This window comes from Paraplanobispora siamensis, from assembly GCF_016863175.1.
Classification (GTDB): domain Bacteria; phylum Actinomycetota; class Actinomycetes; order Streptosporangiales; family Streptosporangiaceae; genus Planobispora; species Planobispora siamensis.
Genome location: NZ_BOOJ01000028.1, coordinates 1 through 55,708, shown reverse-complemented (window position 1 = coordinate 55,708; position 55,708 = coordinate 1). Strand labels below are relative to the sequence as shown.

The window sequence follows — 55,708 nt, the reverse complement described above, 5'->3', positions numbered from 1 at the left end:
ACGGGCCGTACCTCCTCCTCGGCCTCCGGCAGCGGGGTCTCGACCGCGACGTGCTCCTTCTTGTCCTCCCACGGCACGAACTCCGGCCCGTTCTCCGCGAGCGGCTCCAGGGACGTCGCCGAGCCGTGCCCGTTGCCCGTCACCACGGAACCCTGGATGACCGGGACCGAGGGCTCCAGCCGCGGCACGGTCACCGGCACGGGCAGTTCGCGCGCCACCCGGCTGTGCTCGCGGTGCGCCCTGGCCGCCTCCTCGTGGTACTCCTCGATCTCGGCGTAGAGATCGTCCGAGGCGTAGACCGAGCCGTCGACCAGCGGTCCCTGCCGCTGCTCCAGGATCGCCACCACGTCGTCGCCGTTCAGCGTCTTGTGGGTCTCCAGGGCGTGGGCCAGGCAGAGCACCTCCCGCCGGTGCTCCCGGAGCAGCTCCTCCGTCCTGTCCAGCAGGCGCACCAGGTTGAACTCGATGCGCTCGCCGAGCACGTCGGGGGCGGCCTTCTGCGCGCCGCCGGGCGGCTTGGTGAAGCCGATGCCCCCGGCGCCGCCGCCGGGCCTGGGCATGGACTTGCCGCCCATGATCTCCAGCTCCTGCAGCGCGGGCAGCGAGGTCACCCCGCGTCCCATCCCCCAGTGCGCCTCCATCAGCGCGGTGAGGTAGGTGGCCGAGAACAGGTCCCCGGAGACGCCGGAGGAGTTGTCCTCGGCGAAGAACATCCGCTCTCCGGCCAGCGAGGCGAGCGAGACCATGATGTCGGCCTCGTGCTCGGACTTCCACCGGGTGAACTGGTCCTCGGGCTTGATGCTCGCCACCATGCCGAGATAGTCGGCGCCCTTCTCGATCGTGGCGATGTCGATCTCCAGGTGGAAGCGCGTGCGGTAGGCGGCCACGGCGTGGCACGCCTCGTGCACGGCGACCGCGTGGCGCTCGCGCTCGATGTACTCCACGTCCTCGGGCGGGCCGAGTTGCTTGAGCCGCTTGGCCCGGGTCACGTCGGACCAGGTGATGACATCGCGGCCGTCGCGGATCGCGGTGATCAGCGACTCGTTCACCAGGTCCTTGATCGTGGCGCCGGTGGCGTAGGGGGTGATCGTGGCGAGCTTGTCGAGCTGCTCCTCGGTCAGCTCGTGCTGGACCTTGTCGAAGTAGCCCCGGTAGGTGCGCACCCGGCCCGCCTTGGACGGGTAGCCCACCTTGTAGATGCGGTCGATGCGCCCGGGCCGCAGCAGCGCCTCGTCCAGCGAGTTGGGCATGTTGGTGGCCATCATGACCAGGATCCGGTACTTCGGCGGCGGCTTGGGCCGCATGCCGAACAGCCTGCGCACGTAGCGGTTGACCAGGCCGCGCGGCTTCTTCAGGCCCGACAGCTCGGTGAGCAGCGCCTGCAGGGTGCCGGGGTCTCCGCCGCCGCCCATGTTGCCGCCCATGAAGAAGCGGTTGCGCCCGGTCTCGGGCTCCTGCCGCCCGCCGGTGTCGCGGGTCAGCAGCCACCGCGTGTCCTCGGACAGGTAGCCGAAGCCGTGGCAGCCGCCGGAGTGCGGGGAGAAACCGGGCCCGCCCCTGGGCCCCTGCTGGGCCAGCGAGCCGCGGCGGCCGAGGGAGTCGGCCTCGTCGAAGAAGACGATGACGCCGCCGTACCGCAGTGCGAGCTTGCGCAGCTTCCTGAACAGCGACTTCACCTTCAGGATGCCGATGCCCATGAACATGTTGACGAACGCGCCGGGGTCGACGAAGACGTACGGCTTGCCGGTCTCACCGGCCACCGCCTCGGCCATCAGGGTCTTGCCGGTGCCGGGCGGTCCCCACAGCAGCAGGCCGCTGGGCACGTAGCCGCCGCGCTCCTCGATGGCGTCCGGCTTCTCCAGGAAGACGATGTTCTCCTTGACCCGCTCGACCACGTGATCCTGGCCCCACACGTCGGTGAAGCGCGTCTTGATGTCGTCGGGGAAGTAGGTCTCGACCCCACCGCGGGACAGCAGCCAGAACAGGCCGATGAACTGGAAGGCGATGAAGAAGAAGGCGAAGGCCAGCTGCGCGACGTACGGCAGCGCCTGCCAGATCAGGGCCGGCGCCTGGAACAGCGCGATGGCGGGTGAGGTGTCGAGCACCTCGCCGAGGATCAGCGCCAGGACCGCGATCCAGAACAGCCACTTGATCGCCCGGGCGAGGCGGAAGCGGTTCCAGTCGGAGAAGCGGCGATGGGTCCAGCGCTCGAAGCCGCCGAACACCGAGCGCGTCCAGAACCTGTGGTAGCCGGCCGAGTGCTCGCTGATGCCGAAGTGGACCTGGCGCAGGATCTCGGCGCCCAGCAGCCAGAAGATCCACTGCGCGTCCCGCGCGGTGAGGATCAGCGCGTCCTGGAAGGTCATGACGCCCTCGAAGGAGGCCATCTTGTTCCAGACCAGCACGAAGTAGATGATCGTCAGGATGAGGACGAACTTGATCCGGTCCCAGAACGGCATGCGCTTCCTGGTCTGGGACTCGGGATCGGTCGGGCCGCTGCCCGGCGGGCGGAGGCCTTCGACGTGAGGGGGCGGTGCGGGTGACTTCATCTATCGGCCTCTCCTCACCCCATGGGGCGTTTGATGACCTTGAAGGACTGGGCGATCGCGTCGAATTCCGCGGCGCGCTCGCGATAACACGACGCCGAGCAGCGGATCAGCATCGTGGACAACCGCTGGCCGTCGGCGGCGAGATAGGCGGTGAGGTCGAAGGTGTGGGTCCCGGCGCCCTGGATCGCGTAGTTGAAGCGCACGTGCACGCCCTGCAATCCGTCCCCGGGCTGGATCACCTCGTCGGCCAGCAGTTCGAAGTCGGTGGCCGGGTAACCGGGGATCGCCAGCGCCTGCTGGCGGGCGCTCTCCGTGACGGGCAGGAGGGCGTCGCGCATGACGTTGAGGGACATCATGTCGCGCTGCTCGGGCAGGAGCGTCGTGACCCGGACGAAGACGAACGGCTCGTCCGTGCTGCCCAGGCCGTACAGGTGCCCGACGGCGGGCTCGGCGTGGGCGTCGTAGGCGGCCAGCCAGATGAGCTTCTTGCTCAGCTGGGCCGTGGCCGAGTCGGGGTCGCCCTGGGTGAAGAACCGCGACAGCGTCTCCTGGTCGACCGCGTGCCAGCTGGCGGGCACCTTGAAGTAGGTCTCTCCGCTGTCGTGGCGGACGTAGGTGAACTCCGGGCTGGCGCACCCGGTGAGTCCGAAGGTCAGAGTGGTGATGAGCATCGCCGAGAGGGTGAAGACGGCCCTTGATCTTTTCACCAGGGCTATACCTCCGCCTTGGAAGTCAACGGGGGACTTATGCCCGTTTTTCGAGTATCTCTCTCCTTCGGACGCCCGGCTATCTTGGAAATCTTGACCAAATCTTGGCGCTATATGGGCTCCACTTGTTACACATCATCCGGTCAATTCCACGCGCCCAGTTGAATTCTCAACATCGCTTCTGTAAAGAGCGTCACCCTCCATAGGCGACCGGGGCCCGGCAACGTGGGCGCAACCCGATCTGTGTGATCTTTTACGGCGCGGGGACGCACGGGGGCCGCCGACCGGCCCCTTCAGCAGATGGCGATATATACACGCATGTCGGGCCTCCTAGTGTGTAAGGAGCTATCCCTCATGCCGGAACCGGCCAAGGATGGGAGGGTCGCGACGTCCTCGCCGCGCTCGTTCTCGACCGCCGGTTGACGGACTCGGAGTGACTCATGAACGGAAACTCGGGCGACACCCCTTCTGACCGCCGAGCGCGCGGATTGGAGATCATGAGACGGGTCAGCGGCCGGGGCGACTCCGGCGACGAGCCCGGCGACTTCTTCGGCATGACGGTCGAGCACCTGTTCGCCGAGGTCTGGTCCCGCGAAGGGCTGAGCATGCGGGACCGCAGGCTGCTCCTGGTGGGCCTGCTCATCGGCCAGGGCATGGACGACGTGCTCGGGGTGCAGCTCGACGCCGGGCTGCGGACCGGGCAGTTCACCCCGGAGGAACTGCGCGAGATCGTCATCTTCCTCACCCACTACGCGGGATGGCCGCGCGGGGCCAGGCTCGACGCCCAGGTCGAGGATCTGATCTCCCGGTTCATGGAGGACTAGGGTGCGGCCTCCAGGCGGTACAGGGGGCCCTCCAGGCTGAGCGCGTAGAGCTCCCCGTCGTGGTCCTGGCCGAAGGACGACAGCTGCCGGACATCACCGATCTTGTCTCCCTCGCCCGGCCGGTCGGCGGGGGTCGACCTGATCCAGCCCGCGCAGAAGTCCCCGTAGAGGAAGCGCCCCGACAGGCCGGGAAGCCTGGTCCCCCGGTAGACGTATCCGGCGATCACCGAGCAGTTGCCGCCCTCGCCGAGCGGGTACTCGATGACCGGATCGGTCGTCCGGCCCTTCGGGGCGTTCCCCTGGAACGGGTGGCGGCCCTCCCGGAGGTTCCAGCCGTAGTTGCGCCCGCCCTCCCCCGCGGGCTCGAAGTCCACCTCCTCCCAGGCGTTCTGGCCGACGTCGCCGATCCACATGTCACCGGTCCGGCGGTCGAAGGTGAAGCGCCAGGGGTTGCGCAGGCCGTACGACCATATTTCAGGCTTGGCGCCCTTCTTTCCCACGAACGGGTTGTCCTCGGGAACGGTGTACGGCCTGCCGCGCGGGTCGATCCTGAGGATCTTCCCCAGCCAGGTGCCCAGGTCCTGCCCGTTGCCCTGCGGATCTCCCCCGCTGCCCCCGTCGCCCAGCGCGATGTAGAGATAGCCGTCCGGCCCGAAGGCCAGCTGCCCGCCGTTGTGGTTGGCGTACGGCTGGCGCTGGGTCAGCACGTCCCTGCGGCCGCTCGCCCGGCGGCCGTCGAAGGCCCACTCCGTGATGTGGGTGTGCCCGTCGCGGTCGGTCCAGTTCAGATAGAGGAAGTCCCCGTCGGGGTGGAACGCCACACCCAGGAGTCCCTGCTCGTTGCCCTGGCTCACCTCCTCCGACAGGTCCACCACGGGCCGGGCGGCGACCTCGCCGTCCGCGACGGCCCGCAGCCGCCCGCTCTGCTCGGCGACGTAGAGCGTGGAGTCGTCCGGGCGCACGGCCATCGCCACGGGCCGGTCCAGCTGGGCGATCTCGGTGAAACGCGGCCGGGCGGCCGGGGACGCGGAGGGCGAGCCCGCGGGCTCGGAGGGCCCGGGTGCGGACCCGGTGGCGGAGGGCTCGCTCACGGACCCGGCGGCCGAGGGCGGGGCCGCCGGCCCGCCCGCCGAACAGGCGGCCAGCACCGCGCACAGCAGAGCCGTCCCCGCGCCCATCCGGTACGAGAAGATCCTCACAGTTCTCACCCTCCAGCCTCCGGGTCTCCACCCTCGATGATCCCTCTACCCGGCGGGAAGGGTGGAGGTTCCCTGAAGACTCCCCCGCCGGCGGTCGTGATCCCGCCGGACGGGGGCGCAGGCCCGGTGCCTAGACTGCCGTCATGCCTTCCGCACTGATCACTGGCGCGACCGCCGGCATCGGCGCCGCGTTCGCGCGCCGCCTGGCCGCCGACGGGTTCTCCCTCGTCCTGGTCGCCCGCGACGACAAGCGCCTGGCCGTCTCCGCCGAGGAACTGCGCCTGCGCTACGGGGTGCGGGTCGAGGTGCTCCCCGCCGACCTGACCGCCGAGGACGGCCTCGCGGCGGTCGAGCAGCGGCTCCGCGAAGGGGTCGACCTGCTGGTCAACAACGCGGGCTTCGGCCACCGCGGCGCCTTCCTCGACGTCCCCGTGGCCGACGAGCTGCGGATGCTGAAGCTGCACTGCGAGGCGGTGCTGCGCCTGACGATGGCCGCGCTGCCGGGGATGCGGGAGCGCGACCGGGGAGGAGTGATCAACGTGGCCTCGGTGGCGGCGTTCTTCACCCGGGGGACCTACAGCGCGTCCAAGGCCTGGGTGGTCAACTTCAGCCGGTCGACGGCCGCCGAGCTGGCCGGCGAGCGGGTGCGGGTCATGGCCCTGTGCCCCGGCTTCGTCCGCACCGAGTTCCACGAGCGCGCCTCGATGGACGTCTCCGGCATCCCCGGCGTGCTGTGGCTGTCGGCCGACAAGGTGGTCGCCGAGGCCATGCGCGACCTGGCGCGCGGCGCCTGGGTGAGCGTGCCGGACCTGCGCTACAAGGCCATCGTCGCGGTCGGCAGGCTGGTCCCGGGCAAGCTCACCGGCCAGGTCTCGCGCCGCCTCGGGCGCAGGTAGCCGGCCCGCCGCGCCGTACGGCCCCGCCCGGGCCGTACGGCCTTTCGCCGCGGGGCCGTACGGCGTGCGCGGACGGGAACGGGCCCGCGCCACGGGAGGGGGTCGTGGCGCGGGCCCGTTCGCCCTGCGGGGATGGTCAGACGCGGATGCCCGCGGTGTGGCCGATCGACAGGCCGGAGGCCGGGTCGAAGAAGTGCAGGTTGTGGGTGTCCACGACCAGCTCGATGTGCTGGCCGGGGCGGACGTGGCTGCGGGAGTTCACGCGGGCGGTCCACAGCGACTTGTCGCCGACCAGCGGGAGGGTGGCGTCCTCGTCGTCACCGGCGTCGGCCGCGGCCACGGTGTCCTGGTGCTGGACCGGCGGGGCGTCGATCAGGAACAGGACGTTGATCTCGGAGCCCAGCTCCTCGGTGACCTCGGCGCGGACCGGCAGGCGGACCCAGCCGCCGGCGTGGCCGTTGGCCGCCACCGAGTCCTCGAAGTCGGAGGGGCGGATGCCCAGGATGACCTGCTTGCCGAGGTACTGGTCGAGACCGGGCTTGTCGTTGAAGGTCGACTGCGGCACCGGCAGCTTGTAGCCGGCGAACGCGACGGCGGCGCCGCCCTCGCCGCGGACCAGCTCGGCGTTGACGAAGTTCATCGACGGGGAGCCCATGAAGCCTGCGACGAACAGGTTGACCGGGTTGTCGAAGAGGTTCTGCGGGGTGTCGACCTGCTGGAGCAGACCGTCGCGCAGGACGCAGACGCGGTCGCCCAGGGTCATGGCCTCGACCTGGTCGTGCGTGACGTAGACGGTGGTCACGCCGAGGCGCTCGTGCATCGTGTTGAGCGAGGCGCGCATGGAGACGCGGAGCTTGGCGTCGAGGTTGGACAGCGGCTCGTCCATGAGGAAGGCCTGCGGCTCACGCACGATGGCGCGGCCCATCGCGACACGCTGGCGCTGACCACCGGACAGGGCGGCCGGCTTGCGCTTGAGGTACTGCTCCAGGCCGAGCATCTTGGCGGCCTCGCCGACGCGCTTGGAGATCTCCGCCTTGGGCATCTTGCGGAGCTTGAGACCGAAGGCGAGGTTCTCCTCGACGGTCATGTGCGGGTAGAGCGCGTAGTTCTGGAAGACCATGGCGATGTCGCGGTCCTTGGGCGGCAGGTGGTTGACCACCTTCTCGCCGATGAGGATCTCGCCGCCGCTGATGTCCTCAAGACCGGCGATCATCCGCAGGGCGGTGGACTTACCGCAACCGGACGGACCGACCAGCACCATGAACTCCCCGTCCTTGATCTCAAGGTTGAGGCCGTTCACTGCCTTCACGCCGCCCGCATAAATCTTGTCGACGTTGTTGAGAACGATGGATGCCATGGACAGTCCTTAGCGCTTCGGGCCAACCCCGCGTTCACCCGATGTGGATACGTTTTCATGAATCTCACCTGAACCGGACATCGCTGTCAAGGGTCCAGAGAGTTTTGGCTTGTCACCTGCGGCGCCGTTACCTCTCCGTGCTGTCGCCACCACGGAAACCATGATGGAATCGTTTCCATGAACATGCGCCGGACCACCATCAAGGACGTCGCGGAGGCGGCGGGCGTCGGAGTGGCCACGGTCTCCCGGGTGCTGTCGGGCGGCTCGGCCAGCCCGGAGACGCGGGAACGGGTGCTGACCGTGGCGGCCCAGCTCGACTACCGGCCCAGCGCGCTCGGGCGCAACCTGCGCCAGCGGCGCTCGGGCGGGATCGGGCTGCTCGTGCCCGACATCACCGACAGCTTCTACGGCCGCCTGGCCGACGGCGTGCTGGCCTGCGCGCGCTCGGCCGGCGAGCCGGTCATCCTGGGCACCACCGGCGACGACGCCGAGCGCGAGGCCGAGGAGATCGCCGTGCTGCTGGAGCAGGGGGTCGACCGGGTGGTGGCGGTGCCCGCCGGCAACGGGGAGATCTGGGAGCCGACCCTGCGCAGCGGGCTGACCACCGTGTTCGCCCACCGGCTCGCCGCGGGCCGCCAGGATGTGCCGGCCGTCCTCGCCGACGACCGGGCGGGCGTGCGCACCGCGGTGGACTATCTGACGGGGCTGGGCCACCGGCGCATCGCCTATCTGGGCGGCCCCGGGCAGGACAGCCGGGTCTCGGTCTTCCGGCAGACGCTGGGCGCGCTGGTGGACGAGGAGCTCATCGTCTTCGCGCGGGGCAGCCGCGACTCCGCCTACGCGGCGGCGGCCGGGCTCTTCCAGCACCGGCCCGACCTGACCGCCGTGCTCGCCGGGGGCAACCAGCTGGGCGAGGCCGCCGTGCTCGCCGCCAGGGAGCTCGACCTGCGGGTGCCCAAGGACCTCTCGCTGATCATGTTCGACGACGTGCCCTGGGCGGAGCTGTGCTCCCCCCCGCTGACCGTGATCGCCGAGCCCGCCCAGGACATCGGCTACCGCGCGGCCGAACTGGTGCTGCGCGCCGGCGGACGGCGCCCGCGCGGGGCGCTGCTGCCCACCGAACTGATCGTCAGGGGCAGCTGCGGCCCGCGCCGCACTCAGTGAACCGGCCGGGACTCAGAGGGACTTCTCGATCGCCTCGACGAGGGCGGGGTCCTCGGGCACGACGCCGGGCCGGAACCGGCCCAGGATCCGCCCGTCGCGGGCGACCAGGAACTTCTCGAAGTTCCACTGCACGTCCCCCGCTGCGCCCTCGGCGTCGGCGACCTCGGTCAGCTCGGCGTAGAGCGGGTGCCTGCCCTCGCCGTTGACCTCGCTCTTGGCCAGCAGCGGGAAGTCGACGCCGTAGTTCACCGCGCAGAACTCCTGGATCTCCTCGGCGGTGCCCGGCTCCTGGCCCATGAACTGGTTGCACGGCACGCCGACGACGGTGAACCCGCGCTCGCCGTAGGTCCGCTGGAGGTCGACCAGGCCCGCGTACTGCGGAGTGAGACCGCACTTGGAGGCCACGTTCACGATGAGCAGGGACTTGTCGCCGACGAGTTCGGCGATCGTGGTGGGGGTACCGGACAGGGTTTCTACCGGGATGTCACGAATGTTCATGACCAGAGGGTAATCGGCGGCCTTTCACCCGCATCGGCGGGGCATCCCCCGCCTCGCGGCACGCCGTTCCCCATCCGCGACGAGTCCCGACCAGACGGGGCATCGCGCTTCAAACCCCATGACAGGCCGATTTTTTCCACCCGGCCGCCCCCTCGGTCCGCGGACCGTGTTCAGCCCGCACCCTCCGAACCGCCCGGAGGTTTCGAAGATCGGGTAAACAGCTCTCTTTCCCGTGTCGCAGCCGCCCTCCGGCGCCGCCCCGGCGTACTAGAAACCGCCTAGAGACACCGCCGCGGCGTCGTGCCGGAACATGCCGGCCGACCACGCGGGCGCCCCTCGTGCGAGCCACGGGCGAGGGAGCGCCGAGCGGGTGGGGATCTTCACGTCCCCGTCCGCCTCCCGCACGCGGCCCGACGGAAGGATGATGATGAACGGAAACCGCGTTCTCCGTGCCACGGCCGTGACCGTGCTCACCGCGTCCACCGTGATCGGATCGACGATGACCGGGCACGCCGAGGAGAACGCCGAACCGTCCAGGGAAGGGGCGGCTCAGGCGGTTCACCAGAGCGTGCGGTCGACGGGGAACGTCCACCGGGGCGTGTGGTCGACCCGGGCGGAGCCCCGGGCCAGGTCACGTGCCAGGACCGCCAAGGGCAGGAACAAGGCGATCGCTTTCCGCCTCGTCTCCCGCCGGGCGTGGTCCCAGAACCAGTTCCAGTGCCTGGACAGTCTCTGGACCAGGGAGAGCAACTGGAACCACCGGGCGCAGAACCGCTCCTCGGGTGCCTACGGCATCCCCCAGGCGCTGCCGGGCTCGAAGATGAGCGGCAGCGGCGGGGACTGGCGGTCCAACCCGGCCACGCAGATCCACTGGGGTCTGCGCTACATCAAGAGCCGCTACGGGTCACCGTGCGGCGCGTGGGGTCACTTCCGGTCGAGGAACTGGTATTGACCCACGCGGGGAGTTGCCAGGGGAAGGGCACACTCCTCGCCGACGCCCGGGGTTTCGGGAGCCCCGGGCGTCACCCTTTTCCACCGGCTTCCACCGGTCTGCGGCCGGACCCGGGACCTCACCTCCCGCGCCCGGCGAGACGGCCGGCGATGGCCTGGATGAGAAGCTCCATCCCGAACTCGAACTCGGCCTCGTGGTCGCAGGCGCCCAGCTCCACCGCCAGGGACCTGGTCTCGGGGAACAGCACCGGGTCCACCTTCTCGATGTCCACCTGGGAGTGGTGGACCGGGGCGAAGGTGGGGGTGACGCCGACCTCCCGCAGCAGCGACCCCACGATGTAGGCGATGAACATCCGCAGGATGCGCACCGCCTCCTCGCCGTCGAAGCCGACGCTGCGCAGCGTGGCGAGCGCCCGCTCGACCGGCAGCATCCCGGCCGGCGACTGGAGCTGGCGGCTGACCACCACCATCGTGCACCGGGGATAGTGGTGGGCGATCTGCCGGAACGCCCGCGCCTGCATGCGCACGCGGTCGGTCCAGTCGGCGTCGGGGTCGTCGGTGAACTCGATCCCCGACAGCACCGTCTCGGCCACCGCGTCCAGCAGCGTCGCCTTGTTGGGCACGTGGTTGTAGAGCGACATGACGCCCACGCCCAGGTCGGCGGCGATCCTGCGCATGGATATCGCGTCGGCCCCCTCGCGCTCGATCAGGTCGATGGCGGCGGCGACGATGCGCGGGCGGGACAGCGGCTCGACAGGCATGGCCCCATTCTCCTCCCGCCCATTGACGGACGTACACCGTACGTGCCACGCTCCAGACATACGTACGGTGTACGTCCCTGGAGGTCGCATTGTCGACGCACGACCTGTACACGATCCCGGCCGGACTCTCCACGTGGGACGTGGAGGCCGCGGGCGCCGCCCGCTTCACCTGGGAATACGACGACGGCAGAGACCGCATGCTCGCCCTGTACCAGAAGGGCAAGGACAAGCAGTGGGACTCCGTCAAGCGCATCGACTGGGACCTCGAGGTCGATCCGTACGACATCCTCGGCATCCCCGACACCACCATCGCCATCTACGGCACCCCGTTGTGGGACCGGATGGACGAGAAGCAGCGCCGGGACGTCCGCCTGCACAACGTGGCCTGGCAGTTCTCCCAGTTCCTGCACGGCGAGCAGGGCGCGATGATCTGCTCAGCCCGGATCGTCGAGTCGGTCCCCGACCTCGACTCCAAGTTCTACGCCGCCACCCAGACCATGGACGAGGCCCGGCACGCCGAGACCTACGCCCGTTTCCTGCAGGAGAAGGTCGGCCTGGCCTACCCCATCAACGAGCACCTCAAGTCGCTGCTGGACAGCACCCTGAGCGACTCCCGCTGGGACATGCCCTACCTGGGCATGCAGGTGCTCATCGAGGGCCTGGCCCTGGCCGCCTTCGGCGTGATGCGCGACATCACCACCAAGCCGCTGCCCAAGCAGATCCTCGCCTACGTGATGCAGGACGAGGCCCGCCACGTCGCCTTCGGCCGCATGGCGCTGCGCGACTACTACCGCAACCTCAGCGAGAGCGAGCTGCGCGAGCGCGAGGACTTCGTCATCGAGGGCTGCTACCTGATGCGCGACCGCCTGCGCGGCCGGGAGACCTGGGAGAACCTCGGCCTGAGCAAGGCCGAGGTCGCCCAGGCCATGGAGGCCGTGGACCAGTCGGAGTACCTGCGGCTGTTCCGCTCGCTGCTGTTCAGCCGCATCGTCCCGTGCGTCAAGGACATCGGCCTGTGGAGCCCCCGCCTGCAGCAGGCCTACGCCGACATGGGCGTGCTGGAGATGGCCGGCCAGAGCCTGGACGCGCTGATGAAGCAGGACGAGGACATCGCCGACAAGCTCGACGCCGAACGCTTCGCCGTCGAGGAGGCCGAGCGCCACACCGAGGTCGCCGAGACCATCGCCCTGGGCGCCGAGTCCTGACTCTTTCCTGCCCCTCTCCCCGGCCCGTCACATGAGGGTGCGCAGACCCTCCAGGAGGGTCTCCCGCTCCGGGGCGGTCAGGCTCTCGTACGGCGCGGCCGCGCGGCGGTTGGTGTCGGCCTCGATCGCTTCGCGGGCGGGGCCCGGCGGCATGGTGACGATCTGCCGGGCGGTGAGGCCGGCCGCGCTCCAGGCTGCGGCGTGGGCGTCGGCGCGGTGCAGGCGCAGCGCCGCCAGGCGGTTGAACAGCAGTACGCCCGCCGGGGTCCCCTCCGGTTCATGGGGCGGGGAGACCTGGGCGAACGCGGGGCCGCCGCTGCGCTCACCGGCGGCCAGGAGGCGGCCGGCGAGGCCGGCCAGGACCGGCACCCGGGCGGCGTGCGGCGCCCACAGCCCGGCGGTCGCCGCGGCGTGCACGCCGTACAGCTCCGCGATGAACGCCAGCGCCCGGTCCGTGGCGCGCAGCGCGCCGCCGTCGTCGGTCAGGACGCCCCGCCCGACCTGCTCCGCGATCTCCTCCTCCCCCACGGGGTCGTACCGGTAGACGGCGGCCAGACCCTCGCGGGTCAGCGGGCGGGCCGGGAGCACGTACCGCAGGTCGATCACGAGACCCGGGTCCCCGTCCCATCGCGCGACGAGCTCCCGGCCCAGCGGCCGGCTCGCGGCGTGGACGCCGACGTGGACGACGTCGATCACGGGCGCGATCTCCGCCGCGTACCGGGCCAGATCATCAAATCGCGACATAGGCCGATATCTTGCTCCACTCCTCCCGCCGCGCCAAAGCCGGAGGACACAACGGTTCCAGCCCGTCCCACGGAGCGGCGGGAACGCTCTTGCCGCAGGGGTGGATCAGGAATACCGTCCAGCCATGGGCGTCCTCCACCAACCCCGAGTGGCCATGGACGGCGCGCGAGTCTTCGTCGCCGCGGCCAACGCCGAGGTCTACTGGTGGCTCACCGACATGGTCGGCCGCTACTTCGGCGAGATGTACCAGCTGAAGCTGGCCGAGACGCGCCTGCGGCTCCAGCAGGAGGACGCCGCCTACTCCGAGGCCGGAGTCTGGCGGGTCCGCCTGCAGGAGATGCTCCGCGAGCGCCCGGAGCTCACACCGGTCCTGTCACAGATGGTCGCGGAGACCACCGAGCGGATGCCCCGCTGACCCGGACACCCGGCTGACCCGGACACCCGGCTGACCGACCGCGCCGCCCCCTCCCGGACCACCGGCGCCACCGCCTCAGCCCTCCGGTCCGCCGGTGTCGTCGTCGCGGGTCCGCGGCGCCAGCCGTACGGCGACGCCGTCCAGGACCAGCTCGAGTTTCCTGCCGAACCACACGTGCGACGGATCGGCCAGCGCCTCTCGCAGCAGCGGCGCGATGTCCGGTCCCGCGACGTCGGCCAGGGCCTCGGCGGTGTCGGCGCGCACGGTGCTCTCCCCCACCGGGGCGTCGAGCTGCCCGGCCACCGCGAACTGGCCCACGGCCAGGTCGTAGACGGTGTCGGCGGCCAGGAAGGCCGCCTCCAGGCTGAACCCGTGGCCGACCAGCCCGTGGATGGCCGCGCCGAAGCGGGCCATCAGGCCCTCGGGGATCCGGGTGAGGGTGAGCAGCTCGCGATCCAGCCCCGGGTGGGCCTCCAGCAGCCGCCAGACCGCCCACCCCTGCGCCGACAGGTAGGCGCGCCAGTCCTCGCCGGGCTCGGGCCATTCGGCCAGCTGGATGATCCGGTCGACGGCCGCCACGACGAGATCCTCACGATCGGCGACATGGCGGTAGAGCGCCGAGTGGCTGGCCGACAGCTTCTCGGCGACGGTGGCCAGTGTCAGGTTGCCGAAGCCGACGGCCAGGGCCGCGTCGGCGATCACCTGCCGCGTCAGGCGCGGCGGCCGGCCTCGGGGGCGGCCGGGCACGGGCCGCCGTTGCTGATCGTCCACTCGCCCATTGTTCCGCAGAACCTCTGGATAATTAGTGACAGCTTGTCTTTAATAGGTGAGGCTCACCTAACAAGGAGGTCCGCATGGAAGCTGTCCGCTATCGCCCAGGATGGGCGTTGGGCCTGGTCACCGCCGCCTGCATGGTGATGACGCTGGACATCACGATCGTCAACGTCGCTCTGCCGGAGGTCCGCGACGACCTGGGAGCGAGCCTGGCCGACCTGCAGTGGGTCATCACCGCCTACACCCTCGCCTTCGCCTCGGTCCTGCTGGCCGCCGGATCGCTGGCCGACCAGGTGGGCCGGCGGCGCGTGTTCGTCGGCGGCCTGTCGGTGTTCACCCTGGCCTCGCTCGGCTGCGGCCTGGCCCCGGGAGTGGTCGCGCTGGACGTCCTGCGCGCGCTCCAGGGACTGGGCGGCGCCTTCGCCTTCGCCCCGGCGATGGCGATCATCGCGGCCAACTACACGGGCCAGGCCAGGACGAAGGCGATCGCGGTCTTCGGCGCGACCGCCATGGCCGCCGGCGCCGTCGGCCCGCTGGTCGGCGGTCTGCTGGTGGAGAGCGTCGGCTGGCGCAGCCTGTTCCTGGTCAACGTCCCGCTCGGCGCCGCGGTGGCGGCACTGGCACTGCGCCACATGGCCCCCGACCCCCGCGGCCGTTCCGTGCGCATCGACGTCGCCGGCGTGCTCACCCTCACCGTCGGGGTGTCGGCGATCACCCTGGCCCTGCTGCGCGGCCAGGTCCAGGGCTGGAACAGCGCCGCCACCCTGGGCCAGGCGGGGATCGGGCTGGCCGGGCTGGCCGCGTTCGTGCTCACCCAGCGGTACGGCTCCCGCCCGCTGCTGGACCTGTCGCTGTTCGCCGTCCCGTCCTTCACCGGCGCCGCCCTCGTCGCCCTGCTGGCCCGCACCGTCAGCTTCGGCCTGCTCGCCTACCTGGTGCTCTTCCTGGAGGGCGCCTACGCCTACAGCGCGTTCGAGGTCGGCCTCCGGCTGCTCGGGCTGAGCGTCATGCTGGTGGCCGGCGGGCTGCTCTCGGCGCGGCTGGCCGCACGCGTGCCGCCGGGCCGGCTGGCCTCGGCCGGATTCGCCGTCAGCGCCGCGGGACTGGCCGCGCTGCCGCTGGCCGACGCCGGCGGTTCCTGGACCCGGCTGCTGCCCGGGCTGCTCCTGCTGGGCCTGGGGATGGGAATGGTCGCCACCCCCAACATGACCATCGCCATGAACGTCGTGCCGCCCGAGCGCACCGGGGTCGCCTCCGGGCTGATCAACTCGTTCCTGCCGCTGGGCACCGCGCTCGGGACGGCCGCCTTCGGCGTCCTGTTCAGCGCGCACATCCACGCGGCCCTGCCCGGCGCCGTCGCCGACGCGGTCACGACGGGCCGGCTGGAGGCCGTGCCGCCCGCCCTGGCCGCGCCCGGCCGCGAGGCGCTGGCCGGCGCGGTCGGCGTGATCGGCGCCGTCGGCGCGGCCGTCGCGATGGCCGCGGCCGTACTCGCCCTGGTCCTGATCCGCCCCGGCGACCTGCGCCACACCGAAGCCGCGCCGCAGGCGGTGGACGCCGGCTGAACGGAGGGCGGGAGGGGCCGCCTCAGCGTACGAGGACGAAGACGGCCGAACCGGCCACGGCGGCGAGGGTGCCGAACCAGGCGAGGAGGGCGTCGGCGCGCTCGTCGAGCGGGCGGCCCCGGTGCAGGGCCTCCTGGACGCGCCGATAGCGTACTCCGGTGCGGGCCAGCAGGACCGCACCGCACAGGGCCGCCACCGCGAAGGGCGCCGCGACCATCGGGGGGACGCCGGTGCGCAGCGCGACCCCTCCGGCGCCCAGGCCGCTGGCGGCCAGCATCGTGGCGGTGCGGACCCAGGCCAGCCGGGTACGCTCGCTCTGCAGCCCCTGGTCCCAGGGAGCCTCGCTCATCATCCGGCGCTCATCATCCGGCGCTCATCGCCCGGCGCTCATCGGCCGGTCAGGATGAGGACGAGAGCCAGCAGGGCCACGGCGGCCACGCCGTAGCCGAACAGGGGCGCCAGCGCGGGCGGGGGGATGGGGGCCTGGCTGCGCAGCGCGTTCTGGACGTGCCGCCAGCGGGGATAGGCCATCCCCGCGCACAGCGCGGACAGCGAGACCAGGACGACCGCGAGCGCGGTCCGCATCCACGGTACGAAGGCATCCGGCGAGACCGCCGCCATGGCGACGCCGCCCGCGCTCAGCGCGAGCGACGTGCTCAGCCAGGTCAGGAAGGTCCGCTCGTTCGCCAGTGTGAACCGGGGGTCCGGCTCCTTTCCATCGAGGTCGGCCGGCTCTTTCGAGGTGCCCATGCCATCGACGCTAATTCAACGACATTTCCCCTAGAGAAGGCGGGATTGGACAACGGGGACGGCCGAGGTTCAGCCGCCGCCACCGCCGCAGGCGTTGGTGAGCTCATTCACCCACTGCGCGCTGTCGGAGGCGACCTTCTGCGCCGCGTCGACGGCCTCGTTGGCGCTGTTCACGTTGAGGGAGTCCAGGCTGTTGGAGACGCTGTCGGCGGCCTCCTTCAGCGAGGTGTTGGCGGCCTTGTCGGCCAGGTCGCCGAGCTTGGCGGCGCCGTCGTTGAGCGCCTGCTCCATCGCGGCGGGGTCGTTGATCAGGCCCCCGACCTTCGACACGGTCTCGGTCACGATCCCGGCGGCCTGGATGCACTGCTGGGCTTTGTCGACGCCCTCGCTCACCTGCTGGAGCTCGGAGCAGCCGGTGGTCAGGAGGGCCGCGGCCAGTGCGGAGGCGGCGAAAGCGAGTGTTCGTCGCTGAAGAGGTCGCATGACCCGACACTACCCAACGGGCCGGTACGGCGCGCCGTACCGGCCCGTCATGGCCTCCCTGGCGGATCAGAGCTTCTCGAAGCAGGGACCGTCCATCGTGTAGGACTGCGCGGTCGGACCGGTGTAGAAGTCCTTGACGATCGTGACGCCGGTGGGCGCCGCCCTGTCGGGCTTGGAGATCAGCGTCTGCCGGAACGTCGCGGTGCCGGGGTCGCCCGCGTAGTTGCCGGCCTCGGGGGGCAGCATGCCCTCGTAGTCGACCGTGGACAGCGACTTGACCGCGGCGAGCAGGCCCTTGCGGCTGATGTCCCCGCCGGCGACCATCTTGTCGAGCGCGGCCTTGAGCGGGTAGGACCAGGCCCACCCCGAGGTGTAGCCGTCGTTGGGCGTGACGTTGCCCAGCGCCTCGCGCATCGCCCGGTGCCCGGGGGTGTCGGCGCCCCAGGGACGGCCGGGCGAGGACTGCTCGTACAGGGCCAGGATCGCGGGCGCGGCCGGGCTCTGCAGCAGCGCCGGGTTCCAGGTGGGGCCGGTGCCGATGAAGCGGCCCTTGAACCCGGCGGCGGCCGACTGGCCGATGATCGCGGCGGCGTCGGCCGGGCCGGTGGTCAGGATGACCAGGTCCGGCTTGTTCTTGGTGATCTCGGTGATGGCCCGCCCCTGCTCGGTCGCGCCGGCGGGGGTCTCCACCGCGGTGAACTCCAGGCTGTTCCTCTCCGCCGCGATCTTCGCCCCGGCCGCGGCGTCGGCGCCGTAGTCACCGGCGTAGTGCACGGCCATCACGGTCTTGGGCTCGTAGGTCTCCATCGCGTAGTCGACGGCGTTCATCGACTCGACGCAGTAGTTGGAGCCGCTCTCCACGATGACGTCCTCGAACTCCCAGGCCGAGGTCCACGACGCGGGCGCGGAGACCACGTTGTTGGCCTTCAGGTCGGCGAGGATGGCCGCGGTGGTCGGCGAGCCGAGCGTCTGGGCCAGGCCGAGCACGTTGTTCTTGATCTCCTGGTAGACCTGGTTGTGCGTCTCGGGGTTGTACTTGTTGTCGCGGACGTAGGCCTGCACGTCCACCTCGTACTTGCCGCCGATGCCGCCCGCCTTGTTGACCCGGTTCCAGAACGCCTTCTGCGCCTGGGTGATCGGTACGGCGAGCGCGGCGAACGGCCCGGAGGTCAGGTCGGAGATGGTGCCGAGATAGACGCACCCCTTGTTCCTGTCCACCGCCAGGGGGCAGGGTTCGTTGGTGACTCCCGTGGTCACGGCGGCCTTCTGGTCCTCGTCGTCCCCCCGGATGACGCCGCACGCGGACAGAAGGGCCACCACGGAGACCGCTATCACCAGGTGGCGCTTCGACATGGACTCACTCCTTTGGCGTGAGAGGGCTTAGTAGGAGAAGGGCCAGCTCTTCCAGTAGGCCCGCACGCGGATCCACAGGCCGAACAGCCCTCGGGGCTCGAAGACCAGGAACAGCACGATCAGCAGGCCGTACAGGGCGACCTGCACCTGGAAGACGTTGGGTGTCTGGGTGGTGTCGGCGCTGACGAACGGCAGCAGGGCCGGCAGTTCCTGGGTCAGCCGGGGCAGCAGGGTGATGAACAGCGCGCCGGCTACGGCGCCGGAGACCGTGGCCACGCCGCCGATCAGGATCATCGCGATGAACTGCACCGACATCAGCAGGTTGAACGAGCCCGGGTCGAAGAACCCGGTGATCGTGTACATCAGCGCGCCCGCGCAGCCCGCGTAGAACGAGGAGATCGCGAAGGCGAGCGTCTTGTACCGGGTCAGCGGCACGCCGATCACCTCCGCGGCGATGTCCCGGTCGCGGATCGCGGAGAAGGCCCGGCCGATCCTGGACCTGGCGAGGTTGCGCGCGGTCACCGCGAAGAGCACGAGCAGGACCAGCATGAGCATGTAGAGCGACTGCGCCCGGGTGCCGAGCGCGCTGTCGACGTCGAAGCGGAACCCGAACAGCTCGGGCACCGCGGCCGGGCGGCCCACCCCCGGCCCTCCGGTCAGGTGGTCCCACTCCTTGAAGATGTGCTCGCCGAGGAAGACCAGCCCGAGCGTGACGATCGCCAGGTACAGGCCGCGCAGCCGGGCGGCCAGCGGGGCCACGAGCACCCCGGCCAGCGCCGCGACCAGCCCGGCGGCGGGCAGCCAGACGATCATGTTGGTGATCCCGAAGCCGACGACCCGGCCCTCGGGGTCCCCCGACAGCGCCGCCGAGGTGTAGGCGCCGACGGCGATGAAGAAGGCGTGGCCGAGCGAGACCTGGCCGGCGTAGCCGGTGACGATGTTGAGCCCGATGGCGCCGATCGCCGCGACGTACCCGCCGGCCAGCAGGATCAGCAGGTCGTCGGGCAGGCCGCTGAACAGGATCGCGACGCCGAGCAGCAGCGCCAGCCAGACCTTCTTGGCCCGGGTGTCCAGCAGCGCCATGTCCTGGGAGTAGGAGGTGTACAGCAGCGGCCGTCCCCTGGGCCTGCGCGCCCGCGGAGCCGCCGGGCCCGCCCGCGGGGGCTCCGCGACCGCCTCCAGGTCGCCGGTCCGCCCGGTCATCCGCGTCATACGCGCTCCACCTCCGGGGTGCCGAACAGGCCGTACGGTCTGACCAGCAGGACCAGGAGCATCACCACGTACGGCGTGACGACCGCGAAGTTCTGTCCCAGCCAGGGCGCCAGATCCCCCTGGTAGGACTGGACGAGCGACTCCACGACCCCGATCACCAGCCCGCCGATGACCGCGCCGCCGAGTGAGTCGAGCCCGCCGACGATGATCGCGGGCAGCGCCTTGAGCGCGATGATCCAGGTGAGCTGGTCCACCCCCTGCCCGGTGCCGACGAAGGTCCCCGCGACGGCGGCCAGCCCGCCGGCCAGGCCCCAGGACAGGGCGAAGACCATGCCCACCGAGACGCCCTGGGCCAGCGCGGTCTCCTGGTCGAAGGCCGCCGCCCGCATGGCCAGGCCGTAGCGGGTGTAGCGGAAGAAGGCGAACAGCAGCCCCACCAGCACGGCCGTGGTCAGGAACATCGCGATCCACCGCTGCTGCACGACCAGGCCGCCGATGTCCGCCAGCCGCAGCCCCCACGGGTCGCCGACCTGGCGCACGTCGAGCCCGATGAAGCCGTTGACCACCACCCGGATGACCACGTCGACGCCGAGCGTGATGATCGCCACGACGAAGACGGGCCGGCCCACCATCGGGCGGATCGCGACCCGCTCGACGGCCAGCGCGACCCCGGCGATCAGCAGGGTGGACAGCAGGACCGCGAGGTAGAAGCCGGTCACCTGCACCAGATAACTGACCGCCACCGCACCGGCGATCATGAGGGCGGGCTGGGCGAAGCTGATCACCCGCGTCGCCTTGTAGATGATCACGAATCCGAGGGCCAGCAGCGCGTATACCGACCCGGTGCCCAGCCCCCGGATCAGCGATTCGAGCACGCCCTTCATCGCTCCCGGTACATCCCTTCGACGAGGTCGGCGAAGAGCCTGGTGATCGCGCTCCGCTTGACCTTCTGGGTGGCGGTCAGCTCGCCGTCCTCGTGATCGAGCTCCTTGGGCAGCATGGCGAACCGCTTGACCTGCTCGGCCCGGGCGAACTCCTCGTTGACGCCGTCCACCACGCCCTGGACCAGCTCCCGCACCTCGGGCTTTTCCGACAGGTCGCGGTAGGTGGTGTACGGCAGGCCGCGCCGGCGCGCCCACTCCCCCACGGTGTCGAGCTCGATGCCGATCAGCGCGGTCAGGTACCTGCGCCGGTCGCCGACGACGACGGCCTCCTTGATGTACGGCGAGGCCTTGAGCGCGTTCTCGATCTCGCTCGGCGCGATGTTCTTGCCGCCGGCCGTGATGATGATGTCCTTCATCCGGTCGGTGATCCTGACGTGGGTGCCGTCCACCCACTCGCCGACGTCGCCGGTGTGCAGCCAGCCGTCGGCGTCGATCACCTCGGCGGTGGCCCGGGGGTCGCGCCAGTATCCGGCGAAGGTGCCCGGATGGCGGGTGAGGATCTCCCCGGTCAGCTCGTCGATCCTCAGCTCCACGCCCTCGTGCGGCTCGCCGACGGTGCCGAGCTTGATCCGGCCGGGGCGGTTGCCGGTGGCCACGGCGGTGTTCTCGCTCATGCCGTACAGCTCGTGCATGGACACGCCGATGCCCATGAAGAACTTGAGCACGGCGGGCGCGATCGGCGCGGCGCCGGAGGCGGCGTAGCGGACCCGGCGCATGCCCAGCCGCTCGCGCAGCGCGCGGTAGCAGAAGACCCAGCCGATCGCGTACAGCGTCCTGGTCAGCGGGGTGTGCGTGCCGCCGGTGCGCACCAGCGTGTCGCCGATCCGGTCGGCCACCCGCAGCCAGAACCGGGCGGTCGCGCGCTTGAGCGGCGAGGCCGACTCCAGCTTGATCTCCACCCCGGCCAGCACCTTCTCCCAGATGCGCGGCACCCCGAACAGGATCGTCGGCTGCACCTCGCGCAGGTTGGCCTGCACCGTCTCGATGGACTCGGCGAAGTTCACCTGCACCCCGGCGGCGGCGTTGAACCAGACGGTGAAGGCGCGCTCGGCCACGTGGCACAGGGGCAGGTACGACAGCGCGAGGTCCTTCTCCGACGGCGGCGGGGAGGCGAAGCCGCCGCCCTCGACCAGCCGCTGGACGGCGTACTCGATGTTGCCGACGGTCAGCATCACGCCCTTGGGCGGGCCGGTGGTGCCGGAGGTGTAGATCAGCGTGGCCACGTCGCCGGACCGGGTGGCGGCCATCCGCCGTTCGACGGCGTCCGGGTGCTCCCCGCGGTGCGCGGCCCCGATCTCCAGCAGCTCCCGCCAGGACATGAGCCGGGGGTCGCGGTAGTGCCCGCGGATGCCGCGCGGCTCCACGTAGACGATCCGCTCCAGGTCCGGGCAGCGGTCCAGGACCTCCAGGGCCTTGTCCACCTGCTCCTGGTCCTCGGCGATGAGGATCTTCGCCCCGGAGTGGGAGAGCAGGTAGGCGACCTCGGCGGGCGGGTTGGTGGGGTACAGGCCGACCGTGACGCCGCGCACCGCGACGATCGCCAGGTCGGAGTAGAGCCACTCGCGCCGGTTCTCCGAGTGCACGGCCACCCGGTCGCCGGGCTCGACGCCGAGCGCGAGCAGGGCGTGCGCGACGAGCTGGACGTTCTCCCAGTAGTCGGCCCAGGTGACCTCCTGCCAGATGCCGAGGTCCTTCTCCCGCATGGCGACCCGGCCGGGCGCGGCCCGGGCCCGTTCGCGGATCCGGGTGACGATGGTCGTGGTGCGCGTGTGCTCCTGCTCGCGCGTGAGCGTCATGGCGCTCCTCCCAGGTAGGCCTCGATGACCTTGGGGTCGCTCTGCACCTCGGCCGGGGTGCCCAGCGCGACCGGGCGGCCGAAGTCGAGGACGAGCACCCGGTCGGCCAGGTCCATGACCAGGCCCATGTCGTGGTCCACGAGCACGATGGGCACCCCGAGCTCGTCGCGGGCGTCGAGCACGAAGCGCGCCATGTCCTCGGTCTCCTCCAGGTTCATCCCGGCCACGGGTTCGTCCAGCAGCAGCAGCCGCGGCTCCATGGCCAGCGCCCGGCCCAGCTCGACGCGCTTCTGCACGCCGTACGGCAGGAGCCGGACGGGATGGCGGCGCCAGGCCGCCAGGTCGAGGAAATCGATGATGTCCTCCACCCGGGCGCGGGCGGCCAGCTCCTGCCGGCGTGCCCGGCCGAGCCAGAGCAGCGCCGACAGCGGGCCGTAGCCGAAGTGGTGGTGGCGGCCCAGCATGAGGTTGTCCAGCACGGTCAGGTTGTGGAACAGCTCCACGTTCTGGAAGGTGCGGGCCAGGCCCATCTCCGCGATCCGGTGCGGGGGCAGGCCGAGGATGTCCTCGCCGAGGAAGGTCACCCTGCCACGCTGGGGCCGGTAGACCCCGGACAGCACGTTGAAGACCGACGTCTTGCCTGCGCCGTTCGGCCCGATCACGGCGAACAGCTCGGCCGGGGCGACCTCGAAGGAGACTCCGTCGATGGCCGTGACCCCGGCGAAGGAGAGCCCGACGTCCTCGAACGTCAGCACCGGCGGCACGGTCCCGGGGGTGGCGTGCCCGGCGGCCGTCTCCACCCCGGCGGCCCCCGGCCCCTCTTCCCCGCCGGTCACGACAGCCACCTCTTCCTGCGCCGGTAGTGCTTGACCTCGCGGAAGGACTTGACCGCCCCCTCGGCGCCGAGGCCGAGGTAGAACTCCTTGATGTCCTCATCGGCCAGCAGCTCGGCCGCGGGCCGGTCCATGACGATCTTCCCGGTCTCCATCACGTAGCCGTGGGTCGCGATCGACAGGGCCATCGCGGCGTTCTGCTCGACGAGCAGGATCGTGGTCCCCTGCTTGTTGATCTCGACCACGAGGTCGCGGATCTGCCCCACCAGGGTGGGGGCGAGGCCGAGGCTGGGCTCGTCCAGCAACAGGTACCGGGGGCCGGACATGAGCGCGCGGCCCACCGCCAGCATCTGCTGCTCGCCGCCCGACAGATAGCCGGACACCCCCTTGCGCCGCTCTTTGAGCAGCGGGAAGAGCCCGTAGACCCGTTCCAGGTTCGCGGCCGCCTGCCGGGGCGCGGTGTGCGCGCCGACCTTCAGGTTCTCCTCGACGGTGAGCTCGGCGAATATCCGCCGGCCCTCCATCACCTGGCTGATCCCGCGCCGTACGAGCTGCGCGGGCAGCAGGCCGTGGACGGGCTCGCCGTCCAGGAGGACCGACCCCTTGGTGATCTCGCCGTCGTGCACGTCCAGCAGGCCCGACAGGGCGCGCAGCAGGGTGGTCTTGCCCGCGCCGTTCGCGCCGAGCAGGGCCACGACCGAGCCGGCCGGCACCCGCAGACTGACACCGCGCAGCACCAGCATCACGTCGTCGTAGACGGCCTCGAGGTTGCGCACTTCGAGCATCGGGCTCCCTGAGGTGTGTCCTAGGTCACCCCCGATGAAGCACAGAGTGAGTCACACCGCACCCCTGATCAATAGGTCCGGCGAGAGGTGTCCAAATTGGAACACTGCTCTGGCCGTACGATCGGCGGTGAACCGACAGCGTGAGGGAGAACATGTCCGCCTGCGAACACATCGTCACCGCCCAGGACCCGGCCGCGCGCACCTCCGACGGGTGCGAGGAGTGCCTCGCCATGGGCAGTCGCTGGGTCCACCTGCGCCGATGCCTGTCATGCGGCCATATCGGGTGCTGTGACTCCTCGCCGAACAAGCACGCCACCGCCCACTTCAAGGAGAGCGGCCACCCGGTCATCGCCTCCTTCGAGCCGGGCGAGAGCTGGCGCTGGTGCTACGTCGACGAGGTCATCGGCTGATCCCCGGGTCCCATCCGCGCCCTGCCGCCTACCTCCGCGGAAGCATCGCCTCCTCCCCCGGGACCAGACGGCTTTCGCCCTTCCGGCCGATGGAGGAGCGCCCCGGCGGCGGGAAGTCTGGAAGGCAGGGCGCGGCGGGGGCCTCCCCGCCGCGCGTGGCGGCAGTGGACAGACAGGGGGCGAACATGAAACGCACGATCCGGAGACCTGGACGGCGGGCACGGAGGCTGGGCGCGGTGACCGCGGCGCTAGCCGCCGTCGTCCTCGCCGCGGCGTGTTCGGGGGCGAGCACGACCGCCTCCCCGGCCCCGGGCGCGAGCGGCGGCCAGAGCGGCCCCAGCGGCCAGACCCACGACGGCCAGACCCACGACGGCGGGGTCCACGGCGGTCACGGGAGCTCCGCCACGCCCCCGCCCGCGGCGCCGCTGCGCGACTCCGAGCGGTTCGTCAACCTCACCCTGCCCGAGCCGTACACCCCGAAGGCGCCCTCCGGAGGGACCGACGAGTACCGCTGCTTCCTGCTCGACCCCGAGCTGGACGAGCGGGCCTTCCTCACCGGCAGCCAGTTCCTGCCGCAGAACACCGACCTGGTCCACCACGCGATCATCTTCCGCGTCGACGCCGACCAGGCCGAGAAGGCCGCCGCGCTCGACAGGCGCACCCCGGATGAGGGGTGGACCTGCTTCGGCGACGCCGGGGTCGGCGACGGCGCCTGGGTCGCCCACTGGGCGCCCGGGGCCGACGAGACCCTGCTGGACGAGAAGCTCGGCTACGCGATGCCGCCCGGCAGCAAGCTGATCATGCAGGTGCACTACAACCTGCTCGCCAGCGAGGGCAGGCCGGGCGGGAGCGACCAGTCGTCGATCCGGCTCCGCCTGGCCGACGGCGGGACCGACCGCACGCCGCTGCAGACCGCGACCCTCGCGGCCCCGGTCGAGCTGCCCTGCGCGCCCGGCGAGTCGGGCCCGCTGTGCGAGCGCGCAGCCGCCGTCCGCGACGTCGTCAAGCGCTTCGGCGAGCAGTCCCGCGGCTCCATCGACGGCCTCGGCCAGTTCTGCGGCGGGGGAGCGCCCCCGAAGGCCGGCCCCACCCAGCGGTGCGACCAGAAGCTCGAGGCGCCGGGGACGGTGTACGCCACCGCCGGGCACATGCACCTGCTCGGCCGTGCCATCAAGGTCGAGCTCAACCCCGGCACGCCCGGAGCCAGGACGCTGCTCGACATCCCCGACTACAACTTCGACGAGCAGGCCATCCGCCCGCTTGAGCAGCCGGTCGAGGTCAAGGCCGGCGACACCCTCCGGGTGACCTGCACCCACGACGCGGGCCTGCGCAAAAAGCTGCCCGCCCTGCGCGACCAGCCCGCGCGCTACGTCGTGTGGGGCGAGGGCACCAGCGACGAGATGTGCCTGGGACTGCTGGTCTGGTCCCCCCGAGCCTGACCGGTCACCGGCCCGGGCTCGGGGATGCGGCGAGGGGGCGGGAGGGTTCCCGTCCCCCGCGCCGGGCGTCATCGTGATGCTCGACGACGGTCCGCGACCCCGGCCCGCCTTCACCGCATCGCGGGTGTCAGCGGAGGTGGGGCGGGGGCTCGATGCCGGGGGGCAGAAGCGGGTCGGGGTCGAGGGCGTCCCAGACCGTGCGGAGCGGGCGGACGCCCGCCCAGAGGCCGAGCCCGGCGTCGGGGCCGTCGCCGTCGTCGGGCGGGCCGGTGCGGATCTTCACCGACGCCTCCCGGGTGCTCAGCGCCAGCAACGCGGTCGCCGCCAGCTCCTTGCGGCTGGGCCGCCGGGCGTAGTCCCACTGGCCCGGGGTGACGTGCTCGGTCAGGCAGCGCAGCCCGGCGAGCTTCTCCTCCGGGGCGGTGACCGGGCGCGGCACCCCGTAGATCATGGCGCAGCGGTAGTTCACCCCGTGCTCGAACACCGACCGGGCCAGCACCAGCCCGTCCACGTGCGTCACGGTGAGGCAGACGGTGGCCCCCGGCGCCTCCACCAGGCTCCGGCTGGCCACCGAGCCGTGGAAGTAGACCACCTCGCGGTCCGGGCTCAGGCCGTAGACGGTGGGCACCACCATCGGGCAGCCGTCGACGACGATCCCGAGATGGCAGACGAATCCGGCGGCGAGGACGGCGTGCAGATCATCGCGGTCGAGGCTGCCCCGCTCGCGGAGGCGGCGGTGCCGGGTGCGTTCGGTCTCGACGATCTTCATGGCGGCACGCTACCGATTCAGAACTGAAATTTCCACATCTCAACGGAATCCGCCGTCTCATCGGCCGATCGCAACGGACATCCCGCTATGGGGAGACCGGTCAGTCGCGGGCGAGGGTGGCCTCTTCGAAGTCGAGCTCGTTCATGATCCGGCGGAGCACCTCGTCGTCGATGCGGCGCTCGTCGCGCATCCGGACCAGGACCTCGCGCTCGGCCGCCAGCATCTCCCGGCGCAGCCGCCGGTAGACGGCGCTGGGCGTCTCCTCCCCCTCGAACCCGGTGCCGCCGCCCAGGCGCTCCCAGGCGGTGAGCGTACGGCGCTCGGCCCGCAGCCTGAGCTGCTCCACGACCTCCTGGTGGACGTCGGCGACGCCGTCGGCCACCAGTTCGTCCAGCCGGGCCAGGGCCGCCGAGGCGGCCGCCTGCTGGGCGCCGGCCTCGGCGAGGTTGTCGGCGAAGACCTCCTGCTCGGTGGAGACCCGCAGCCGCCGGATCAGCCAGGGGAACGACAGGCCCCTGGACCAGCAGCGTGCCGATCACCACGGTGAAGGTGAGGAACACCAGCGTCTCCCTGCCGGGCAGGTCGGGCGGGAGCGCGAAGGCGGCCGCGAGGGAGACCACCCCGCGCATCCCCGCCCAGCTGACGATCACCACGTTCTGCCAGGGGGGCGGCTCGGGTTCGCGGCGGCGCACCCGAGCGGACAGGAGCCTGGGCAGGTAGGTCGCCGGCGGCACCCATACGATCCGGACGAGCAGCGCGACGGCGAACACCGCCAGCGCCATGCCCAGCGGCTTCCACGGCTCCGACCAGTCGAGCGCGGTGACGATCGGCCACATCTGCAGCCCGATCAGCGCGAAGACGACGGACTCCAGGAAGAAGTCCATGACCCGCCAGATCGCGTCGGACAGCAGCCTGGTGCCGAAGCCGCTCCTGGGCAGGCGGTGCCCGACCACCAGGCCGACGATCACCACGGAGACCACCCCGGAGGCGTGCACGGCCTCGGCCGCGAGGTAGACCGCGAACGGCACCAGCAGCAGGATGGTGTTCTCGACCAGGGCGTCACGGATCATCCTCAGCATCCGCGACAGCAGCCAGGCGAGCACGACACCGATCACCACGCCGCCCGCGGCCGCGTAGACGAACTGACCGACCGCGCCGACCCAGGTGATCCCGCTCCCCACCGCGGCGGCGACGGCCACCCGGTAGGCGGTGAGCGCGGTGGCGTCGTTGAACAGGCTCTCCCCCACCAGGATGGTGACCACCTTGCGGGGCAGCCCCAGCCGGCGGGCCACCGCGACCGCGGCGACCGCGTCGGGCGGCGCCACGATCGCGCCCAGCGCGAAGGCCGCGGCCGGGTGCAGGTCGGGCAGGAGCAGGTGGGTGACCCAGCCGATCACCAGGGTGCTGAAGAGCACCAGCCCGACGGACAGGAGGATCACCGGCCGCAGGACCGTCTTCAGCCGCATGTAGGAGCTGTCGATCGCGGCGGAGTAGAGCAACGGCGGCAGCAGGACCAGCAGGACGATCTCGGGGTCCAGCTCGTAGGCCGGCATGAGCGGCGACAGCACCAGCCCCGCCACGACGAGCAGCAGCGGTGCGGGCCACCCCCTGCGTCTGGCGAGCGCCGCCACCGCTATGGCGATGACGGGCACCACCAGCAACTGCACCGCCGTCGCCTGATCCATCGCACCCCCACCGGTCGAGCAAGGTCAGAGTACGGGATCCCGGACCGGAGAGGATCAACCGGGAGGCGCCCCGCCCCTCATCCGCCGCCCGCCCACGGCGGCAGGCGGCGCCCGGCGGTCACCGAAGCGGTCCCCCCGGCGCGATCTCCCCGGCGTGCGTCACCAGTCGCGGCGGTCGTCGCGGTCGCGATCGCGGTCGCCGTAGCCCTGCTCGGGGCGGAGCCGTTCGCCGGTGGAGTGCGGCGGTTCCTGGATGTAGGGGCGCGACATCCCCTGGTCGGGCTGGTGCTCCTGCCGGGTGCGGAAGTTCAGCGGATCGGAGGGGTCCATGCCGCGCTGGTCGTAGCCGCCCTGCGAGCCGTACAGGTCGCGCAGGTCGGCCGGGTGACCGGCCGACTGGCCCGCGGGCCGCCGCGGGAACCCGTAGGGGTCGGGCTGCGCCGGGGGCGGATAGCCGTAGGGGTCGGCCTGGGCGGCGCCGTGGCCGGCCTGCCTGCCCTGGGCGGCGAAGCCGAAGGGGTCGGTGGAGTGGCCCTGCGAGGGGTAGGCGTCGGGGGCCGGCCCGTGCGCGGAGGACGGGAACTGCTCCACGTGGGGCGTGAAGGGGTCGACCGGGCGCTGCCTGCCGGCCAGCGGGGCGAAGGGGTCGACCTGGCGCTGGGCCGCGAAGGGGTCGGAGGCCTGGGGCGCGCCGTACTGGTCGGGAGCCTGGTGGGCGGCGAAGGGGTCGGGAGCCTGGGACGCGCCGTACTGGTCGGGGCCCTGATGGGCGGCGAAGGGGTCGGCGGAGTGCTGCGGCGCGGCGAAGGAGTCGGCCTGCTGCGGGGGGAAGGGCTCCGCCGGCCGCTGCGGCACGCCGTACGGGTCGGGCTGGCGGTGGGCGGCGAAGGGGTCGGGAGCCTGGGACGCGCCGTACTGGTCGGGACCCTGGTGGACGGCGAAGGGGTCACCCGCGGAGGCGTACGGCTGATCGCCCGGTCCGGCGGGCTCGGCGAGGTGGGGCCGCCCGTAGGGCGAGCCGTCATCGACGATCATGTTCTCGCGCGGGACCGCGTCGGCCGGGCCGTACCCCGCCCCGCGCTCCGGGAAGCGGTCCGGCGCGGGCACGGCGCCCCGGGCGACCAGGACGTCGTTGGGGCCCAGCGCCGCGGGCTGGCGCGGCTCCTCCTGCGGCGGGACTCCCTGCGCCAGGGCGGGATCGCCGTAGCCGGGCGGGGAGACCTGCGTGGCCGCCGGGTCGGCGTACGGCTGCGGCTGGGCGTGCGGCTGGGCGTAGTCCTCGGGGCGGGGGCGGGCGTATTGCCCCGTGCCGGGGAACTCTCCGGGGGCCGCGTAACCGGCGCCTTCGGCCTGCTCGTCCGCCTCGTCGGGGTAGCGGCCCCCGGCCTCGATGAACCCCTGGTCAAGGGTGTCCACCAGGCGGCCCACGTCGTCCATGGGCATGCGGAAACTTGCGGTGCACATCTCACCGCGCCACAGGCTCAGCACCAGTGTGCCTTCGTGCCACGTGACCCGGAGCACCCGCTCCTGGCCACGCTCGTCAAAGAACACCTCGCCGAACGACGGCAACGGGACAACTTCCGACATGGAGGACATAGTCTCTAACCAGCCTTTATTCGTCCACTCGACCTCTGGAAACCCTACCGAACCGGTCTTACCGTCCTCATCTTCAGCCCCAAGGGCACCGAAGGGAAGGGCCCCGGTCCGGGGTCTTGGGGTGGTGCGCGGCTGGGTGGTCCCGCCAGTGTGCCACGGAACGCGGGCCCCGGGTTCCGGAATTCCGGGACAGCTCCGGCGGCCTCGCGCGAGGCGACCGCGACTGTCGGGGGGAGCGGGTACGGTTGGCTGTCGTGCCGACCGACTCCCTCGTTCCCGCCGAGACGCCCGACGCGACATCCGGTGAGGACGCCTCCCGATCCGGCGACGACGCTTCCCGTGACAGGTCCGCCGTCTCCGCCGCGGACCTGCCCCCGGTCGACGAGCTGCTCGCCGCGGCGGTCAAGGCCGTCGGCGGGATCGAGCGCCCCGGCCAGATCGCGATGGCCAGGGCCGTGCAGCGGGCGATCGACTCGGGCGACCACCTGGCCGTCCAGGCCGGCACCGGCACCGGCAAGTCGCTGGCCTACCTGGTCCCCTCGATCCGGCACGCCATGACCTCGCAGGGCGCCGTCGTCGTCTCCACCGCCACGATCGCGCTCCAGCGCCAGCTCGTCGACCGCGACCTGCCCCGGCTGGCCCAGGCCCTGGGCGAGAGCCTCCCGCACGAGCCGACGTTCGCGATCCTCAAGGGCCGCCGCAACTACCTGTGCCAGTACAAGGCCAGCGCCGGCTGGCCCGACGACGAGCAGGACCAGCTGTTCGACCCGCGCGAGGTGAGCGCCACCGGGCGGATGGTCCAGCGCATCCAGGAGTGGGCCAACGAGACCGAGACCGGCGACCGCGACGAGCTGGTGCCGGGCGTCAGCGAGCAGGCCTGGCGGCAGTTCTCGGTGAGCGCCAGGGAGTGCCTGGGGGCCCAGCGCTGCCCGAACGGGATGGAGTGCTTCGCCGAGCTGGCCCGCGCCCGCGCCGGGGAGTCCGACGTCGTCGTCACCAACCACGCGCTGCTGGCGATCGACGCGATGGAGGACCTCCCGCTGCTGCCCGAGCACGACGTGGTCATCGTGGACGAGGCCCACGAGCTGGTCGACCGGGTCACCTCGGTGGTGACCTCCGAGCTGTCGGAGGGCACGGTCACCCTGGCCGTCAGCCGGGTCGGCCGACTGATCGAGCAGGGCGTCTCCGACCGGCTCATGCAGGCCGGTGAGGACCTCAAGGCGCTGCTGGCCGTCGCGCCCCCCGGCCGCCTGGACGACCTGCCCCAGGTGCTGGGCCTGACCCTCGCCCTGATCCGCGACGCGGCGTGGGCCTGCATCACGGCGCTGGGCCCGCGCAACGCCTCCGACAAGGACGACCCCGAGAGCGCCGGGTTGCGCAAGGCCGCCTTCACCGCGCTGGACGACGTCCACGACACCGCCCAGCGGATGCTCGACGCCTTCGGCCACGCCGCCGAGGTCGACCGCGCCGAGGTGGTCTGGCTGGAGGCCGGCACCGACCGCCGCCCGCCGATCCTGCGGGTCGCGCCGCTGAGCGTCGCCGGGATGCTCCGCGAGAAGCTGTTCGGCGACCGCACGGTCGTGCTGACCTCCGCCACGCTGGCGCTGGGCGGCGCCTTCGACGGCCTGGCCCGCCAGTGGGGCCTGGGTTCCGCCGACGGCGACCGGTCCGAGTGGACCGGCCTCGACGTCGGCTCTCCCTTCGACCACCCGCGCAGTGGCATCCTCTACGTCGCCAAGCACCTGCCCCAGCCGGGCCGCGACGGCCTGCCCGAGGCCTACCTGGATGAGATCACCGAGCTGATCGAGGCCGCCGGCGGCCGGACCCTGGGCCTGTTCTCCTCGATGCGGGCGGCCAAGGCCGCCACCGAGGCGCTGCGCGACCGGCTGAGCGTGCCGCTGCTGTGCCAGGGCGACGACTCCACGATGCTGCTGGTCAAGCAGTTCGCCGAGGACGAGCCGACCTGCCTGTTCGGCACCCTGTCCCTGTGGCAGGGCGTGGACGTGCCGGGCCCGTCGCTGCGGCTGGTCATCATCGACCGCATCCCCTTCCCCCGCCCCGACGACCCGCTCAGCTCGGCCCGCCAGCGCCACGTCGCGGCCAAGGGCGGCAACGGCTTCATGGCGGTCGCCGCCACCCACGCCGCCCTGCTGCTCGCCCAGGGGGCCGGGCGCCTGCTGCGCAGCCAGCACGACAAGGGCGTGGTCGCGGTCCTCGACCCCCGTCTGGCCACCGCCCGCTACGCCGGGTTCCTGCGCGCGTCCCTGCCGCCCTTCTGGTCCACCAACGACCCGGACACGGTCCGTCAGGCGCTCAAGCGCCTGACGGCGTCCTGAGCCCGGGCGCGCATTCTCCCCCGCCGCCGGCGGCGGCGTTAGCGGCGGCGGAGTGCGGGAAGCCCGGACGCATGAGCCTGACAAGCGATGATCACCACGTCGAGATCGCCGGCCACACGGTCGCGGTGACCGGCAGGACCGGGCCGGTCCACGCCACCTGGACCCTCCTGATCGACGACCGGGAGACCGACAGCGCCAAGGCGGCCGGGGACTTCACCCTCCGGGGCGAACTGCCCGACGGCTCGGAGATCCGGGCGAGCGTGCACCAGAGTCTGGTGGGACCGACCGAGGTCGTGATCTACCACGGCGGAGAGCAGGCGGCGCGCTTCACCGGTTTCGTCGCCTGAGCGCACCGGCCCGGGACCGGGCCCGCGCGAGAACCTCCCCGGACCTCAGAAAGGCTTGAGGTCCGGGCGCTTGGGGTCGACGGCGTCGCCGGAGGAGCGGCCGCGCAGACGGCGCAGCACCCACGGCCCCAGGTGCGTGCGGACCCACTGCACGTCCTCGCGGCGCTTGATCCGGGGGTCGACGTCCACGCGGGGCGGCCAGGTCACCCGCCAGTCGTCCTCGGTCGGTACGCCGAGGACCTCGCACACCCTGGCGGCCACGATCCGGTGGCCCTCCTCGTTCATGTGCAGGCGGTCGTCGCTCCAGGCCCGCCAGTCGCGCAGGCCCTGCAGCGACCACTGGTCGACCAGGTGGCAGCCGTACAGGTCGGCGATGGACCGGATGTGCAGATAGAAGATCGCGAAGGTGCCGCGGGCCCGGCGCATGATCGGGGTGTCGCGCGGGTCCACCCCGGTGAACAGCAGCACCTGCGCCCCGGTGGCCCGCAGCTCGCGCACGGCTCCCGCCAGCTTCTTGGCCATCCGGTCGGGGTCGCTGCCGGGCCGCAGCAGGTCGTTGCCCCCGGCGCAGAGGCTGACCAGGTCGGGGCGCATCGAGACGGCCAGCGGGACCTGGTCGGCCACGATCTGGTCGATGAGCTTGCCCCGCACGGCGAGGTTGGCGTAGCGGAAGTCCGGGTCGAGCGCGGCCAGGCGCTCGGCGACCCGGTCGGCCCAGCCGCGGAAGCGCTCCTGCCCCGCCGGGCCGGCGCCGCCGTCCACGGCGGGGTCGTTCAGGCCCTCGGTGAAGCTGTCGCCCAGGGCGACGAACGAGCGGTAATGCGTCACGGGTCCCCCCGGTCCCATGATCACGGCGTCCGGCCGCGATCGGTCGTTCAGGTCGTTCAGACGGCGTCGGCGATGGCCCGCAGCGCCAGCACGTAGGAGTTGAGGCCGAAGCCGGCGATGGTGCCGGTGGCCACGGCGGCGACCACCGAGGTGTGCCGGAACTCCTCGCGCGCGGCCGGGTTCGAGATGTGCACCTCGACCAGGGGCGCGGTGCGCTGGGCGATGGCGTCGCGCAGCGCGTAGGAGTAGTGGGTGAAGGCGGCGGGGTTCAGCACCACCGGGACCTTCGCGTCGGCCGCCTCGTGCAGCCAGCCCACCAGCTCCGCCTCGTCGTCGGTCTGCCTGACCTCGACCGACAGGCCCAGCTCCCGGCCGGTCTCCCGGCAGAGCGCGGCCAGGTCGGCGAAGGTCTCGGCGCCGTACACGTCGGGCTCGCGCGTGCCCAGCCGCGACAGGTTCGGGCCGTTGAAGACGTACACGGGCTTCATCTGATCACTCACCGTTCCTCGCCGGTCGCGTCCCCGTCATCGGGCGATCTTCTGGTAGGCCGCTTCCAGCAGGCCCTCCGGCGGGTCCTCCAGCGGGGAGACCCTGGCCAGGTCGTCCAGGACGACGAAGCGCAGCGTGGCGCCGCGGCTCTTCTTGTCCAGCCGCATGTGGTCGCGCAGAGCGGGCCAGGCCTCCTTGCGGTAGGCCGTGGGCAGGCCGACCGACGACAGGATGGCGCGGGTGCGCTCCACGATCCCGGCGCCGATCCGGCCGTCGAGGTGCGACAGCTCCGCCGCGTAGACCATGCCGATCGCGACGGCCTCGCCGTGGCGCATCCGGTAGTCCTCGACCCGCTCGATGGCGTGGGCCAGGGTGTGGCCGTAGTTGAGGATCTCGCGCAGGCCGCTCTCGCGCAGGTCGGCGCCGACGACGTCGGCCTTGACCTGGACCTTGCGCCGGATCAGCTCGCGGGTGTGCTGCCCTTCGGGCAGCCGGGCGCCCTCGGGGTCGTCCTCGACGAGCCGCAGGATCTCGGGGTCGGCGATGAAGCCGCCCTTGATGACCTCCGCCAGGCCGCCGACGTAGTCGTCGCGGGGCACCGAGACCAGCGTGGCCAGGTCGCACAGCACCCCGGCCGGCGGGTGGAAGGAGCCGACGAGGTTCTTGCCCTCGGGGGTGTTGATGCCGGTCTTGCCGCCGACGGCGGCGTCGACCATGCCGAGCAGGGTGGTCGGGACCTGCACGACCTTGACCCCGCGCAGCCAGGTGGCGGCGGCGAACCCGGCCAGGTCGGTGGTGGCCCCGCCGCCGACGCCGACCACGGCGTCGGACCGGGTGATGCCGTGGCGGCCGAAGGCCGACCACAGCTCGGCGGCCACCTCGACCGTCTTGGCCCGCTCGGCGTCCGGCACCGGCAGCGCGACGACCTCGTATCCGGCCGCCTCGATGGCGCCGCAGACCGGCCGGGCGATCTCCGGCAGGGTGGCCGGGTGGACCACCGCGACGGTGCGGACCTTCGGGCCGAGCAGCCCGGGCAGCTCGCCGAGGATCCCCGTGCCGATCACCACGTCGTACGGCGTCTCACCGGAGACCGTGATCCTGGACAGCGTCACCGCCGCGTCCCCCTCCCGCTCACAGGCCCAGCCCCTTGACGATCTCATCCACGACCTCGCCGGGACCGCGCTCGTCCGTCGCGACCTTGACGGTCGCCAGGTCCTCGTAGATCGGACGGCGGGCGTCCATCAGCTTCTTCAGCTGGCTGCGCGGGTTGAGCACCAGCAGGGGGCGCGCCGAGGCCAGGCCCACCCGGGAGACCGCCTGCGACAGGCCGACCTCCAGGTAGACCACCGGATGATCGGCCAGCAGCTCCCGCGTCGGCTCGGCCAGGATCGCGCCGCCGCCCAGCGCCAGCACGCCGTCGTGCTCGGTCAGCGCCAGCCGTACGGCCTGCGCCTCCAGCTCGCGGAAGCGCTCCTCGCCGTCCTCGACGAAGACGTCGCTCACCGATTTGCCCGCCACGGCCTCCACGTCGGCGTCGGTGTCGCGGAAGGCGACGCCGAGCCGCTCGGCCAGCAGCTTGCCCACGGTCGTCTTGCCCGATCCGGGGGCTCCGATCAGAACCGCGCGAGGACTCATTTGATCACCATCGAGGACAGGTATCCGGACAGGTTGCGGGCGACCTCTTCGACGGAGTCGCCGCCGAACTTCTCGAGCGCGGCGTCGGCCAGGACCAGGGCGACCATGGCCTCGGCGACGATCGCGGCGGCCGGGACGGCGCACACGTCGGAGCGCTCGTGGTGGGCCTTGGCCGCCTCGCCGGTCAGCACGTCGATGGTGGCCAGCGCGCGGGGCACGGTGGAGATCGGCTTCATCGCGGCGCTGACGCGCAGCGGCTCGCCGTTGGTCATGCCGCCCTCGACGCCGCCGGCCCGGTTGGTGATCCGGCGCACGCCGCCGGGGGTGTTCTCGATCTCGTCGTGGGCCCGGGAGCCGGGGCGGCGCGCGGTCTCGAAGCCGTCGCCGACCGCCACGCCCTTGATCGCCTGGATGCCCATCAGCGCGGCGGCCAGGCGGGCGTCGAGGCGGCGGTCCCAGTGGGTGTAGCTGCCCAGGCCCGGCGGCAGCCCGTAGGCGATCACCTCGACGACGCCGCCGAGGGTGTCGCCGTCCTTGTGCGCCTTGTCGATCTCGGCGACCATCGCGGCGCTGCCGGCCGGGTCCATGCAGCGCACCGGGTCGGCGTCGACCGCGTCCATGTCGCCGGGGCCGGGGACGACGCCCTCGGTCGTCTGCGCCGCCCCGATCGAGACGACGTGGCTGACGACCTCGACGCCGAGGGCCTGCTTCAGGAAGTTCCTGGCGACCTGGCCGAGGGCGACGCGGGCGGCGGTCTCGCGGGCGCTGGCCCGGTCGAGCACCGGCCGGGCGTCGTCGAAGCCGTACTTCTGCATGCCGGCGAGGTCGGCGTGGCCGGGCCGGGGGCGCGAGCGCGGCGCGTTGCGGGCCTGGCCCTCCAGCACCGCCGGGTCCACCGGGTCGGCCGCCATGACGGTCTCCCACTTGGGCCACTCGGTGTTGCCGACCCGGATCGCCACGGGACTGCCGAGGGTGCGGCCGTGCCGTACGCCGCCCACCACGGTCACCACGTCCTGCTCGAACTTCATCCGGGCGCCGCGGCCGTAACCCAGTCGACGCCTCGCCAGGGCGCGGTCGATGTCGGCCGTCGTCACCTCCACCCCGGCGGGCAACCCTTCGAGGATCGCGACGAGTTCGGGGCCGTGGGACTCTCCTGCGGTCAGCCAGCGCAACATGGGGACAAGTCTTCCATGTGCCGCACACTGGAATGGCCCCAGCTCACCTGATGAGACACCGGCCGGGGCGGAGGGCGGGCACTCCCACCGTCCGGCGGCCGCCCTCCGCAGGGGACCCGGAACGAGAGAGGCCCGGAACAGGGAAGGGGACGTCCCATGTCGTTCACCGATGAAGAGATCGCCTACCTGCGGTCGCAGCCGCTCGCACGCGTCGCGACCCTCTCCCCCGACGGGCAGCCCGACGTGGTCCCGGTCGCGTTCGAGTTCGACGGGACGTTCTTCTGGATCGGAGGTTCCGGGCGGAGCGTTCTCGACACCCGCAAGTTCCGCAACGTCCGGGCGGGCAACCACCAAGTCGCCCTGGTCGTCGACGACATCGTGTCGTTCGAGCCGTTCGCCGCCCGGGGCGTCCGGGTCTACGGCCGCGCCGAACCGCCGGTCGAGCGGGCCGGAATGGTCGGCCCGGGCTTCTACACGTGCGTCGTCCCCGCCGTCTCCTGGAGCTGGAACCTGGCGGGCGAGCCCGTCGGCGACACCTGGTACGAATCACGGCGGGCCGTCCACCGGATCCCCGCCGGCCCCCGGTAGACCGCTGTCGGCCGCTGTTCCGGACACGGATCACGGAGACCGGCCGGCGATCCGTTCTCCGGGATCAGACGCCGAACGGCGGGGGATAGACGATGACGCCGCTCGGCACCGGGAGGGTCTCGTCGAACACCAGCGCCATCATGGCCTCGTCGGGGACCTCGAAGGACGGGCGGATCCCGCGGGAGGAGGCCCGGGTGAAGCCGAAGCGGGGGTAGTAGGCGGCGTGGCCGAGGACGAGGACGAGGTTCTCGCCCATGGCGCGGGCGGCCTCCAGACCGGCGCGGATCGCGGCCGATCCCGCGCCCCGCCGCTGGTACCGGGGCGGCACCGCGCAGGGTCCGAGCGCCAGGGCCGGGGCGTCCCCGACGTGGCAGCGGGTGAGCAGCGCGTATCCGGCGACGGCGCCGTCGTCGTCGACTGCCACCGTGGACAGGCCGGGGATCCACGCCGGGTCGGCGCGCAGCGCCTCGACGAGATCGGCCTCCGCGGGGGTGGGGAAGGCCGCGAGGTTGACCTCGCGGATCGCGGGGATGTCCCGCTCGTTCTCCGGCCGGGTGATCCAGGTACGGGACATGATGGCGGTCTTCCTCGGGTGACGGCGTCGCGGCGGCCACGCTATACGGGATCGCTCAGAAGAGGACGGCGGCGAAGGCGCCGATGATCATGAAGGGGCCGAAGGGGAACTCGCTCTTGCGGCTCCCCCGGCGCAGGACGATCAGCGCCACCCCGTAGAGGGCGCCCGCCAGGAAGCCGAGGAACGCCCCGGCGACCAGGGCGTTCCACCCCAGCCAGCCCAGCGCCGTCCCCAGCACCGCCGCGAGCTTGACGTCGCCCAGGCCCATCCCGGCCGGGTTGACCAGGAAGAGCAGCAGATAGAAGCCCGCCAGCGCGAGTCCGCCCAGTCCCGCCCCGAGTAGGTCCCCCCAGCGTCCCCCGGCCGCGGCGGCGACCGTCAGCAGTCCCCCGGTGCCCAGTCCGGCGGCGAGGGTGAACCGGTCGGGCAGCCGCCGCACGGCCAGGTCGACGAAGGCGAGCACGACGCAGAGCACGGCCAGCCAGCAGAAGGCGAGCAGCTCCGCGAGCTCGGCCAGGTACGGGGCCCACCCGGCGGGATCACCGGGTTCTCCGGGCCCCACGGCCCACGCGACGCCGGGCAGGGGCCCGCCCGCCACCGGCGCGGCGTCCCCCGATGAAGCGCTGCCCGGTGAGGCGTCCCCCGTCACGGCCTTCCAGACGAGCGCCCCGAGCAGCAGCGCCGTACAGGACGGGCACCCGTACCGGAGCGAGTCCCCCTCGGCCGCGGAGTGGCGTACCACCAGGGCGCGCGAGAAAAGGCCGATCAGCAGCCCGGCGAGGGCCGCCGCGACGGGGAGGAGGGCCACCGACCGACCATAGCCCGGCCCCGCCCCCCGTGTCCGCCGGGCGCCCGGCCCCGGTCCGGGAAGCCTGTATGACCTCCGAAGTCATTGACGGACCGGAAGCCGATCACGAACGCTGAGGACTACGTCGACCGAGGAGGGCCGAACGCGTGGACAGGGACCGCTTCGCCCGGCTGCCGGCGGTGATCGCGTCCCTGGTCCTGCTGCCGGTGCTGCTGGAGATCCTGGCCTGGTACATCGAGGGCGAGGAGTACAACGTCTCCCGCGCCGTCACGGTCGTCGTGGTGATCCTGTCCCTCGCGCTGACCGCGACGGTGATCGGGCGGATCCGGGCCCGGCTCCCGGTGCTGATGGTGGTCGCGCTGACGGTCACCGCGGCGGGCGAGGGGGTGCTCGGTTTCGTCGCCGCGTTCGGCCCGGTCCTGTGGCACGGCGGCGTCCCCGGCGAGGTGCACGGTCTGATCACCGCCGGTGTGAGCGCGTTCGCCTTCGCGACCGGTGTCTACCTGCTCATCCAGTACGGCAGGGGCCTCTACCTTCCGTACATGGAGGCCGGGATGGGCCCGGTGCCCACCGCCACCAAGCGGAAGGTGATCGGCGAGTCGGAGATCCTGATCCGCACCATGCCGGGCATCGGCCCGTCGGTGGAGAAGTCGGTCGGCAGCTGCGTCGCCATGCTCGACCAGGACGACCTGCACTTCGTGGCCTACTACGCCGACGGGCGCTGCTGCTTCTACACCGACGTGCTCGACGACGCCGACCTGGCGCACTTCTTCCACGAGACCGACCAGGAGCAGCGCCGGGAGCTCTACCTGAAGGCCGGCCACCAGCTCAACTGGCTCACCGGGCGGCTCAACCGGCAGTTCCGGCGGATCGAGGGCGGCATCCTCATCCGCACCGTCCTCGACGTCGAGCGCGGCGCGCTGTACTTCTACTGGATCGACGAGACCCGCTATCTGATCGGGGTGACGCTCGACCAGCGCAAGGTGGACGTCGCCGACGACAAGATGGCGAGACTGGTGGACACGATCCGCGGCCACTTCACCCTTCCCCCCATCAACCAGAGAGAGCGCCCCCGGGACACCGGAGGCCATCTGCGATCCGTTCCGAGGAGCGAGCCTTGGCCCGAATCGGGCTCCTGATCGTCGTCGTCGGCCTCGGCTGGCTCGCCGCCGAGGCGGGCGGGGTGAGCGGACTGGAGAACTCCTCCGTCTACGTCCTGTTCAGCACCCTGCTGCTGGCCATCGGCCTGTACGGAAGCACGCACGGGATCGACCGCGCCGAGGCCCGGGAGCACACCCGGCTGATCGTGCTCGCGGTGACCGTCGGGGTGATCCTGAAGACCGCGTTCATCGCCGGGGTCGTCTACCTGGTCTCGGGTGACCCGCGCGCCCTGATCATGGCGGTGGTGGTCGCCCAGATCGACCCGCTCTCGGTCGCCACCGTGATGCGGGACGACCGGCTGTCGGCCCGGGCCAAGACGATCCTGGGGGCCTGGTCCTCCTTCGACGACCCGGTGACGATCATCCTGGCGGTGTACGCGGCGGCGCTGGTGAGCGGTTCGGACGGCGGCGGGCTGTCGGCGGCCTACTTCGCCGATCTCGGGTTGAACGCCCTGTTCGCGCTGGTCGCCTACCTGGTGTGGCGGCTGATCAGGAACGCCCCGCCGGTGCTGAGCTACGTGGCGGCGGCCACCGCGGTCGTCTCGGCCGCCTGGAGCTCCCTGATGCTCGGCCTGGCGACCGCCGGACTCTATCTCCGGGTGCCGGACTCACGCTGGCTGACCCGCGCGGTGAGCGTGGCGTTCGCGCTGTCGGCGTTCCTGATGGGACTGCTGCTGGTGGGCGGGGCGAACATGGGCATGGGCGTCCTGCTCGGGCTGGCCGCCTTCGCCGCCCAGATGCTCGCGGCACTGGTCCTCACCCACGGCCTGCCGGTGATCGACCGGGTCCATCTCGGCCTGGCCCAGCAGAACGGGGTCACCGCGGTGATCCTCGCCCTGGTCTTCGAGCGCGACTTCGGCGGCTTCGTCGCCGTGATCGCCCCGGCGATCCTGACGATCAACCTCGTCCACGCCGTCGCCAACCGAACCGCCGACGCCTGGGGGCCTCAGCGGCCCCTGCCATCTTCGCCACGGTGACCTCTCCGGAGCCCTCGGCCTCCAGCCGGTCGAGGGTTCCCGACTCCACCGCGGCGAAGGCCGCCAGCACGCCGCCCTCGATCACGAACGACACCGGTCCGGCCACGTCGACCACCACCGCGGCCGCGTTCTCGTGCACGGCTGCCTGGCAGACCTGCGGGACGGTGGCCTGGATCGGCCGGGCGTCGGGGCGCCAGAGCTTGAGCGACTCGACCCCGGTGAAGGCGAGCACCGCCTCGCGGCCGTCCTTGCCGACGAGCTTCGGCAGGGCCATCTCGCTCTCCTTCTCCTGCCGGAGCCCGTGCTCGCCGACCTCGGAGGAGGTCAGCAGCGCCACCACCGGGACCAGCAGCCGGGCGCCGCTCAGCGCGGAGACCACCTCGGCGGCGCCGGCCGTACCGGCGGCGTAGGCGGCCAGCGCGGAGGCCACGGCGGCGTCGGCTCCGCCGTGGTCGTCGGGGACCAGGGGCTGGGGAATGCTCGGCACGAATCGGGAGCCTACCGGGGAGAACGCGCGGTGGAGCACGCGCCGTCGTCAATCTTGACCGACGCCCGTCGCGCATGAATACTCGGATCCGAGTGATAGGAGGCGAGCAATTGAGTCCTCGTACCGGCCGCGCGGTGTCCAACCCGCTGGGTCTGGCGGTCGTCGGCCTGTTGATGGAGTCGCCCATGCATCCGCACGCCATGGCCGCGACCCTGCGGGAACGTGGCCTGGACCGGGTCTTCAAGCTGACCACCGGGTCCCTGTACGACGTCGTGCGGGCGCTGGAGCGCGCCGGATGGATCGAGTCGCTCGAGACGGTCCGGGTCGGCGCCCGGCCCGAGCGGACCGTCTACCGGTACACCGCCCTGGGGCGGGAGCAGTTCGTGCGCTGGGTGGACGAACTGGTCCGCGTCCCGGCGGAGGAGTATCCGAAGTTCCTGTCGGCGGTCAGCTATCTCGGCGCGCTCGGGCCGGACGGCGCCGTGGCGGCGTTGCGGGAGCGGGCCGGCCAGGTGCGCGCGTCGCTGGAGGAGCTCCGGCGGGAGCACCGCGAGGTGCTGCGCGCGGGCGAGGTGCCGCGCCTGTTCGTGGTGGAGGCCGAGTACGCGGTGCGGATGCAGGAGGCCGAACTGGCCTGGATCGAGGAGATCGCCGGCGACATCGAGACGGGCCGGCTGGCCTGGCCCGAGCCGGGGAACGGCTGGGTCCGCGCCGGTGAGGAGACCGGACCGGAACCGCAGGAGACGGAGGTCGGATGAAGGGCGGAGGGTCGATGAAGGTCACGGCGGCCGGGACGGGGCCGGCCGGCCCCTCACCGGACTGCATCGAGGCGACCGGCGTGCGCACCCACAATCTGCGCGGCGTCGACGTGCGGATCCCGCACCGGGCCGTCGTCGCCTTCACCGGCGTCAGCGGCAGCGGCAAGAGCTCGCTGGTCATCGACACCCTCCACGCCGAGGCGCAACTGCGGTACGTGGAGGGCTTCGATCCGTACGTCCGCAAGTTCCTCACCCCGCGCGACCGGCCCCGCGTCGACCGCGTCCGGGGCCTGACCGCGACTCTCGCCGTCGACCAGCGCAACGCCGGCCGCAACCCGAACTCGACGCTCGGCACCCTGACCGGAGTGGAGGCGTACCTGGGGCTGGTGTTCGCCCGGCTCGCCCCGCTGGCGACCGGGCGCACGTGGACCGGCCCGCTGCACCCCGCCCAGTTCGACCCCCAGGCCCGGGACGGCATCTGCTGGACGTGCGTCGGGGCGCGCGAGATCGCCGAGGCCGACCCGGACCTCATCGTGCCCCGGCCGGATCTCCCCCTGACGGAGTCGCCCTGGTTCGGCCGGAACCAGTCGAACGAGGCCGCGTTCCTCCCCTCGCTGGCCGAGCACCACGGCACCGACCTGGCGCGACCCTGGCGGGACCAGCCGGAGGGTTTCCGGCGGGCGGTCCTGCACGGCACCGGCGGCGAGCAGATCGACCTCGTCGTCACCGGCAGGAACGACAGGAAGCACACCGAGCTGACCTACCGGACCCGGCGGGCGCTCGACGGCGCCGTCGCCGAGATCGAGCGGTTCTACGCCGCGGCCGGCGACGAGACCAAGCAGGTCTACGTGCCGTTCCTGCGCAGGCGGGAATGCCCGGCCTGCGGCGGCACCGGGCTCGGCGAGATCGCGCGGACCGTCACGCTGCTGGACAGGACCTTCCGCGACGTCGTCCGCAGCCGGGTGCGCGAGGTCCGGGACTGGATCGACGCCGTCGGCGCCGGGCTCAACGAGGCCCAGCGCGAGGTCGGCCACGTCCTGGTGCCCGAGCTGCGCGACCGGCTGGACCTGCTCATCCGGCTCGGCCTGGCGCACCTGGAGCTGTCGCGCACCGCGCCGACGCTGTCCGGCGGCGAACTGCAGCGGGCCCGCCTGTCGGCGCAGATCAGCACGGCCCTGACCGGGCTCACCTACGTCTTCGACGAACCCGGCGCGGGTCTGCACCCGGCCGACAAGGACCACCTGTTCGAGCTCCTGCGCGAACTGCGCGACGCGGGGAACACGGTCCTGCTCGTGGAGCACGACCCCGACCTGATCGCCCGCGCCGACTGGGTCGTCGACCTCGGCCCCGGAGGCGGCCGGGACGGCGGCCGACTGATCGCGACCGGGCCGCCCGGCGAGATCGCCCGGCACCCGCGATCGGTGACCGGCCGCTATCTGAGCAGCCCGCACTACCGGCTGCGACGGGCCGAGCGGGCGCCCGACGACGCCGCCGGCTGGCTGGTGCTGCACGACGCGGCGGCGCACAACGTCACGGCCCGCGAGATCCGGATCCCGCTGAACCGGCTCACCTGCCTGACCGGGATCAGCGGCAGCGGCAAGAGCAGCGTGCTCAACCCGATCCTGGCCGACTCGGTGGCCGCCGCGCTGGCCGGGAAGCCGCCGGTCACGGTGGAGAGGATCTCCGGGCTGGCCGGCCTGCGCTGGGTGAGCGTGGTGGACCAGACCCCGATCGGCCGCACGCCCCGCTCCTGCCCGGGCACCTACACCAAGGCCTTCGACCTGATCCGGCAGCTGTTCGCCGACACCGGCCAGGCCAGCGGGCTGGGGAACGCCTCGGCGTTCTCCTTCAACTCGCCGGGCGGGAGATGCGAGACCTGTCAGGGCCTCGGCCGGATCAAGATGGACCTGGAGTTCCTCGGCGACACCTATCTCACCTGCCAGGCCTGCGACGGCCGCCGGTACGGCCCGGACGTCCTGGCGGTGACGTACCGCGGGCTGGCCGTCGACGAGGTGCTGGCGAGCACCGTGGCCGAGGCCGCCGAGGTGTTCGACGGGCCCGAACCGCTCGCCGCGCTCCTGGGGGCCATGGTGGACGTGGGCCTGGGCTATCTCACGCTCGGCGAGAGCGGCACGGCGCTGTCCGGCGGGGAGGCCCAGCGGCTGAAGCTGGCCAGGGCCGCACTCCGCGGCCGCCGGGGCCGCGATCCGGGTCTCGTCGTCCTCGACGAGCCGATCACCGGGCTGCACCCGGACGACGCCCAGCGGCTGATGCGGACCCTGGACCTGCTGCTGGAGCGCGGGCACACCGTGGTGATCGCCGAACACGACGTCCACGCGGCGGGCTGCGCGGACTGGATCATCGACATGGGCCCCGGAGCCGGGGCGGCCGGCGGCCGGATCATCAACGAGGGCGTTCCCGCGCGGGTCGCCCGCGGGACCGGGCCCACCGCGCCGTACCTGCGGCGGCTCCGGCTCGGCGCGGCCGATCGGCCCGGAGGCTGCTGACGCGCCCGGCCGGAGGCGGTGAGCCCGGACCCCGGGGGCGGTGAGCCCGGACCCCGGGGGCGGTGAGCCCGGACCCCGGGGGCGGACCGCGCCGTGCGGGAGTCCCGGTTCTCCGGCACGCGGGGTCCGGTGTCCCGGGAAAGACGGGACACCGGACCCATGCGGCCGGGTCGGCGGGCGGACCAGGATGCTTCCGTCGAGCGGAAGGGACGGGTCCGATGAGGACGAAGGAGATCGGCACGGAGGCCGCAGATCCGGCGGAGGCCTGGGAGTCGCGGGTGGCGTGGACGGCCCGCTGCGCGATCGAGGTCGCCTGCCTCCTGGCCACCCTCGTGGTCGTCTACGTGGTGTCGAGGTGACCCCGGGAGGAAGTGACCGCGGGATCGGGTACGGCGCGGCCGCGCGGGGACGGGCCGCGCCGTACCGGATCCGGGTCAGCCCAGGTCGGCGATGGCGGCGACCGGGCCGCCGCCGCTCGGGCCCTGGTGCACGGCGGCGACGCTCACGAACACCGCCGGGTCGCCGGTGACACTGGCCGCCACGCCGCCGACGGTGGCCTTGATCTGGCGGTGCCAGTGCACGTCGGAGTCGTCGAGCATGATGTTGCGGCGGCCCCGGACCATGCCCGAGGGGTCGGCCTCGCACTTCATGAAGACGTTGACCAGGCGGCCCTTCAGGTCGGAGGGGTGCGGGCGCTCGGGCAGGTCGATGCCGCTGGAGCGGATCGCCTCCCAGATGCCGTCGGCGTCCAGCGCGTCCTTCATCACCGAGTGGCCGATGCGGTAGCGCCCGCCGATGCCGCGCACGTTGCCGACGACCACGATCTGGGCGCGGTCGAGCTCGACGCCGCTGGAGCAGGACGCCACCGAGGAGTAGAGCGACAGGTCCCGGTGGATCTGCTCGGCGGCAGGCATCTCGATCTCCCCGAGGGCGACGGCGATGCCGAGCGCGGTGGTGGAGTTGGAGATGTCCATGGACGGGCCGGTGTCCTCGGTCACCACGTCCTTGCCGCGGGACTTGGCGTCGTTGATGGTGGCCAGGGTCAGCAGCGGCGTCTTGGTCTGGACGTAGTGGACGTCGGCGGGGTCGTCGATGCCGGCGACCTTCATGGCCTCGCGGACCCCGGCGGCGACCTTCTCCACCATGGCGGGACGGCCGATGTCCTCGGGCAGGATGACCTCGCTCATCGCGATGCCGACGCTCAGCCGCGGCTCGTCGCTCGGCTCGGCGTCCGCGGTGGTGGCGAATACGGTGGCGTGCGGGCTGAGCACGCCGTCGGTGCCGCCGGACCACACCAGCGGCACGCTCTCGGGCGACGGATGGCCCTTGGCGGCCAGCACCTCACGGAAGGCGCGGTCGGCCAGGATGCGGGTGTAGTCGTTCACGCCGCCGTTGCCCTCGGTCTTGCCGATCACCGCGAGCACCCGGTGCGCCTCGATCACCCCGTCGTCGATGAGCTTCTCCAGCCCGGAGGCGTCGGTCACGCTCTCGATGGCCACCTTGCGTACTTCAATGGGTTCCGGCATGAGCGCCGCCTTCCAGTCGGGTCCTCTTCATTTGCGCACCACTTCGTTCGCGCATTCATTTGCGCACAACGGTTCCGGCCTCTCCGGTGACCGCCGCTCCGATGTTCTCAAGTGAGGTGATCACGGCCTGGTCACCGCCGTACTCGACGAAGCGCAGCGCGGCCTCGACCTTCGGGCCCATGCTGCCCTCGGCGAAGTGCCCGGCCGCCTTCAACTCGCGCAGCTCGGGGGCGGTGATCGAGCCGATCGGGCTGGCCTGCGGCGTGCCGTAACCCACGACGGCCTGCGGCACGTCGGTGGCGATCACCAGCTTGGCGGCCCGCACGGTCCTGGCCAGCAGGGTCGCGGCCAGGTCCTTGTCGATGACGGCCTCTACCCCGGTCAGTCTGCCCTGCCCGTCGCGGATCACGGGCACTCCCCCGCCGCCCGCCGCCACGACGACGAACCCGGCGGCCATCAGCGCGGCCACCGCGGGCGCGTCGAGGATCTGCAGCGGCTCGGGCGAGGGGACGACCCGGCGCCAGCCCCGCTCGAAGCGCCGCCAGGTCTGGCCGAGCCCCTCGAACCGGCGGGCCTCCTCCTCGCTGAAGTAGCGGCCGATCGGCTTGACCGGGTCGAGGAAGGCCGGGTCGCGCGGGTCGACGAGCGTGCGGGTGACCACGACGGCGGCGCGTCCCTCCAGCGCGTTGAGCACGAGCATGCCGATCGTCGCCTGGGTCTGCGCCCCGCACCAGTCGAGCGGGACCGGGGGCACCACGTCCGCGGCGAGCTGGTTCTTCAGGATCAGGTTGCCCACCTGCGGGCCGTTGCCGTGGGTGAGGGTCACCTGATGGCCCGCGGCGACCAGCGCGGCGACGTGTCCCATCGCCCCCTCCACCGCGCGGCGCTGGTCGGCCGGGGAGGCGCTCCCGTCCGAGGCCGTCATGGCGTTGCCGCCGAGTGCGATCACCACACGTTCACCCACAGGGGCGACGGTAACGGCCCGCCCGTCCGGTCTCATGGGCACTTCTCGCCCAAGGAACCGCCGTTCTTCGGCAGGACTCAACGGGTGATCGTCCCCGGCGCCCACCTGGGAACCCACGGCCCCGACCTGGACGTCTATCCGGCGAGGACCCCCGGCCCCCCTCCCCCGCGGCCGGGACGTCATCCGGGCGGTGATCATGCAGTTCATCGATGTCACGGAGCTCGCCGGAGTGCGGTCGGTCGTCAGCACCTTCCGCCGTCCCGGGACACCGGTGCGGTTCGTCCTGTACCCCATGATCCATCTGGGCGAGGCGGGCTTCTACGCGGCCGTCACCGAGCATCTGCGATCCTGCGACATCGTCGTCGTCGAGGGGGTGGATCAGCGGTCCGCCCCCGTACGCGCGCTGACGGCCTCCTACCGCTGGCTGCGGGGAAGCGACCGGCTCACGCTGGCGGTGCAGCACATCGACTACGAGAGCCTCGGCGTCCGGATCGTCCACCCCGACATGACCCGCGAGGAGTTCCTCGACGGCTGGCGGCGCATCCCGCTCCGGTACCGGATCGCGGCGTACCTCCTGGTCCCCTTCTTCGTGGCGGGGATGCGCCTGTTCGGCACCCGGCGGTTCATCGCCAGGCACCTCACGAAGCAGGAGACCATGAGTCATCACTGGGGGCCTCTGGACGAGTGGGACGAGGGCCCGTTCGACGAGCTGGTCCTGCACCGGCGCGACCGGCTGCTGACCGAGGCCCTCGCCGCCCTCCACGAGGAGGAGCACCTGCGGCCGGTGACCGTCGGGGTGCTCTACGGCGCGGGCCACATGCCCGCCGTCGCCGACGCGCTCTGGGCGCTCGGCTACCGGCCGGTCAGCGCCGAGTGGCTCACCGTCTTCGAGTTCGTCTCCCCCGAGCCCGTCGAGCCCGTCGAGCCCGTCGAGTCAGGCTCTCCCGGGCCGCGCGACCGGGACGCCGGGCGGAAGTTGTCCGGTGGTGCCAACTTCGCCGGGCAAGCGGTGCGGCCACACCATAGAACCCCGGCGGTACGGCGGGACAGGCTGCTGTTCCGAGTTCCCGCGGAGCCCGGGCACCCCTGGTGGATCCCCGGGACCCCGCGCTCCGAGCCGCCGGAGGAGAGATCGTGGGCCAGCTCCGTCTCGGTCAAATCGCCGCGGTCGTCCTGTGCGCCGCAGTCGGGCTCGCGGTCCTCGTCTTCGCCGCCGACACCCTGGTGAACCGGGCGGCCGGGCCGCAGGCGCCCCCGTCGCCGACGGTGGACCGGGTCGCCGAGGCCGAGAAGATGGCCTCCGAGGGGCTGGACGAGGCCAACGACTTCGACTGCCGGCCACGCGAGAGCACGCCGTACCCGGTCGTCCTGGTGCACGGGGCCAAGAGCACCGGGGCGGTCACCTGGCCGGTGGCGGCGCCGTACCTGAGCAAGCAGGGATACTGCGTCTTCGCACTCGACTACGGGTGGAGCAGGTCGATCGAGGAGTCGGCGCGGACTCTGGGGATCTTCGTGGACGGCGTGCTCCAGGCGACCGGAGCCGAGAAGGTGGCCATCGTCGGGCACAGCCTCGGCGGGCTGGTGCCCAGGGCCTACATGCGTTTCGACGGCGGGGCGCAGAAGGTCGCCGAGCTGGTCACGCTGGGGGCCCCGCACCGCGACCCGACCGAGGAGCTGAGCAGGAGCTGCGGCTGGGAGACGGTCTGCGAGGAACTGCGGCCGGGCTCGAAACTGCTGGAGGCGCTCAACGCCCCGTCCATGATCGAGCCCGGCGTGAGCTACACCGCCCTCGGGCTGAAGGCCGAGCAGGAGGCCGCCTCGACCTTCATCGAGGGCCCGGACGACCAGGTCGCCAACCGCATGCTCCAGGACGACTGCCCCCTCAAGGGACTCGTCGAGGGGGCCATCGGGCACAACCTGGAGACGCTGGACCCGGTGATGCTCTCCTACGTCAACAAGGCGCTGGAGAGCCCGGGACCGCTGCCGGCGGACTACCGGCCGGACTGCTTCGCGCTCATCCTCTGAACTCCGCGCCCATCCTCTCGACGACCTCGGCGACCACCCGCTCCCGCAGGGGCTGCAGGTAGAAGTGGTCCCCGGGGAAGACCGTCAGCGAGAAGCCCGACTCCGTGCACGCCTCCCAGGACTTGGCCTGCTCGGCCGTGACGACCGGGTCGGCGTCGCCGACCAGGACGGAGATCGGGGCGCGCAGCGCGGGACCGGGGCGGGAACGGTGCCTCTCGACCAGCCGGAAGTCACCGCGGACGTAGGGGAGGATGAGCTCGCGCATCCCCGCGTGAGCGAGGACCTCCAGCTCGGTGCCGCCCAGCCTCTCCAGCTCGGCCAGCAGGCTGTCGTCGTCCAGCTCGGACAGCACGCGGCGCTCCCTGGGCTCGTGCGGCGCCGAGCAGCCCGACACGAGCAGCCGCACGGGAACGGTGCCGCGCGCCTCCAGCAGCCGCGCGACCTCGTAGGCCACCAGCGCCCCCATGCTGTGCCCGAACAGCGCCACGGGCCGGTCCAGCAGCGGGGCCAGCGCCCCGGCGACCGCGGCGGCGACCGCGTCCAGGCTCTCCGGGAGCGGCTCGCTGTACCGGTCGGCCCGGCCGGGCAGCTGCACGCCGTACAGCTCGACGGACTCCGGCAGCAGCGCGGGCCACTCGCGGTAGGCGGTGGCCGAACCGCCCGCGTGCGGGAAGCAGACCAGCCGCGTGGCCGCCGACGGGCGCGGGCGCGGGCAGCGCAGCCAGGTCATCGGATCACGCTCCCCGCCGTCGTCGTGCGTCCGATCGTGCGGGGAGTGCGCCCGGTCGTGCGGGGAGTGCGTCCGGCGGCCTGAGGGGTGGGACGGCGGTTCACTCCCCCATCGCCCTGATCAGGCTGTTGGGCCGCATGTCGGTCCAGTTCGTCTCGATGTACTCCAGGCATGCCTGCCGGCTGTCCTCTCCGAAAGCGACGGTCCATCCCGCGGGGATCTCCGCCCACGCGGGCCACAGAGAGTACTGGCCCTCGTCGTTGATCAGTGCGAGGTAGGAGACGTCGGGATTCTCGAAGGGGTTTGTCACTGCAGTTCCTTCCTGAGCAGCGCGGCGATCTCCGCGACCGGGCCGGGGTTGAGCATGCTCGCATGATCGCAGGCGATCGTGTGGTCCTCGATCGTTCCGGTGACGTAGGGCTTCCAGTCGGCGGCCGTGGGGCTGTCCGCCTCACGGCCGTGGGCGGCGGTGACGAAGAGCACGTCCCCGTCGAAGCGGCGCGGACGGTACTCCTGAGAGATCTTCACACCGTTGCGGTAATTGCGGTAGACCGCCAGCAGCGTCTGCTCGTCGAGGGCCGCGTACCGGTCCCCGCGCTCGCGCACGAACGCGACGACGTCGCCGATCTCCCCCGTGCCCTCGTAGCCGATCGCGGACAGCAGCTCGGGCAGCACGTCGCGCTCGTCGGGGGCGGCGTCCCGGCCCGGGTAGGCGTCCAGCAGCGCCAGCAGGCCGACCTCCTCGCCCTCCTCGCGCAGTTCGACGGCCATGGCGTGGGCGATCAGGCCGCCCATCGACCAGCCCGCCAGCAGGTACGGCCCGCGCGGCCGGACCCGGCGCAGGTGGGTGAGGTAGTCGCGGGCCATGGCCTCGATCGACGGGGCCGTGTAGTCCGGCTCGGACAGCACCCGCGCCTGGAAGGCGTAGACCGGCCGGTCGGGACCGAGGTGGCGCAGCAGGCCGGAGTACGGCCAGCCGAGACCGGCGCCCGGGTGCACGCAGAACAGGGGCGCCCCGTCGCCCGTCGCGCGCAGGGGCAGCAGGATCTCGCGTCCCGAGGAACCGCCGCGGGCCAGGGCCTCGACCGTCTGGCAGGCGAACACCTCGCGCGGGCTGATCGTCAGCCCTTCGCGCCGGGCGCGGGAGACGAGCTGGATGACCGCGATGCTGTCACCGCCCAGGTCGAAGAAGCCGTCGTCGACGCCGACCCGCTCCAGACCGAGAACCTCGGCGAACAGGCGGCAGAGCCGTTCCTCCCCGGGGGTCCGGGGCGGCCGCCCGGATGCCGATATATCCGGTTTCGGAAGGGCTGCGCGGTTCACCTTGCCGTTCGGGGTGAGCGGGAGGGCGCCCAAGGTGACGACCGCCTGGGGAACCATGTACTCGGGCAAGGTCCCCCCGGCGAAGGCCCGCAACTCCTCCGCCGATGCCGTACGGCCCGCAGCCGGTCCCGCGGGGACCACGTAGGCGACCAGGCGGTTGTCGTGCACGGCCACCGACGCCTGCGCGACCGCGGGGTGCCGGGACAGCACCGCCTCGATCTCGCCCGGCTCGATCCGGAAGCCCCGGATCTTGACCTGGACGTCGGTCCTGCCCAGGTACTCCAGCTCGCCGTCGGGCGTCCACCTGACCAGGTCCCCGGTCCGGTACATCCGCTCGCCCTCGCCGTACGGGCAGGCCGTGAACCGTTCGGCGGTCAGCCCCGGACGGCCGAGGTAGCCGCGGGCCAGGCCCGCGCCCGACAGGTACAGCTCGCCGGGTGCGCCCGGCGGGACCGGCCGCAGGAAGCGGTCGAGCACGTGGGCGCGCATGCCGTCCATGGCCCGGCCGATGGGCGGCGCCGTACCGCCCGCCTCGCGGACGGCGTGGTAGGTGGCGTAGGTGGTGGCCTCGGTCGGCCCGTAGACGTGGCCGAGCAGGGTGTCCGGGCAGGCCTCGCGGACCCGGCGCATGGCCTCGGGAGAGGCGGCCTCGCCGCCGGTGAGGACCTCCCGCAGGGACGCGAAGGCGCCCGGGCTCTCCTCCGCCACCACGTTGAACAGGGCGGTCGTCAGGAACAGCGCGGTCAGGCCGTGCTCGGCGGCCAGGCGCGCGATCGCGTCCGGGTCGAGCTCTCCGGGAGGGGCGACGACGACCGTGCCGCCGGTCAGCAACGGCACCCAGATCTCGTAGGTCGAGGCGTCGAAGGCGTGCGGCGAGTGCATCAGCACGCGGCGGTGCCCCTCGTCCCACCGGTGGTCGGCGGCCAGGGCGAGGACGTCCCGGTGCCGTACGGCCACGCCTTTGGGGATGCCGGTCGAGCCGGAGGTGTAGATCACGTAGGCGAGCTGGTCGGGATGGACGCGCACGTGCGGGTCGTACTGCGGCACGAATCCCGGTTCGTCGTTCAGCGCGAGAGCGAGCGGCGAGTCCGGCCCGGGAGCGGGGGCAGAGGCTGGGGCCGGAACGGAGGCTGGGGCCGGGGCGGAGGCGGAGGCGGAGGCGGGGGCCGGGATAGCCCGGCCGCCGGGGTACGGCTCGTCCACGCGGACCACCGCGGCGCCGTGGGCGAAGCCGGGCTCGCGGTCGGTGATCAGGACGGGCGCGCCGGTGTCGGCCAGCACCCAGCTCATCCGGTCGGGTGGATAGCCGTGGTGGATCGGCACGTACGCGCCGCCGGCCTTGGCGACGGCCAGCGTCGCCACGACCACCTCGGCCGAGCGTTCCAGCAGGACCGCGACCGGCGTCCCGGCCCGCACCCCGAGGTCGGTCAGCCGGTGGGCGAGGCGGTTGGCCCGCCCGTTGAGTTCGGCGTAGGTCAGGGAGACCCCCGCCGCGCGGACCGCCTCGCCGTCCGGATCGCGCTCCACGCGGTCGGCGAAGGCGCTGACGATGTCCGCGTGCGCCGGGGTGGTCGTACCGCCCGCCTCCCCGGAGCCCTGCGCCGTGACCAGGGCGCGCTCCTCGCCGGAGAGGAGGTCCAGCCTGGCCAGCGGCAGGTCGGGGTCGGCGGCGACGGCCTTGAGCACCCGGGTCAGCCGGTTGAGCAGGCGCAGGGCCTCGGCGCGGGGGAAGACGTCCTGGCGGTGGTCCAGGCGCAGCGACAGCCGCCTGCCCGGTACGACGGCCAGAGCCAGCGGATAGTGGGTGGCGTCGCTCCCGGCGGCTCCGGCGAGCCGCAGCCCGTCGCCGACCTCGGCCGCCGCGGTGTCCAGGGGATAGTTCTCCAGGACCGTCATGGTGTCGAACAGCGGGCCGGAGCCGTGCAGGCGCTGGATCTCGGCCAGGCCGAGGTGGTGGTGGGACAGCAGCTCGGCCTGCTCGGCCTGCAGCCGCGTCAGGAGCCCGGCCAGGCTCTCCTCCGGGCGCAGCCGTACCCGCACCGGGAGAGTGTTGATGAACAGCCCCACCATCCGCTCCACGCCGGGCAGCTCCGGCGGGCGGCCGGAGACGGTGCCGCCGAAGACCACGTCGTCGCGGCCCGACAGCAGGGCCAGCAGCATGGCCCACGCCCCCTGGATCGCGGTGTTGAGGGTGAGGGAGCGTCCGCGCAGGGCGGCGTCGAGGCGGCCGGTGAGGTCCTCGCTGAGGTGGGCGCGCACGCGTCCCGGGTCGGCCGGCGGCCTGCCCGCGAGGTCGGGGGCGACGAGGGTGGGCCCGTCCAGGCCGCTCAGGGCGCGGGCCCAGGCCTCACCCGCGGCGCCGCGGTCCTGCCCGGTGAGCCAGGCCAGATAGTCCTTGTACGGCGGAGCGGGCGGGGGCTCGGCCCCGGTGTACAGCGCGAGGAACTCCGCCGCCAGCAGCGGCGTGGACCAGCCGTCCAGCAGGATGTGATGGTTGGTGAAGATCAACCGGTGCCGGCCCGGCGCCGTCCGCACCAGGGCGAACCGCAGCAGCGGCGGGCAGGCCAGGTCGAAGCGGCGGGCGCGTTCTTCGGCGGCCACCTCGTCGGGATCCCGTCCGGAGATCTCCCGCCAGGGCACCTCGACGCGCCGGTGGACGAGCTGGACGGGCTCGCCGTTCGCCCGCTGCCGGAAGGAGGCGCGCAGGTTCGGATGGCGGGTGAGCAGCCGGGCCGCGGCGCCCGCGAGCCGGTCGGCGTCGAGGGGGCCCTCCAGGTCCAGGACGAGCTGGGCGGTGTAGACGTCGGGCGCGGCCTCGTCGAACGTCGCGTGGAAGTACAGGCCCTGCTGCAGGGGTGACAGCGGCAGGATGTCCTCGAGCTGGGACGCCGGGGCGGTCTGGACGGCGGGGGTCACGGGAGTCACGGAATCGATGGTCATCGGGCGCTCCACTCCGCGTCCAGTTCCGCCGCGAACGCGTCGATCTCTTCCTGGCTGAGGGGGACCAGCAGATCCGACGGGGTCAGGCCGCCTCCGGTGTGCAGGGACAGACCGGTCAGCGCGGCGGCCCACGCCTCGGCCAGCTCCCTGACCTGCTCCGGCGTGTACAGGCGGCCCGCCCAGGACCAGGTCGCCCGCAGGCACGGCCCCTGCGGGGTGTCCCGCGTCAGGGCGTTGACCTCCAGGGCGTGCGGCAACGCCAGGGCGGGGTCGTGCCCGCCCGCCGCCTCGGCCTCCTCCGCCGGGGCCCAGTCCGTCCCCGCGGGGGCCTCGACCCGGCCGAGATAGTTGAAGGCCAGCTCGGGGACGGGGCGGGCGGCCAGCTCGGCCGCGGTCCCGGGGTCGAGGTGGCGCAGCAGGCCGTACCCGATGCCGTTGTCGGGGATGGCCCGCAGCTGCTCCTTGACCCGCTTGATCGCCCGGGCGGCCGTGTCCCCGGACAGGTCGTCCCAGTCCGCCGGGCCGGGATCGAGCCGGACCGGGTACATGGTCGTGAACCAGCCGACCGTCCTGGACAGGTCCACCTCGGGGAAGATCTCCTCCCGCCCGTGACCTTCGAGGTCGAGCAGGACGGAGGCGTCACGGCCGGTCCATCTGGCCACGGCGAGGGCCAGCCCGGCGAGCAGCACGTCGTTGACCCGCCCGTGGAAGGCCGCGGGCAGCCGGGTGAGCAGGGGCTCGGTGACCTCGGGGGGCAGCTCCACGGTGAGGTGCCGCTGGGTGCCGAAGGTGTCCGTGCCGGGGTCCAGGGTTGCGGCGCCGGTGTCCCCGTTTCCGTTGTCGTCGCCGTCTCCGTCCAGGGTGCGGATCCACAGATCGAGTTCACCGGTCCTGTGGCGGGCCTCGTCGTGCAGGCGCCGCGCCCAGGTCCGCAACGACGTCACCACCGGCGCCAGCTGCGGCTTCCGCCCCTGCCGTACCGCCGTCCAGGCCGCGAACAGATCCGGCAACAGGATCCGCCACGACACCCCGTCCACGCACAGATGATGAACCGTCACCACCAGCCGCCCCGAAACCCGCGGCCCGGCATCCAACCACGCCACCTGCACCATCCGCCCACCGGCCGGATCCAGCCGGGTACGCGACCACGCCGCCTGCTCGGCCACCACCCCCGCCCACCCCTCGTCCCGGACCGCCTCTTCCGCCCGCCCTTCTCCGGAGACCGGGTCCTTCCCTCGCCCGGCCGTCGCCGTGATCAGGGCATCGCCGACCTCCACCCGGCGCACGCACCCGTCCGCCCGCACCGACCCGACCGGCAGCACCTCCAGCCCGGCGTCGAACCCGCGTCCCGCACCCGGAGAATCGCCGGAAGGACCGCCGTCCGCAGAGGCGGCCGGCTCCCCGGCGTCACGCCAGATCAGCCGCAGGGCGTCATGGCGGTCCAGTACGGCCTGCAGCGCGGCGGTCAGATGGTCCAGTCCCAGATCCGGCGGCACCCGCAACACCACCGTCTGGCTGAAGCCGCCGATCGGCCCCTGCCGCTCGGCCAGCCAGTGCATGATCGGCGTCGGACGCACCGGCCCGACCCCGGCGCCCTCCGGCTCGCTCACCACACCGGCGTGCGCCTCCTCGACCGCCACCGAGGCCAGCCCCCGCACGCTCTGGTGGGCGAACACATCGCGCGGCGCGATCACCAGGCCCGCCGCCCGCGCCCGCGCGACCAATTGGATCGCGCTGATGCTGTCCCCGCCCAGATCGAAGAACCCGTCCTCGACCCCGACCGAGGCCACCCCCAGCACCTCGGCGAACAACCCGGCCAGCACCGCCTCCACCGGCGTCCCCGGCTCCCGGCCGCCCCCGGCCATCC

53 protein-coding genes (1 of these 53 cut by a window edge) are annotated in these 55,708 nt (G+C 72.3%); 19 read left to right on the top strand and 34 right to left on the bottom strand.

The features are described 5' to 3' along the window. Together Psi01_RS16160 and Psi01_RS16155 are read right to left on the bottom strand one after the other, a co-directional pair. A protein-coding gene (locus Psi01_RS16160; protein ID WP_204064837.1) for an AAA family ATPase crosses the window boundary here: on the bottom strand, positions 1-2,549 show its 5' portion. The gene continues 370 nt to the left of window position 1, outside the view; only the first 2,549 of its 2,919 coding nucleotides appear in the window; the start codon lies at positions 2,547-2,549; the stop codon falls past the left edge of the window. A 14-nt stretch (positions 2,550-2,563) separates the two neighbouring features. Then, positions 2,564-3,220 carry a hypothetical protein gene (locus tag Psi01_RS16155; protein WP_204064836.1) on the bottom strand — a complete coding sequence of 219 codons (657 nt, stop codon included), beginning with the start codon at positions 3,218-3,220 and terminating at the stop codon, positions 2,564-2,566. Between the two features lie 533 nt (positions 3,221-3,753). Between Psi01_RS16155 and Psi01_RS16150 the strand changes: the two genes are divergently transcribed. Continuing rightward, positions 3,754-4,080 (top strand): carboxymuconolactone decarboxylase family protein, encoded by a 327-nt coding sequence (locus Psi01_RS16150; RefSeq protein ID WP_239127754.1) that lies wholly within the window; start codon positions 3,754-3,756, stop codon positions 4,078-4,080. On the opposite strand, the gene Psi01_RS16145 is transcribed toward Psi01_RS16150, so the two are convergent. Continuing rightward, positions 4,077-5,279 carry a PQQ-dependent sugar dehydrogenase gene (locus tag Psi01_RS16145; RefSeq protein WP_239127753.1) on the bottom strand — a complete coding sequence of 401 codons (1,203 nt, stop codon included), beginning with the start codon at positions 5,277-5,279 and terminating at the stop codon, positions 4,077-4,079. The genes Psi01_RS16150 and Psi01_RS16145 overlap by 4 nt on opposite strands. A 143-nt stretch (positions 5,280-5,422) precedes the next feature. Here Psi01_RS16145 and Psi01_RS16140 point away from each other — a divergent pair, with 143 nt between their 5' ends. Further along, entirely contained in the window at positions 5,423-6,175 is a 753-nt protein-coding gene (locus Psi01_RS16140; RefSeq protein ID WP_204064834.1) for an SDR family NAD(P)-dependent oxidoreductase, read from the top strand. A 136-nt stretch (positions 6,176-6,311) separates the two neighbouring features. On the opposite strand, the gene Psi01_RS16135 is transcribed toward Psi01_RS16140, so the two are convergent. After that, positions 6,312-7,532 (bottom strand): ABC transporter ATP-binding protein, encoded by a 1,221-nt coding sequence (locus tag Psi01_RS16135; RefSeq protein ID WP_204064833.1) that lies wholly within the window; start codon positions 7,530-7,532, stop codon positions 6,312-6,314. A gap of 177 nt (positions 7,533-7,709) precedes the next feature. Here Psi01_RS16135 and Psi01_RS16130 point away from each other — a divergent pair, with 177 nt between their 5' ends. Continuing rightward, positions 7,710-8,696, top strand: coding sequence for a LacI family DNA-binding transcriptional regulator (locus tag Psi01_RS16130; RefSeq protein ID WP_204064832.1), 987 nt, complete (start codon positions 7,710-7,712; stop codon positions 8,694-8,696). 12 nt (positions 8,697-8,708) lie between these two features. Here the strand turns inward: Psi01_RS16130 and Psi01_RS16125 are convergent, their stop codons facing one another. Further along, entirely contained in the window at positions 8,709-9,194 is a 486-nt protein-coding gene (locus tag Psi01_RS16125) for a glutathione peroxidase (protein ID WP_204064831.1), read from the bottom strand. Between the two features lie 427 nt (positions 9,195-9,621). Between Psi01_RS16125 and Psi01_RS16120 the strand changes: the two genes are divergently transcribed. Next, positions 9,622-10,146: an aggregation-promoting factor C-terminal-like domain-containing protein gene (locus tag Psi01_RS16120; protein WP_204064830.1), complete on the top strand. Its 525-nt coding sequence runs from the start codon at positions 9,622-9,624 to the stop codon at positions 10,144-10,146. 118 nt (positions 10,147-10,264) lie between these two features. Here the strand turns inward: Psi01_RS16120 and Psi01_RS16115 are convergent, their stop codons facing one another. Further along, positions 10,265-10,906, bottom strand: a complete 642-nt coding sequence (locus Psi01_RS16115) for a TetR/AcrR family transcriptional regulator (protein ID WP_204064829.1) — start codon at positions 10,904-10,906, stop codon at positions 10,265-10,267. 89 nt (positions 10,907-10,995) lie between these two features. Between Psi01_RS16115 and Psi01_RS16110 the strand changes: the two genes are divergently transcribed. Beyond that, the gene (locus Psi01_RS16110) at positions 10,996-12,111 is read left to right on the top strand and encodes a ferritin-like domain-containing protein (RefSeq protein ID WP_204064828.1); all 1,116 of its coding nucleotides are present in this window, start codon (positions 10,996-10,998) and stop codon (positions 12,109-12,111) included. A 27-nt stretch (positions 12,112-12,138) separates the two neighbouring features. Here the strand turns inward: Psi01_RS16110 and Psi01_RS16105 are convergent, their stop codons facing one another. Next, a complete protein-coding gene (locus tag Psi01_RS16105; RefSeq protein WP_204064827.1) occupies positions 12,139-12,855 on the bottom strand; it encodes a hypothetical protein in 717 nt (238 codons plus the stop codon). A 124-nt stretch (positions 12,856-12,979) separates the two neighbouring features. Here Psi01_RS16105 and Psi01_RS16100 point away from each other — a divergent pair, with 124 nt between their 5' ends. After that, positions 12,980-13,270, top strand: coding sequence for a hypothetical protein (locus Psi01_RS16100; protein WP_204064826.1), 291 nt, complete (start codon positions 12,980-12,982; stop codon positions 13,268-13,270). A gap of 75 nt (positions 13,271-13,345) precedes the next feature. On the opposite strand, the gene Psi01_RS16095 is transcribed toward Psi01_RS16100, so the two are convergent. After that, a complete protein-coding gene (locus tag Psi01_RS16095) occupies positions 13,346-14,041 on the bottom strand; it encodes a TetR/AcrR family transcriptional regulator (protein ID WP_204064825.1) in 696 nt (231 codons plus the stop codon). 83 nt (positions 14,042-14,124) lie between these two features. Between Psi01_RS16095 and Psi01_RS16090 the strand changes: the two genes are divergently transcribed. Next, a complete protein-coding gene (locus Psi01_RS16090; RefSeq protein WP_204064824.1) occupies positions 14,125-15,609 on the top strand; it encodes an MFS transporter in 1,485 nt (494 codons plus the stop codon). Positions 15,610-15,631: 22 nt separating this feature from the next. On the opposite strand, the gene Psi01_RS16085 is transcribed toward Psi01_RS16090, so the two are convergent. The 9 genes from Psi01_RS16085 to Psi01_RS16045 form a co-directional block, all read right to left on the bottom strand. Beyond that, complete coding sequence (locus Psi01_RS16085; protein WP_239127752.1) at positions 15,632-15,961, bottom strand: DUF202 domain-containing protein; 330 nt, start codon at positions 15,959-15,961, stop codon at positions 15,632-15,634. Positions 15,962-15,996: 35 nt separating this feature from the next. Next, positions 15,997-16,359, bottom strand: a complete 363-nt coding sequence (locus Psi01_RS16080) for a YidH family protein (RefSeq protein WP_204064823.1) — start codon at positions 16,357-16,359, stop codon at positions 15,997-15,999. A 69-nt stretch (positions 16,360-16,428) separates the two neighbouring features. Next, on the bottom strand, positions 16,429-16,842 hold the full coding sequence (locus Psi01_RS16075) for a DUF8711 family protein (RefSeq protein WP_204064822.1): 414 nt from the start codon (positions 16,840-16,842) through the stop codon (positions 16,429-16,431). Positions 16,843-16,908: 66 nt separating this feature from the next. Then, positions 16,909-18,195 (bottom strand): ABC transporter substrate-binding protein, encoded by a 1,287-nt coding sequence (locus Psi01_RS16070; protein WP_204064821.1) that lies wholly within the window; start codon positions 18,193-18,195, stop codon positions 16,909-16,911. Positions 18,196-18,222: 27 nt separating this feature from the next. Continuing rightward, positions 18,223-19,407 (bottom strand): branched-chain amino acid ABC transporter permease, encoded by a 1,185-nt coding sequence (locus Psi01_RS16065; protein WP_204064820.1) that lies wholly within the window; start codon positions 19,405-19,407, stop codon positions 18,223-18,225. Beyond that, positions 19,404-20,282, bottom strand: a complete 879-nt coding sequence (locus Psi01_RS16060) for a branched-chain amino acid ABC transporter permease (RefSeq protein WP_204064819.1) — start codon at positions 20,280-20,282, stop codon at positions 19,404-19,406. The genes Psi01_RS16065 and Psi01_RS16060 overlap by 4 nt, the downstream gene beginning before the upstream one ends. A gap of 5 nt (positions 20,283-20,287) precedes the next feature. Beyond that, complete coding sequence (locus Psi01_RS16055) at positions 20,288-22,147, bottom strand: AMP-dependent synthetase/ligase (protein ID WP_204064818.1); 1,860 nt, start codon at positions 22,145-22,147, stop codon at positions 20,288-20,290. Next, positions 22,144-22,983: an ABC transporter ATP-binding protein gene (locus Psi01_RS16050; protein WP_239127751.1), complete on the bottom strand. Its 840-nt coding sequence runs from the start codon at positions 22,981-22,983 to the stop codon at positions 22,144-22,146. The genes Psi01_RS16055 and Psi01_RS16050 overlap by 4 nt, the downstream gene beginning before the upstream one ends. Next, positions 22,980-23,765 carry an ABC transporter ATP-binding protein gene (locus Psi01_RS16045; RefSeq protein WP_204064817.1) on the bottom strand — a complete coding sequence of 262 codons (786 nt, stop codon included), beginning with the start codon at positions 23,763-23,765 and terminating at the stop codon, positions 22,980-22,982. Before Psi01_RS16045 ends, Psi01_RS16050 begins: the two co-directional genes overlap by 4 nt. A 152-nt stretch (positions 23,766-23,917) precedes the next feature. Here Psi01_RS16045 and Psi01_RS16040 point away from each other — a divergent pair, with 152 nt between their 5' ends. Both Psi01_RS16040 and Psi01_RS16035 read left to right on the top strand, forming a co-directional pair. Further along, on the top strand, positions 23,918-24,175 hold the full coding sequence (locus Psi01_RS16040) for a ubiquitin carboxyl-terminal hydrolase 14 (RefSeq protein ID WP_204064816.1): 258 nt from the start codon (positions 23,918-23,920) through the stop codon (positions 24,173-24,175). Between the two features lie 185 nt (positions 24,176-24,360). Continuing rightward, the gene (locus Psi01_RS16035) at positions 24,361-25,614 is read left to right on the top strand and encodes a monooxygenase (RefSeq protein WP_204064815.1); all 1,254 of its coding nucleotides are present in this window, start codon (positions 24,361-24,363) and stop codon (positions 25,612-25,614) included. 127 nt (positions 25,615-25,741) lie between these two features. On the opposite strand, the gene Psi01_RS16030 is transcribed toward Psi01_RS16035, so the two are convergent. From Psi01_RS16030 to Psi01_RS16020, 3 genes are all read right to left on the bottom strand, one after another. Then, complete coding sequence (locus tag Psi01_RS16030; RefSeq protein WP_204064814.1) at positions 25,742-26,383, bottom strand: pyridoxamine 5'-phosphate oxidase family protein; 642 nt, start codon at positions 26,381-26,383, stop codon at positions 25,742-25,744. Between the two features lie 17 nt (positions 26,384-26,400). Continuing rightward, on the bottom strand, positions 26,401-28,068 hold the full coding sequence (locus tag Psi01_RS16025) for a cation:proton antiporter (protein ID WP_239127750.1): 1,668 nt from the start codon (positions 28,066-28,068) through the stop codon (positions 26,401-26,403). Between the two features lie 159 nt (positions 28,069-28,227). Next, positions 28,228-29,655 (bottom strand): hypothetical protein, encoded by a 1,428-nt coding sequence (locus Psi01_RS16020; protein WP_204064813.1) that lies wholly within the window; start codon positions 29,653-29,655, stop codon positions 28,228-28,230. Between the two features lie 263 nt (positions 29,656-29,918). Between Psi01_RS16020 and Psi01_RS16015 the strand changes: the two genes are divergently transcribed. Both Psi01_RS16015 and Psi01_RS16010 read left to right on the top strand, forming a co-directional pair. Next, positions 29,919-32,000, top strand: coding sequence for an ATP-dependent DNA helicase (locus tag Psi01_RS16015; RefSeq protein WP_373872497.1), 2,082 nt, complete (start codon positions 29,919-29,921; stop codon positions 31,998-32,000). Positions 32,001-32,071: 71 nt separating this feature from the next. Continuing rightward, on the top strand, positions 32,072-32,347 hold the full coding sequence (locus Psi01_RS16010) for a hypothetical protein (RefSeq protein ID WP_204064812.1): 276 nt from the start codon (positions 32,072-32,074) through the stop codon (positions 32,345-32,347). 45 nt (positions 32,348-32,392) lie between these two features. Here the strand turns inward: Psi01_RS16010 and Psi01_RS16005 are convergent, their stop codons facing one another. The 5 genes from Psi01_RS16005 to aroC are packed head-to-tail and all read right to left on the bottom strand — an operon-like array spanning position 32,393 to position 36,474. Beyond that, positions 32,393-33,175 (bottom strand): SGNH/GDSL hydrolase family protein, encoded by a 783-nt coding sequence (locus Psi01_RS16005; RefSeq protein ID WP_239127749.1) that lies wholly within the window; start codon positions 33,173-33,175, stop codon positions 32,393-32,395. Positions 33,176-33,231: 56 nt separating this feature from the next. Then, positions 33,232-33,663 (bottom strand): type II 3-dehydroquinate dehydratase, encoded by a 432-nt coding sequence (gene aroQ, locus Psi01_RS16000; protein ID WP_203880099.1) that lies wholly within the window; start codon positions 33,661-33,663, stop codon positions 33,232-33,234. A 36-nt stretch (positions 33,664-33,699) separates the two neighbouring features. Next, the gene (gene aroB / locus Psi01_RS15995; protein WP_204064860.1) at positions 33,700-34,776 is read right to left on the bottom strand and encodes a 3-dehydroquinate synthase; all 1,077 of its coding nucleotides are present in this window, start codon (positions 34,774-34,776) and stop codon (positions 33,700-33,702) included. 19 nt (positions 34,777-34,795) lie between these two features. Then, entirely contained in the window at positions 34,796-35,299 is a 504-nt protein-coding gene (locus Psi01_RS15990) for a shikimate kinase (protein WP_204064810.1), read from the bottom strand. Next, positions 35,296-36,474 carry a chorismate synthase gene (gene aroC, locus Psi01_RS15985; protein WP_204064809.1) on the bottom strand — a complete coding sequence of 393 codons (1,179 nt, stop codon included), beginning with the start codon at positions 36,472-36,474 and terminating at the stop codon, positions 35,296-35,298. Before aroC ends, Psi01_RS15990 begins: the two co-directional genes overlap by 4 nt. A 156-nt stretch (positions 36,475-36,630) precedes the next feature. Between aroC and Psi01_RS15980 the strand changes: the two genes are divergently transcribed. Continuing rightward, positions 36,631-37,062 (top strand): PPOX class F420-dependent oxidoreductase, encoded by a 432-nt coding sequence (locus tag Psi01_RS15980; RefSeq protein ID WP_204064808.1) that lies wholly within the window; start codon positions 36,631-36,633, stop codon positions 37,060-37,062. A 64-nt stretch (positions 37,063-37,126) separates the two neighbouring features. On the opposite strand, the gene Psi01_RS15975 is transcribed toward Psi01_RS15980, so the two are convergent. Together Psi01_RS15975 and Psi01_RS15970 are read right to left on the bottom strand one after the other, a co-directional pair. After that, entirely contained in the window at positions 37,127-37,636 is a 510-nt protein-coding gene (locus Psi01_RS15975; protein WP_204064807.1) for a GNAT family N-acetyltransferase, read from the bottom strand. A gap of 55 nt (positions 37,637-37,691) precedes the next feature. After that, entirely contained in the window at positions 37,692-38,444 is a 753-nt protein-coding gene (locus Psi01_RS15970; RefSeq protein WP_204064806.1) for a prepilin peptidase, read from the bottom strand. Between the two features lie 146 nt (positions 38,445-38,590). On the opposite strand from Psi01_RS15970, the gene Psi01_RS15965 reads away from it, so the two are divergent. Beyond that, positions 38,591-39,583, top strand: a complete 993-nt coding sequence (locus Psi01_RS15965) for a hypothetical protein (protein WP_204064805.1) — start codon at positions 38,591-38,593, stop codon at positions 39,581-39,583. Continuing rightward, positions 39,562-40,581 carry a cation:proton antiporter gene (locus tag Psi01_RS15960; RefSeq protein ID WP_204064804.1) on the top strand — a complete coding sequence of 340 codons (1,020 nt, stop codon included), beginning with the start codon at positions 39,562-39,564 and terminating at the stop codon, positions 40,579-40,581. The genes Psi01_RS15965 and Psi01_RS15960 overlap by 22 nt, the downstream gene beginning before the upstream one ends. On the opposite strand, the gene Psi01_RS15955 is transcribed toward Psi01_RS15960, so the two are convergent. After that, on the bottom strand, positions 40,502-41,068 hold the full coding sequence (locus Psi01_RS15955) for an SseB family protein (protein WP_204064803.1): 567 nt from the start codon (positions 41,066-41,068) through the stop codon (positions 40,502-40,504). The genes Psi01_RS15960 and Psi01_RS15955 overlap by 80 nt on opposite strands. 110 nt (positions 41,069-41,178) lie before the next feature. Between Psi01_RS15955 and Psi01_RS15950 the strand changes: the two genes are divergently transcribed. From Psi01_RS15950 to Psi01_RS15940, 3 genes are all read left to right on the top strand, one after another. Further along, positions 41,179-41,826 (top strand): PadR family transcriptional regulator, encoded by a 648-nt coding sequence (locus Psi01_RS15950; RefSeq protein WP_204064802.1) that lies wholly within the window; start codon positions 41,179-41,181, stop codon positions 41,824-41,826. Beyond that, positions 41,823-44,333 carry an excinuclease ABC subunit UvrA gene (locus tag Psi01_RS15945; RefSeq protein WP_239127748.1) on the top strand — a complete coding sequence of 837 codons (2,511 nt, stop codon included), beginning with the start codon at positions 41,823-41,825 and terminating at the stop codon, positions 44,331-44,333. The genes Psi01_RS15950 and Psi01_RS15945 overlap by 4 nt, the downstream gene beginning before the upstream one ends. A 218-nt stretch (positions 44,334-44,551) precedes the next feature. Beyond that, positions 44,552-44,692, top strand: a complete 141-nt coding sequence (locus Psi01_RS15940) for a hypothetical protein (RefSeq protein WP_204064801.1) — start codon at positions 44,552-44,554, stop codon at positions 44,690-44,692. A 75-nt stretch (positions 44,693-44,767) separates the two neighbouring features. On the opposite strand, the gene bar is transcribed toward Psi01_RS15940, so the two are convergent. Both bar and Psi01_RS15930 read right to left on the bottom strand, forming a co-directional pair. Beyond that, positions 44,768-45,859 (bottom strand): barbiturase, encoded by a 1,092-nt coding sequence (bar, locus tag Psi01_RS15935; RefSeq protein WP_204064800.1) that lies wholly within the window; start codon positions 45,857-45,859, stop codon positions 44,768-44,770. A gap of 55 nt (positions 45,860-45,914) precedes the next feature. Further along, complete coding sequence (locus Psi01_RS15930; RefSeq protein ID WP_239127746.1) at positions 45,915-46,823, bottom strand: carbamate kinase; 909 nt, start codon at positions 46,821-46,823, stop codon at positions 45,915-45,917. 196 nt (positions 46,824-47,019) lie between these two features. Here Psi01_RS15930 and Psi01_RS15925 point away from each other — a divergent pair, with 196 nt between their 5' ends. Next, positions 47,020-48,051 carry a hypothetical protein gene (locus Psi01_RS15925; protein WP_204064798.1) on the top strand — a complete coding sequence of 344 codons (1,032 nt, stop codon included), beginning with the start codon at positions 47,020-47,022 and terminating at the stop codon, positions 48,049-48,051. Further along, entirely contained in the window at positions 47,958-48,848 is an 891-nt protein-coding gene (locus tag Psi01_RS15920; RefSeq protein ID WP_204064797.1) for an esterase/lipase family protein, read from the top strand. Before Psi01_RS15925 ends, Psi01_RS15920 begins: the two co-directional genes overlap by 94 nt. Here Psi01_RS15920 and Psi01_RS15915 read toward each other — a convergent pair. From Psi01_RS15915 to Psi01_RS44115, 4 genes are all read right to left on the bottom strand, one after another. Next, the gene (locus tag Psi01_RS15915) at positions 48,838-49,578 is read right to left on the bottom strand and encodes a thioesterase II family protein (protein ID WP_204064796.1); all 741 of its coding nucleotides are present in this window, start codon (positions 49,576-49,578) and stop codon (positions 48,838-48,840) included. The genes Psi01_RS15920 and Psi01_RS15915 overlap by 11 nt on opposite strands. 100 nt (positions 49,579-49,678) lie before the next feature. Then, entirely contained in the window at positions 49,679-49,888 is a 210-nt protein-coding gene (locus Psi01_RS15910; RefSeq protein ID WP_204064795.1) for an MbtH family protein, read from the bottom strand. Then, positions 49,885-53,841 (bottom strand): non-ribosomal peptide synthetase, encoded by a 3,957-nt coding sequence (locus Psi01_RS15905; protein ID WP_204064794.1) that lies wholly within the window; start codon positions 53,839-53,841, stop codon positions 49,885-49,887. Before Psi01_RS15905 ends, Psi01_RS15910 begins: the two co-directional genes overlap by 4 nt. Further along, positions 53,838-55,708, bottom strand: a 1,871-nt coding sequence (locus tag Psi01_RS44115) for a condensation domain-containing protein (RefSeq protein WP_275424529.1), incomplete at its 5' end; no start/stop codon positions are given. The genes Psi01_RS44115 and Psi01_RS15905, both read right to left, overlap by 4 nt.

Bases quoted from the DNA above. Each gene is read 5' to 3' on its own strand.
- Psi01_RS15980 (WP_204064808.1), top strand. From the start codon at position 36,631: ATGTCGTTCACCGATGAAGAGATCGCCTACCTGCGGTCGCAGCCGCTC.
- Psi01_RS16150 (WP_239127754.1), top strand. From the start codon at position 3,754: ATGAGACGGGTCAGCGGCCGGGGCGACTCCGGCGACGAGCCCGGCGAC.
- Psi01_RS16090 (WP_204064824.1), top strand. From the start codon at position 14,125: ATGGAAGCTGTCCGCTATCGCCCAGGATGGGCGTTGGGCCTGGTCACC.
- Psi01_RS16080 (WP_204064823.1), bottom strand. From the start codon at position 16,359: ATGGGCACCTCGAAAGAGCCGGCCGACCTCGATGGAAAGGAGCCGGAC.
- Psi01_RS16125 (WP_204064831.1), bottom strand. From the start codon at position 9,194: ATGAACATTCGTGACATCCCGGTAGAAACCCTGTCCGGTACCCCCACC.
- Psi01_RS16040 (WP_204064816.1), top strand. From the start codon at position 23,918: ATGTCCGCCTGCGAACACATCGTCACCGCCCAGGACCCGGCCGCGCGC.
- Psi01_RS16085 (WP_239127752.1), bottom strand. From the start codon at position 15,961: ATGATGAGCGAGGCTCCCTGGGACCAGGGGCTGCAGAGCGAGCGTACC.
- Psi01_RS15975 (WP_204064807.1), bottom strand. From the start codon at position 37,636: ATGTCCCGTACCTGGATCACCCGGCCGGAGAACGAGCGGGACATCCCC.
- Psi01_RS16070 (WP_204064821.1), bottom strand. From the start codon at position 18,195: ATGTCGAAGCGCCACCTGGTGATAGCGGTCTCCGTGGTGGCCCTTCTG.
- Psi01_RS15915 (WP_204064796.1), bottom strand. From the start codon at position 49,578: ATGACCTGGCTGCGCTGCCCGCGCCCGCGCCCGTCGGCGGCCACGCGG.
- Psi01_RS16035 (WP_204064815.1), top strand. From the start codon at position 24,361: ATGAAACGCACGATCCGGAGACCTGGACGGCGGGCACGGAGGCTGGGC.
- Psi01_RS16075 (WP_204064822.1), bottom strand. From the start codon at position 16,842: ATGCGACCTCTTCAGCGACGAACACTCGCTTTCGCCGCCTCCGCACTG.
- bar (WP_204064800.1), bottom strand. From the start codon at position 45,859: ATGCCGGAACCCATTGAAGTACGCAAGGTGGCCATCGAGAGCGTGACC.
- Psi01_RS15945 (WP_239127748.1), top strand. From the start codon at position 41,823: ATGAAGGGCGGAGGGTCGATGAAGGTCACGGCGGCCGGGACGGGGCCG.
- Psi01_RS16010 (WP_204064812.1), top strand. From the start codon at position 32,072: ATGAGCCTGACAAGCGATGATCACCACGTCGAGATCGCCGGCCACACG.
- Psi01_RS16025 (WP_239127750.1), bottom strand. From the start codon at position 28,068: ATGGATCAGGCGACGGCGGTGCAGTTGCTGGTGGTGCCCGTCATCGCC.
- Psi01_RS16045 (WP_204064817.1), bottom strand. From the start codon at position 23,765: ATGCTCGAAGTGCGCAACCTCGAGGCCGTCTACGACGACGTGATGCTG.
- Psi01_RS16065 (WP_204064820.1), bottom strand. From the start codon at position 19,407: ATGACGCGGATGACCGGGCGGACCGGCGACCTGGAGGCGGTCGCGGAG.
- Psi01_RS16120 (WP_204064830.1), top strand. From the start codon at position 9,622: ATGAACGGAAACCGCGTTCTCCGTGCCACGGCCGTGACCGTGCTCACC.
- Psi01_RS16100 (WP_204064826.1), top strand. From the start codon at position 12,980: ATGGGCGTCCTCCACCAACCCCGAGTGGCCATGGACGGCGCGCGAGTC.
- aroQ (WP_203880099.1), bottom strand. From the start codon at position 33,663: ATGAAGCCCGTGTACGTCTTCAACGGCCCGAACCTGTCGCGGCTGGGC.
- Psi01_RS15990 (WP_204064810.1), bottom strand. From the start codon at position 35,299: ATGAGTCCTCGCGCGGTTCTGATCGGAGCCCCCGGATCGGGCAAGACG.
- Psi01_RS15940 (WP_204064801.1), top strand. From the start codon at position 44,552: ATGAGGACGAAGGAGATCGGCACGGAGGCCGCAGATCCGGCGGAGGCC.
- Psi01_RS16020 (WP_204064813.1), bottom strand. From the start codon at position 29,655: ATGTCGGAAGTTGTCCCGTTGCCGTCGTTCGGCGAGGTGTTCTTTGAC.
- Psi01_RS16155 (WP_204064836.1), bottom strand. From the start codon at position 3,220: ATGCTCATCACCACTCTGACCTTCGGACTCACCGGGTGCGCCAGCCCG.
- Psi01_RS15925 (WP_204064798.1), top strand. From the start codon at position 47,020: ATGCAGTTCATCGATGTCACGGAGCTCGCCGGAGTGCGGTCGGTCGTC.
- Psi01_RS16135 (WP_204064833.1), bottom strand. From the start codon at position 7,532: ATGGCATCCATCGTTCTCAACAACGTCGACAAGATTTATGCGGGCGGC.
- Psi01_RS16030 (WP_204064814.1), bottom strand. From the start codon at position 26,383: ATGAAGATCGTCGAGACCGAACGCACCCGGCACCGCCGCCTCCGCGAG.
- Psi01_RS16130 (WP_204064832.1), top strand. From the start codon at position 7,710: ATGAACATGCGCCGGACCACCATCAAGGACGTCGCGGAGGCGGCGGGC.
- aroC (WP_204064809.1), bottom strand. From the start codon at position 36,474: ATGTTGCGCTGGCTGACCGCAGGAGAGTCCCACGGCCCCGAACTCGTC.
- Psi01_RS16055 (WP_204064818.1), bottom strand. From the start codon at position 22,147: ATGACGCTCACGCGCGAGCAGGAGCACACGCGCACCACGACCATCGTC.
- Psi01_RS15905 (WP_204064794.1), bottom strand. From the start codon at position 53,841: ATGACCATCGATTCCGTGACTCCCGTGACCCCCGCCGTCCAGACCGCC.
- Psi01_RS16115 (WP_204064829.1), bottom strand. From the start codon at position 10,906: ATGCCTGTCGAGCCGCTGTCCCGCCCGCGCATCGTCGCCGCCGCCATC.
- Psi01_RS16140 (WP_204064834.1), top strand. From the start codon at position 5,423: ATGCCTTCCGCACTGATCACTGGCGCGACCGCCGGCATCGGCGCCGCG.
- Psi01_RS16105 (WP_204064827.1), bottom strand. From the start codon at position 12,855: ATGTCGCGATTTGATGATCTGGCCCGGTACGCGGCGGAGATCGCGCCC.